This is a genomic window from Mycobacterium sp. ENV421 (assembly GCF_002887815.1).
Classification (GTDB): Bacteria; Actinomycetota; Actinomycetes; order Mycobacteriales; family Mycobacteriaceae; genus Mycobacterium.
The window spans coordinates 115,343-173,013 of sequence record NZ_PDHO01000001.1 but is presented as its reverse complement, the minus strand read 5'-3'; the positions used below and the strand labels follow the sequence as shown (position 1 = coordinate 173,013).

51 protein-coding genes, 1 tRNA gene and 2 pseudogenes (2 of these 54 running past the window's edge) are annotated in these 57,671 nt (G+C 66.6%); 28 read left to right on the top strand and 26 right to left on the bottom strand.

Going from position 1 to position 57,671, the window contains the following annotated elements:
• The 3 genes in view from CRM90_RS00720 to CRM90_RS00710 are tightly spaced (at most 34 nt apart) and all read left to right on the top strand, a layout consistent with a single transcriptional unit that may run on beyond the window.
• Nucleotides 1-12, top strand: partial view of an ABC transporter permease gene (locus CRM90_RS00720; RefSeq protein ID WP_102805106.1) — the final stretch only. It extends 852 nt beyond the left edge of the window; the window shows 12 of its 864 coding nt (coding positions 853-864); the start codon falls outside the window, past its left edge; its stop codon occupies nt 10-12.
• A gap of 1 nt (nt 13) precedes the next feature.
• Nucleotides 14-772, top strand: coding sequence for an ABC transporter ATP-binding protein (locus tag CRM90_RS00715; RefSeq protein ID WP_102805105.1), 759 nt, complete (start codon nt 14-16; stop codon nt 770-772).
• 34 nt (nt 773-806) lie between these two features.
• Complete coding sequence (locus CRM90_RS00710; protein ID WP_102805104.1) at nt 807-1,775, top strand: ABC transporter substrate-binding protein; 969 nt, start codon at nt 807-809, stop codon at nt 1,773-1,775.
• A 28-nt stretch (nt 1,776-1,803) separates the two neighbouring features.
• Here the strand turns inward: CRM90_RS00710 and CRM90_RS00705 are convergent, their stop codons facing one another.
• From CRM90_RS00705 to dnaK, 4 genes are read right to left on the bottom strand one after another with little or no spacing between them, the layout of a single operon-like run.
• Nucleotides 1,804-2,175, bottom strand: a complete 372-nt coding sequence (locus CRM90_RS00705) for a heat shock protein transcriptional repressor HspR (protein WP_036342955.1) — start codon at nt 2,173-2,175, stop codon at nt 1,804-1,806.
• Nucleotides 2,175-3,356, bottom strand: a complete 1,182-nt coding sequence (gene dnaJ, locus CRM90_RS00700) for a molecular chaperone DnaJ (protein WP_036342953.1) — start codon at nt 3,354-3,356, stop codon at nt 2,175-2,177. Before dnaJ ends, CRM90_RS00705 begins: the two co-directional genes overlap by 1 nt.
• Before the next feature lie 34 nt (nt 3,357-3,390).
• The gene (grpE, locus tag CRM90_RS00695) at nt 3,391-4,026 is read right to left on the bottom strand and encodes a nucleotide exchange factor GrpE (protein WP_102805103.1); all 636 of its coding nucleotides are present in this window, start codon (nt 4,024-4,026) and stop codon (nt 3,391-3,393) included.
• Entirely contained in the window at nt 4,023-5,873 is a 1,851-nt protein-coding gene (gene dnaK, locus CRM90_RS00690) for a molecular chaperone DnaK (RefSeq protein WP_102805102.1), read from the bottom strand. The genes grpE and dnaK overlap by 4 nt, the downstream gene beginning before the upstream one ends.
• Nucleotides 5,874-6,109: 236 nt before the next feature.
• Here dnaK and CRM90_RS30645 point away from each other — a divergent pair, with 236 nt between their 5' ends.
• Nucleotides 6,110-7,627: a WXG100 family type VII secretion target gene (locus CRM90_RS30645; RefSeq protein WP_233209098.1), complete on the top strand. Its 1,518-nt coding sequence runs from the start codon at nt 6,110-6,112 to the stop codon at nt 7,625-7,627.
• A 396-nt stretch (nt 7,628-8,023) separates the two neighbouring features.
• Nucleotides 8,024-8,308: a hypothetical protein gene (locus CRM90_RS00680; RefSeq protein WP_233209097.1), complete on the top strand. Its 285-nt coding sequence runs from the start codon at nt 8,024-8,026 to the stop codon at nt 8,306-8,308.
• Nucleotides 8,309-8,342: 34 nt separating this feature from the next.
• Here the strand turns inward: CRM90_RS00680 and CRM90_RS00675 are convergent, their stop codons facing one another.
• Nucleotides 8,343-8,834 (bottom strand): hypothetical protein, encoded by a 492-nt coding sequence (locus CRM90_RS00675; protein WP_142391300.1) that lies wholly within the window; start codon nt 8,832-8,834, stop codon nt 8,343-8,345.
• Between the two features lie 299 nt (nt 8,835-9,133).
• On the opposite strand from CRM90_RS00675, the gene CRM90_RS00670 reads away from it, so the two are divergent.
• Nucleotides 9,134-11,008 (top strand): alpha/beta hydrolase family protein, encoded by a 1,875-nt coding sequence (locus CRM90_RS00670; RefSeq protein WP_353616967.1) that lies wholly within the window; start codon nt 9,134-9,136, stop codon nt 11,006-11,008.
• Here CRM90_RS00670 and CRM90_RS00665 read toward each other — a convergent pair.
• From CRM90_RS00665 to CRM90_RS00655, 3 genes are read right to left on the bottom strand one after another with little or no spacing between them, the layout of a single operon-like run.
• On the bottom strand, nt 11,005-12,225 hold the full coding sequence (locus CRM90_RS00665) for an MFS transporter (RefSeq protein WP_158248971.1): 1,221 nt from the start codon (nt 12,223-12,225) through the stop codon (nt 11,005-11,007). The genes CRM90_RS00670 and CRM90_RS00665 overlap by 4 nt on opposite strands.
• A 4-nt stretch (nt 12,226-12,229) precedes the next feature.
• Nucleotides 12,230-12,982, bottom strand: coding sequence for a GAP family protein (locus CRM90_RS00660; RefSeq protein WP_158248970.1), 753 nt, complete (start codon nt 12,980-12,982; stop codon nt 12,230-12,232).
• 29 nt (nt 12,983-13,011) lie between these two features.
• Nucleotides 13,012-14,055: a TIGR03617 family F420-dependent LLM class oxidoreductase gene (locus CRM90_RS00655; protein ID WP_102805097.1), complete on the bottom strand. Its 1,044-nt coding sequence runs from the start codon at nt 14,053-14,055 to the stop codon at nt 13,012-13,014.
• A gap of 104 nt (nt 14,056-14,159) precedes the next feature.
• Between CRM90_RS00655 and CRM90_RS00650 the strand changes: the two genes are divergently transcribed.
• Nucleotides 14,160-15,815: an alkaline phosphatase family protein gene (locus tag CRM90_RS00650; RefSeq protein ID WP_102805096.1), complete on the top strand. Its 1,656-nt coding sequence runs from the start codon at nt 14,160-14,162 to the stop codon at nt 15,813-15,815.
• Nucleotides 15,816-15,847: 32 nt separating this feature from the next.
• A complete protein-coding gene (locus tag CRM90_RS00645) occupies nt 15,848-16,702 on the top strand; it encodes an SDR family oxidoreductase (RefSeq protein ID WP_102805095.1) in 855 nt (284 codons plus the stop codon).
• Nucleotides 16,703-16,717: 15 nt separating this feature from the next.
• Here CRM90_RS00645 and CRM90_RS00640 read toward each other — a convergent pair whose 3' ends face one another.
• Entirely contained in the window at nt 16,718-18,451 is a 1,734-nt protein-coding gene (locus CRM90_RS00640; RefSeq protein ID WP_102805094.1) for an acyl-CoA dehydrogenase family protein, read from the bottom strand.
• A gap of 151 nt (nt 18,452-18,602) precedes the next feature.
• Between CRM90_RS00640 and CRM90_RS00635 the strand changes: the two genes are divergently transcribed.
• Genes CRM90_RS00635 through CRM90_RS30860 form a run of 4 tightly spaced genes read left to right on the top strand, consistent with a single transcriptional unit; the run spans nt 18,603 to nt 21,363 of the window.
• The gene (locus CRM90_RS00635) at nt 18,603-19,160 is read left to right on the top strand and encodes a hypothetical protein (protein WP_102805093.1); all 558 of its coding nucleotides are present in this window, start codon (nt 18,603-18,605) and stop codon (nt 19,158-19,160) included.
• A 10-nt stretch (nt 19,161-19,170) separates the two neighbouring features.
• Entirely contained in the window at nt 19,171-20,103 is a 933-nt protein-coding gene (locus CRM90_RS00630; protein WP_102805092.1) for an LLM class F420-dependent oxidoreductase, read from the top strand.
• Between the two features lie 48 nt (nt 20,104-20,151).
• Nucleotides 20,152-20,757: a hypothetical protein gene (locus CRM90_RS00625; protein ID WP_102805091.1), complete on the top strand. Its 606-nt coding sequence runs from the start codon at nt 20,152-20,154 to the stop codon at nt 20,755-20,757.
• A gap of 18 nt (nt 20,758-20,775) precedes the next feature.
• Nucleotides 20,776-21,363 carry a hypothetical protein gene (locus CRM90_RS30860; protein WP_102805090.1) on the top strand — a complete coding sequence of 196 codons (588 nt, stop codon included), beginning with the start codon at nt 20,776-20,778 and terminating at the stop codon, nt 21,361-21,363.
• On the opposite strand, the gene CRM90_RS00615 is transcribed toward CRM90_RS30860, so the two are convergent.
• Nucleotides 21,360-22,841 carry a dynamin family protein gene (locus tag CRM90_RS00615; RefSeq protein ID WP_102805089.1) on the bottom strand — a complete coding sequence of 494 codons (1,482 nt, stop codon included), beginning with the start codon at nt 22,839-22,841 and terminating at the stop codon, nt 21,360-21,362. The two genes, CRM90_RS30860 and CRM90_RS00615, sit on opposite strands and share 4 nt — an antisense overlap.
• 57 nt (nt 22,842-22,898) lie before the next feature.
• Between CRM90_RS00615 and CRM90_RS00610 the strand changes: the two genes are divergently transcribed.
• A complete protein-coding gene (locus CRM90_RS00610; protein ID WP_102805088.1) occupies nt 22,899-23,333 on the top strand; it encodes a hypothetical protein in 435 nt (144 codons plus the stop codon).
• Here CRM90_RS00610 and CRM90_RS00605 read toward each other — a convergent pair.
• The 3 genes from CRM90_RS00605 to CRM90_RS00595 form a co-directional block, all read right to left on the bottom strand.
• Nucleotides 23,305-25,164 (bottom strand): dynamin family protein, encoded by a 1,860-nt coding sequence (locus CRM90_RS00605; protein WP_199189723.1) that lies wholly within the window; start codon nt 25,162-25,164, stop codon nt 23,305-23,307. The genes CRM90_RS00610 and CRM90_RS00605 overlap by 29 nt on opposite strands.
• An 87-nt stretch (nt 25,165-25,251) precedes the next feature.
• Nucleotides 25,252-26,241 (bottom strand): IniB N-terminal domain-containing protein, encoded by a 990-nt coding sequence (locus CRM90_RS00600; RefSeq protein WP_102805087.1) that lies wholly within the window; start codon nt 26,239-26,241, stop codon nt 25,252-25,254.
• A gap of 217 nt (nt 26,242-26,458) precedes the next feature.
• Nucleotides 26,459-27,013 (bottom strand): Rv0340 family IniB-related protein, encoded by a 555-nt coding sequence (locus CRM90_RS00595; RefSeq protein ID WP_102805086.1) that lies wholly within the window; start codon nt 27,011-27,013, stop codon nt 26,459-26,461.
• Between the two features lie 204 nt (nt 27,014-27,217).
• Here CRM90_RS00595 and CRM90_RS00590 point away from each other — a divergent pair, with 204 nt between their 5' ends.
• The 3 genes from CRM90_RS00590 (at nt 27,218) to CRM90_RS00580 (ending at nt 34,778) form a co-directional block, all read left to right on the top strand.
• Nucleotides 27,218-29,122: an Hsp70 family protein gene (locus CRM90_RS00590; RefSeq protein ID WP_102805360.1), complete on the top strand. Its 1,905-nt coding sequence runs from the start codon at nt 27,218-27,220 to the stop codon at nt 29,120-29,122.
• Nucleotides 29,123-29,127: 5 nt separating this feature from the next.
• Nucleotides 29,128-31,614, top strand: a complete 2,487-nt coding sequence (gene iniR / locus CRM90_RS00585) for an isoniazid response ATPase/transcriptional regulator IniR (RefSeq protein WP_102805085.1) — start codon at nt 29,128-29,130, stop codon at nt 31,612-31,614.
• A 149-nt stretch (nt 31,615-31,763) separates the two neighbouring features.
• The gene (locus CRM90_RS00580) at nt 31,764-34,778 is read left to right on the top strand and encodes a (Fe-S)-binding protein (RefSeq protein WP_102805084.1); all 3,015 of its coding nucleotides are present in this window, start codon (nt 31,764-31,766) and stop codon (nt 34,776-34,778) included.
• Between the two features lie 68 nt (nt 34,779-34,846).
• Here the strand turns inward: CRM90_RS00580 and CRM90_RS00575 are convergent, their stop codons facing one another.
• Complete coding sequence (locus tag CRM90_RS00575; RefSeq protein WP_233209096.1) at nt 34,847-35,269, bottom strand: hypothetical protein; 423 nt, start codon at nt 35,267-35,269, stop codon at nt 34,847-34,849.
• A gap of 200 nt (nt 35,270-35,469) precedes the next feature.
• Here CRM90_RS00575 and CRM90_RS00570 point away from each other — a divergent pair, with 200 nt between their 5' ends.
• Nucleotides 35,470-36,735, top strand: a complete 1,266-nt coding sequence (locus CRM90_RS00570; protein WP_102805082.1) for a pyridoxal phosphate-dependent aminotransferase — start codon at nt 35,470-35,472, stop codon at nt 36,733-36,735.
• Nucleotides 36,736-36,766: 31 nt separating this feature from the next.
• Nucleotides 36,767-38,004 (top strand): annotated as a pseudogene (locus CRM90_RS00565) (YibE/F family protein).
• Here CRM90_RS00565 and rfbA read toward each other — a convergent pair.
• A complete protein-coding gene (gene rfbA / locus CRM90_RS00560; protein ID WP_353616968.1) occupies nt 37,955-38,809 on the bottom strand; it encodes a glucose-1-phosphate thymidylyltransferase RfbA in 855 nt (284 codons plus the stop codon). The pseudogene CRM90_RS00565 and the gene rfbA overlap by 50 nt on opposite strands.
• Between rfbA and CRM90_RS31410 the strand changes: the two are divergent.
• Nucleotides 38,720-38,905 (top strand): annotated as a pseudogene (locus tag CRM90_RS31410) (hypothetical protein); the annotation flags it as partial. The gene rfbA and the pseudogene CRM90_RS31410 overlap by 90 nt on opposite strands.
• On the opposite strand, the gene CRM90_RS00555 reads toward CRM90_RS31410, so the two are convergent.
• The 6 genes from CRM90_RS00555 to CRM90_RS00530 all read right to left on the bottom strand — a co-directional run bounded on the left by CRM90_RS00555 (nt 38,827) and on the right by CRM90_RS00530 (nt 45,726).
• Nucleotides 38,827-39,201, bottom strand: coding sequence for a nuclear transport factor 2 family protein (locus CRM90_RS00555; RefSeq protein ID WP_102805080.1), 375 nt, complete (start codon nt 39,199-39,201; stop codon nt 38,827-38,829). The pseudogene CRM90_RS31410 and the gene CRM90_RS00555 overlap by 79 nt on opposite strands.
• Nucleotides 39,202-39,219: 18 nt before the next feature.
• On the bottom strand, nt 39,220-39,984 hold the full coding sequence (locus CRM90_RS00550) for a maleylpyruvate isomerase family mycothiol-dependent enzyme (RefSeq protein ID WP_102805079.1): 765 nt from the start codon (nt 39,982-39,984) through the stop codon (nt 39,220-39,222).
• A gap of 9 nt (nt 39,985-39,993) precedes the next feature.
• Nucleotides 39,994-41,322 (bottom strand): UDP-glucose dehydrogenase family protein, encoded by a 1,329-nt coding sequence (locus tag CRM90_RS00545; RefSeq protein ID WP_102805078.1) that lies wholly within the window; start codon nt 41,320-41,322, stop codon nt 39,994-39,996.
• A gap of 79 nt (nt 41,323-41,401) precedes the next feature.
• Complete coding sequence (locus CRM90_RS00540) at nt 41,402-43,186, bottom strand: DUF7159 family protein (RefSeq protein ID WP_102805077.1); 1,785 nt, start codon at nt 43,184-43,186, stop codon at nt 41,402-41,404.
• Between the two features lie 156 nt (nt 43,187-43,342).
• On the bottom strand, nt 43,343-43,924 hold the full coding sequence (gene dcd, locus CRM90_RS00535; RefSeq protein ID WP_102805076.1) for a dCTP deaminase: 582 nt from the start codon (nt 43,922-43,924) through the stop codon (nt 43,343-43,345).
• 20 nt (nt 43,925-43,944) lie between these two features.
• Entirely contained in the window at nt 43,945-45,726 is a 1,782-nt protein-coding gene (locus CRM90_RS00530; RefSeq protein WP_102805075.1) for a glycoside hydrolase family 64 protein, read from the bottom strand.
• A 173-nt stretch (nt 45,727-45,899) separates the two neighbouring features.
• Between CRM90_RS00530 and CRM90_RS00525 the strand changes: the two genes are divergently transcribed.
• A tRNA-Gly gene (locus CRM90_RS00525) sits at nt 45,900-45,970 on the top strand.
• A gap of 202 nt (nt 45,971-46,172) precedes the next feature.
• Nucleotides 46,173-47,699 carry an MFS transporter gene (locus tag CRM90_RS00520; protein WP_102805074.1) on the top strand — a complete coding sequence of 509 codons (1,527 nt, stop codon included), beginning with the start codon at nt 46,173-46,175 and terminating at the stop codon, nt 47,697-47,699.
• Nucleotides 47,700-47,752: 53 nt separating this feature from the next.
• On the opposite strand, the gene CRM90_RS00515 is transcribed toward CRM90_RS00520, so the two are convergent.
• Complete coding sequence (locus CRM90_RS00515) at nt 47,753-48,301, bottom strand: TetR/AcrR family transcriptional regulator (RefSeq protein ID WP_158248968.1); 549 nt, start codon at nt 48,299-48,301, stop codon at nt 47,753-47,755.
• A gap of 152 nt (nt 48,302-48,453) precedes the next feature.
• On the opposite strand from CRM90_RS00515, the gene CRM90_RS00510 reads away from it, so the two are divergent.
• Nucleotides 48,454-48,819 (top strand): DUF1330 domain-containing protein, encoded by a 366-nt coding sequence (locus CRM90_RS00510; RefSeq protein ID WP_102805072.1) that lies wholly within the window; start codon nt 48,454-48,456, stop codon nt 48,817-48,819.
• Between the two features lie 6 nt (nt 48,820-48,825).
• Here CRM90_RS00510 and CRM90_RS00505 read toward each other — a convergent pair whose 3' ends face one another.
• Together CRM90_RS00505 and CRM90_RS00500 are read right to left on the bottom strand one after the other, a co-directional pair.
• On the bottom strand, nt 48,826-50,022 hold the full coding sequence (locus tag CRM90_RS00505; protein ID WP_502693214.1) for a DUF445 domain-containing protein: 1,197 nt from the start codon (nt 50,020-50,022) through the stop codon (nt 48,826-48,828).
• 65 nt (nt 50,023-50,087) lie between these two features.
• A complete protein-coding gene (locus CRM90_RS00500) occupies nt 50,088-50,774 on the bottom strand; it encodes an Abi-alpha family protein (protein WP_102805070.1) in 687 nt (228 codons plus the stop codon).
• Nucleotides 50,775-50,899: 125 nt separating this feature from the next.
• Between CRM90_RS00500 and CRM90_RS00495 the strand changes: the two genes are divergently transcribed.
• Entirely contained in the window at nt 50,900-51,274 is a 375-nt protein-coding gene (locus CRM90_RS00495; RefSeq protein ID WP_102805069.1) for a DUF2834 domain-containing protein, read from the top strand.
• 7 nt (nt 51,275-51,281) lie between these two features.
• On the opposite strand, the gene CRM90_RS00490 is transcribed toward CRM90_RS00495, so the two are convergent.
• Nucleotides 51,282-52,148 carry an SMP-30/gluconolactonase/LRE family protein gene (locus CRM90_RS00490; RefSeq protein WP_158248967.1) on the bottom strand — a complete coding sequence of 289 codons (867 nt, stop codon included), beginning with the start codon at nt 52,146-52,148 and terminating at the stop codon, nt 51,282-51,284.
• Between the two features lie 143 nt (nt 52,149-52,291).
• Here CRM90_RS00490 and CRM90_RS00485 point away from each other — a divergent pair, with 143 nt between their 5' ends.
• Together CRM90_RS00485 and CRM90_RS00480 are read left to right on the top strand one after the other, a co-directional pair.
• Complete coding sequence (locus CRM90_RS00485; RefSeq protein WP_102805359.1) at nt 52,292-53,155, top strand: DUF4344 domain-containing metallopeptidase; 864 nt, start codon at nt 52,292-52,294, stop codon at nt 53,153-53,155.
• A 124-nt stretch (nt 53,156-53,279) separates the two neighbouring features.
• Complete coding sequence (locus tag CRM90_RS00480; RefSeq protein WP_102805067.1) at nt 53,280-54,380, top strand: ferritin-like domain-containing protein; 1,101 nt, start codon at nt 53,280-53,282, stop codon at nt 54,378-54,380.
• Nucleotides 54,381-54,448: 68 nt separating this feature from the next.
• On the opposite strand, the gene CRM90_RS00475 is transcribed toward CRM90_RS00480, so the two are convergent.
• On the bottom strand, nt 54,449-55,273 hold the full coding sequence (locus tag CRM90_RS00475) for a glycoside hydrolase family 16 protein (RefSeq protein ID WP_233209122.1): 825 nt from the start codon (nt 55,271-55,273) through the stop codon (nt 54,449-54,451).
• A 443-nt stretch (nt 55,274-55,716) separates the two neighbouring features.
• On the opposite strand from CRM90_RS00475, the gene CRM90_RS00470 reads away from it, so the two are divergent.
• The 3 genes from CRM90_RS00470 to poxB form a co-directional block, all read left to right on the top strand.
• Nucleotides 55,717-57,171: a hypothetical protein gene (locus tag CRM90_RS00470; RefSeq protein WP_142391299.1), complete on the top strand. Its 1,455-nt coding sequence runs from the start codon at nt 55,717-55,719 to the stop codon at nt 57,169-57,171.
• A 176-nt stretch (nt 57,172-57,347) separates the two neighbouring features.
• Complete coding sequence (locus tag CRM90_RS00465) at nt 57,348-57,605, top strand: hypothetical protein (RefSeq protein ID WP_102805064.1); 258 nt, start codon at nt 57,348-57,350, stop codon at nt 57,603-57,605.
• A 9-nt stretch (nt 57,606-57,614) separates the two neighbouring features.
• Nucleotides 57,615-57,671 carry the 5' portion of a ubiquinone-dependent pyruvate dehydrogenase gene (poxB, locus tag CRM90_RS00460; protein ID WP_102805063.1) on the top strand. It continues 1,680 nt past the right edge of the window, so only the first 57 of its 1,737 coding nucleotides appear in the window; it begins with the start codon at nt 57,615-57,617; its stop codon lies off the right edge, out of view.

The following is a 57,671-nucleotide window of genomic DNA, read 5'->3' as shown; positions in this document are numbered from 1 at the left end:
GAGGAGCACTGAGATGGCACTGGACACCAGCGATCTCGTCGTGCAGTTTCCAGGCGCGGCGACCCCGACCCTCAAAGGGATCTCGCTGAGCGTCCCCGATGGTTCATTCACAGTCCTGGTCGGCGCCTCCGGCAGCGGAAAGTCGACACTGCTACATTGCCTGGCCGGGCTGATCACCGCCACCTCCGGCGCGGTGATCGACAATGGCCAGGCCGTCACCGCTCCCGACCCTCGTCGAGGCGTGGCTTTCCAGCGCGACGTCCTGTTTCCGTGGATGAGCGTCGCCGACAACATCGACTTCGCCTTGACCGCAAGGAAACTGGACCGGCGGCAACGGCACGCTCGGATCGCCGAACTACTCGACACCGTCGGTCTGCACGCCGGCGTGGGTAGCCAGCGCCCCGCGGAGCTTTCCGGTGGTATGCGCCAGCGCGTGAGCATCGCACGCGTGCTTGCCGGTGAGCCCTCCGTGATGCTCATGGACGAGCCCTTCGCCGCCCTGGATGCACTGACCCGCTTGCGCATGCAGGACCTGCTCATCGAACTCTGGTCACGCCTGAACCGCACGATCGTCTTCGTCACCCACGACATCGACGAGGCGATACGCCTGGGGGACAGCGTCAATGTGCTGCAGGACGGACAGATCGTCGACCAGATCACCAACCCCCTGGGTCGCCCCCGGCCGGCGGACACGCTCGCCGAACAGCCCGGCTACGGAGCGATTCGCAAGACCCTGCACCACCGACTCGGCATCGACCACGCCGTGCACTGACACATCCATCCCTGCTCGCACAAAGGACGACTGAGTGAACACAACCCTGAAACGACTCATGGCGGCTGCCATTGCCACGTTGGCAGTGGCCACCTCGATCACCGCCTGCGCCCACGACTCCAGCAGCAATGCTGATGAACTGACCGTCGGCTTCGTCGTGGATCCCTCGTGGGCCCAGATTCCCGTGGCCGCCGACGGCGGGATGTTCAGCAAGCACCACGTCAACGTCAAGGTTGTGAACTTCCAATCCGGCGTCGAAGCGTTGCAGGCGGTGAGCGCCGGCCAGGTCGACATCACCACCGCGGCGGACGTTCCGACGGCGGCGGTACTGACCCGCTCGCCGGCGCTGCGCATCGTCGCCGACGGATCCCGTTGGGAGGGTTCGCGGATCGTGGCCCGGCGCAGCGCAGGCATTACCACCATCGCCGACCTCGCAGGCAAGTCGATCGGCACGCCGTTGGGTACCAGCGCCGCGTACTACGTATCAAATGCGCTGGCCCAGAACAACATCAAGGCGGATCTTATCCAGGTTTCACCGTCGGCCATGGTCACCGCGGCCACCCAACACAACGTCGACGCGGTCTCGATTTTCCAGCCGTACCAGGCTCAGACGATTGCCGCGCTCGGCGATGACGCGGTGCCGTTGAACGGAGGCACCTACATCCAGCACAGCTTGTTCATCGCCTCCCCGTCGGCGATCTCGTCGAAAGGGGCAGAGATCACGTCGTTCTTCGCCGCACTCGGCGACGCAAGCACCGCACTGTCTGCCCACGATGCTGCCGCGACGGCCGCGGTCGCCAAGGCCACCCAACTGGACACGCAGCTGCTGAATACCGTCTTGTCCGAGTTCGACTTCACGATTCAGCTGAAACCCGACCTCGCCGCCGACCTCAGCGCGCTCGCCGAATGGGGTAAGACCCAGAAGTCGATCGACGCGGCTACCACGCTGCCTGACTACAACCAGTTCCTCGACGGGCAGTTCCTGACAAAGCCGGCATCCTGAAGCGGAGCTGAGCAGGCTGCGGAGCCGACTAGCGGCGCGGCTTCCAGACCACCAGCGCTGTGCTTTTCGGTACCACCGCCAGATCGCGACGCTGGTTGGCGCGCAACGACTCCAGCTCGTCCATCATCTCCTCGACGCGGGACTGCAGAGCCTCGACCTGATTGGTCAACTCGATGATCCGCTTGATCCCAGCGAGGTTCACACCTTCGTCCTGCGACAGCCGCTGCACCTCGCGCAGCAGCTCGACGTCGCGCTCCGAATACCGCCTTCCGCCACCGGAACTGCGCCGGGGGCTGACCAGACCGAGCCGGTCGTAGGTGCGCAACGTCTGCGCATGCATACCGGCCAGCTCGGCGGCCACCGAGATCAGAAACGTCCGGGCCTCATCCGACGTGGCCATCAGCGGTTACCCGCCCATCCCGCCCGGGGGTCGAACCCGCTGGACCGCTCGGCGGCCGCGTAGGCCTCTAGCGCCTCGAGCGCCTCGCCCTCGAGATTCGGTGGCACCGCGACCTTCACGGTGACCAACAGGTCGCCGTGACCGCCGTCGCGTTTGGGCACTCCACGCCCACGCACCCGCAGGATCCGGCCGTCGGCGGTGCCCTTCGGCACTCGCACCCCGACCTTGCCCTCCAGGGTGGGCACGGAAAGCGTTGTCCCCAAGGCCAGTTCGGTGAAGCTCACCGGGACCGCCACGGTCAGGTCATCGCCGTCACGGCCGAACACCTTGTCCGGCCGAACATGGACGGTGACATACAGATCGCCCGACGGCGCACCGCGCAACCCGGCCTCACCCTGCCCGGCCAGCCGGATACGCTGGCCGTCCTCGACGCCCGGTGGGATCCGGACGTTGATAGTGCGGGTCCGGGTGGTGACTCCGGTGCCATGGCACTCGTCGCAGGGATGCTCGATGATCGAGCCGCTCCCCCGGCAATCGGTGCACGGCTCGGAGAACCCGAATGCGCCCTGGTTGCGGTTGATCACACCGGAGCCGTTGCACGACGGACACACCTTCGGGCTGGTGCCCGGACGTGCGCCGCTGCCATGGCAATTCGTGCATGGCGCCGGACTGGTCAGCCGCAACGGCATGGCGACGCCCTTGGTCGCCTCCAGGAAATCGAGATCGGTCTCGGTCTCGAGGTCCTTGCCCCGCCGCGGCCGGCTCGGGCGCGGCGCTGCGCCGCGCCCGAACAGGCCACCGAACAAGTCGCCGATGTTCGTGCCGCCGGTCTGGCTGGCCGTGTCGAACAGGTCGTTCAAATTGAACTCGCCGCCGTCGGCGCCGTAGCCACTGAAGCCGCCGAACCCACCACCGCCGCCGTTACCGCGGCGGAACCCGCCGCCGGCGAACATCCGCCGGGTCTCGTCGTACTCCTTGCGCTTGGCCGGATCGGTCAGGACGTCCCTGGCCTCGCCAACCTCTTTGTAGCGCTCGTCGGCCGCCTTGTTGTCCGGGTTGCGGTCGGGGTGATTCTCGGCGAGCAGCTTGCGGGCCACCCGCTTGATCTCGTCCTCGCTGGCGTCAGAGGAGACGCCGAGCACCTTGTAGAAATCCTTCTCAACCCATTCGCGTTGGACCATGCCGCGTCACCTCCTCTCACCGTCGGTCATGTTGTTAATTCGATTCTGCGTTCTGCGCGCCGCTCTGGTCGCCGTTGGCGGGCGTGTCGGCCTTCCGAGGTGCCGCCGATCCATCGTCGACGGTGTCCACCACCCCGACGAGTGCGTGCCGGAGCACCTGATCGCCGAGCCGGTAGCCCTGCCTCATCACGTTGCCCAGCACCGGCTTGGAGCCCTCGCCCTCGTGCTGCACGGCTTCGTGCAGCGATGGATCGAACTCGTCGCCCTCGGCGCCGAAGGCGGTAAGGCCCAGTCCGGCCAGTGCTGACGTGAGCTTGTCGGCGACCGACTTCAGCGGACTGGTCTCGAGGTCGCCGTGGCTGCGTGCCCGGTCCAGGTCGTCGAGGATGGGCAGCAACTGGCTCACCACGGCGGCCTTGGCGCGCTCGCCGGCCACCTGCTGATCGCGCAGCGCGCGCTTGCGGTAATTGGCGAAATCGGCCTGCACTCGCTGCAGGTCACCGAGCAGTTCAGCGGCTTTGTCCGACTCCTCCGGCGTTTCGCCCGCGAAGTCCCCCGGCGCCGACCCACTGGGGGCCGGGCCGGAGGCCTCGCGAACTTCTCCGGTCTGGGGGTCGATTCGGCGCTTGTCGGTGACAGTTACCGGTTCTTCCTCGCGACCTTCGCTCACTTGCGCTCCTGATCATCGTCATCCACGACCTCGGCGTCCACGACATCGTCAGCGGACGAACCACCCGACGGTCCGGCGCTCTGGTCGGCCTGAGTGGCCTCGTAGATGGCCTGGCCCAGAGCCTGGCTTTCCTGGCCCAGCTTCTCCATGGCGGACTTGATCGCACCGATGTCGCTGCCGGCCAGCGCCGTCTTCGCCTCGGAGATCGCGGCGTCGACCTTGGTCAGCGTGTCCTCGGGGACCTTAGAGCCGCCTTCGGTTTCGCGCTGTTCAGTGACGAACTTCTCCGTCTGGTAGACCAGCGACTCGGCTTGGTTGCGGACGTCGGCCTCTTCGCGGCGCTTGCGGTCTTCCTCAGCGTGCGACTCGGCGTCCTTGATCATCCGGTCGATCTCCTCCTTGGACAGGCCGGAGCCTTCCTGGATCTTGATCGTGTTCTCCTTGCCGGTGCCCTTGTCCTTGGCGGTGACGTGCACGATGCCATTGGCATCGATGTCGAAGGTCACCTCGACCTGGGGCACACCGCGCGGAGCCGGCGGCAGGCCGGTCAGCTCGAAGGAGCCGAGCAGCTTGTTGTGCGCCGCGATCTCGCGCTCACCCTGATAGACCTGGATCTGCACCGACGGCTGATTGTCGTCGGCGGTGGTGAAGGTCTCCGACCGCTTGGTCGGGATCGTGGTGTTGCGCTCAATCAGCTTGGTCATCACGCCGCCCTTGGTCTCGATACCGAGACTCAGCGGTGTGACGTCAAGCAGCAGAACGTCTTTCACCTCACCCTTGAGAACACCCGCCTGCAGCGCGGCGCCAACGGCCACAACTTCGTCGGGGTTGACGCCCTTGTTGGGCTCCCGTCCACCGGTCAGTTCCTTGACCAGGTCGGTCACCGCGGGCATGCGGGTGGAACCACCGACGAGCACCACGTGGTCGATGTCGGACACCGAGATGCCGGCGTCCTTGATGACCTGCTGGAACGGCTGGCGGGTGCGGTCCAGCAGATCTTGGGTGATCTTCTGGAACTCCGAACGGGTCAGCTGCTCGTCGAGGAACAGCGGGTTCTTGTCGGCGTCGACGGTGATGTAGGGCAGGTTGATCGAGGTGCTGCCACTGGAGCTCAGCTCGATCTTGGCCTTCTCGGCGGCTTCGCGAAGCCGCTGCATGGCCATCTTGTCCTTGGTCAGGTCGATGCCGCTGGTGCCCTTGAACTTGTCGACCAGCCAGTCGACGATCCGGTCGTCCCAGTCGTCGCCACCGAGGTGGTTGTCACCGGAGGTCGCGCGGACCTCGACGACACCGTCGCCGATCTCCAGCAGCGAGACGTCGAACGTGCCACCGCCGAGGTCGAAGACCAGGATGGTCTGTTCCTTGCTGCCCTTGTCCAGGCCGTAGGCCAGCGCCGCGGCAGTCGGTTCGTTGACGATGCGCAGCACGTTGAGGCCGGCGATCTGGCCGGCTTCCTTGGTGGCCTGACGCTGGGCGTCATTGAAGTAGGCGGGCACGGTGATGACCGCGTCGGTGATGTCCTCACCGAGGTAGCTTTCGGCGTCCCGCTTGAGCTTCATCAGCACGCGGGCGCTGATCTCCTGCGCCGTGTAGTCCTTACCGTCGATCTCGACGGACCAGTCGGTGCCCATGTGCCGCTTCACCGAACGGATGGTCCGGTCCACGTTGGTCACTGCCTGGTTCTTGGCGGGCTGGCCGACCAGCACTTCGCCGTTACGTGCAAAAGCCACCACTGATGGCGTGGTACGGGACCCTTCGGAGTTGGCGACGACGACCGGGTCGCCACCCTCCAGTACCGCCACGACGGAGTTGGTGGTCCCGAGGTCGATGCCGACCGCACGAGCCATGTTGAATCCTCCTGATAGTTACGTCTTTGGGTCTGAGCGAACCAGGCTCAAGACTGCCCCCGCCGGTGGTCGGCTGTCAAGCCAGAGTTGAGTCGATATCACTCAAGTTGTCGAATTGGTCAACGGCAGGGGTTCAGCATTTGTTCCCAGGACGCGCGCTCGACGCCGAGATCGACGTCAGCGTGGCCGCCTCTCGCACTTTCTCGCGCCGGCGTCGATCTCGAAGTGGCTGCCGAGTGAATACCGGCCGCGCCCGGGCAGCAGTAGGTTTGCTGGCTGTGGGGATTTCGCTCGCGGATCTGGACAGGTGGGACCCGGGGGCCATTCGCGGGGTCGCTGCCGCAGCGGGTAATCGCGCGACTCACTTTCGCGACGTCGCCCACAACCAGGGTGCGATCATCGCGAAATTGGAATGGCAGGGCGCCTCGCAGGAGGCGGCCACCGCTCGGGCACAAGTGATCAGCAACAGCCTCCTTGAGCATGCCGACGAATGCGACCAAGCAGGGCGTGATGTCTCGTCCGTGGCGTCCGACGTGGAGTCCATCAAGGCGGAGTGGTCCCGCATCCAGCGAATGGCCGACCGGTGGGGGATAACGATCGACATAGCGAACAGCTCGCTCGAGTGCTTTCACTCGGCCGACCCGACGCAACAGGCCGAAAACCAGCGGCACCTCGAGATCGTCCACGATGCGATTGTCGACCTCCTGCGGCACGCAGATTCGACCGATCGGCACCTCGCCGCCGCACTCGACAACGCGGCGTCCGAGATCGCCGACGGTGATAGCGCCGAAGCGCCGATAGCTCCCGATTCGAACCAACAGCGCAACCAAATCGACGCGTTCCGTAGGACATTCGGACGAGACCCGGTCAGCACAAGTGATTGGACGACCGCTGCCGCATTGGATCCGCACAGCTACAACCCGAAAAATCAAGGAGTAGAAGCGAATATCGTCGTGGCCCGCATCAAGCCCGTACCGGGCCAAGGTGTCGTACGCACGAATCTGTTCATTCCGAGTAAGGACGTGTGGGCGCCGGCAGTCGAACTTCCACCATTCGACAACGGCCACATGTTGCCGTACGACAACAACGTCGGCGACAACCGTGGCTTCTCCCCCTACATCGGTCCAGAAGAGTCACGCGTCGCCATCTACACCGACTTCGAAAACGGGATCATCGTCGCCCGCCAGAATCCGTCAGTCAACGCCGATACCGGACAAGTCAGGACCGGCACGCCTGACGTTTCGGCAATCCAACAATCAAACGGTGCAGTCTTGTTGCGCTACAACGCCGCCGACCCCTTCTCTCCAGGAGGCGAGGCGCCGGCGAAAGCCATCCCATTCAGCGTCAATGGCACACTAGGCATCAGCCCGGGCGCGGACGGACCACGGGTGGGTGGCACAGTCACCTCGTTCCCAGCGATTGAGATTTACAGCGACCGGGACGGAACCACCACACCGCTGCTGCAATCCTGGCCGAGCTTCACCGACGACGCTTCCGGGCCGATGATCGGTCTACTTCCTCACAAGGAGGTCGGAGACCCCATGATCATCACCAGTTTCAATAGCGTCGTCCCGCAGATCGACCCCCCGCAGCTTGGGCCGGTGCACGGACCACAAGCCGTGCCGATCACGCCGCCGCTGGCAATTGTGCCTCCGGGCAACTTCACGCCGTTCGGACCGACGACGGCAGGTGAGGTGCCAGTGATACGGACGTACACGCCATTTCAGGGCGACGAGTTCCTTGCACCGCGCTGAGACTGAGGAGTAATGACAATGGCAAGTCCAACAGTGGATCGGCGGTGGACGGCATTGCGTTCATCGCCCGCTGAACTCTGGAGGGGGCATTGACATGGCAGTGCGCGTCGTCGATTGGCGGAGAGCGACTTTGGTTGGCGCGCTCATCGGTGGAGTGTTCTGGGGGCTTGCAGCAGGTGCCGTTCTGGTTTCGAAGGCATCTGCAACGGCCGTCATCTCAATATGCGTCGCCGGGGCGGTCATGGTGATCGCCGGAGCTCTTGTGTACCGCCGCAGCGGCGGTACACACAAAGGCGCCTTTGGAATTGGGTTGATCCTGGCCCCACTCACCGGTGTGACTCCGGTGCTTGTGGTTTGGCTGCCCGGTCTATTGACGCACGCGATTTCGTGGAGAGGGTGACGGCAATCGATACACCACCACACACGACAACCGATCTCACAGCCTTCGAGGAGCAGCACCCCGTCGCGCTGCTCGTCGGCCTTTTCACCGGCTTCGCATCGGTGCTTCTGACGTTTGGATTCCTATGGCCGCTCGCTCCGCTGTTTCCCGCCGTGCTTGCCGGCGTGGCAGCGGTACTGCCCTTCAAGAGTCACTGGCACGTCGCCCGCGGTGCGTTCTATGCCTGTCTGGGGGTGCTGGCGTTCGAAGCCGTATTCGTACCAATCCTCTTGTTGAGTTGAATCGCGCGACACTCGAGCCTCAGCGCACGTCGAGCTAGCTGACACCGTCTGCTAGGTCACCGACCTGCTCGAGTTCAGCAGCGCCCCCCTCGTCCATGGCGCGGAACGACCGAGCTGCAGCCACCACATGTGCGGCCTGCGCGGTGAGTACGGAGTGGTGCTGATCGGCAGTTCGTTGCCACGCGCTGGCCATGCGCACCAGCGCATCGGCCGATGTGCCTACCCACCCGGGTTCGGCGTCACTGAGTCCAACCATGGACTCAAGGTGGGACGTCGACAGGGCTGTTACCTGCTCGCCGATAGCAGATCCGCCACCGAGCAGGCCGTCGACATCAACCTTCAAGTTGTCGGCCACGTCGTCCCTTCCGTACGGATCACCGAATTTTATGGCGCCCGCCGCGCAGGCGATAGTCGGTCTGTCGACGCCGAGATCGACACCAGCGTGGCCGCCTCCCGCACTTCCTCGCGCCAGCGTCGATCTCGACTTCGTGACCAACACTTTTGACGACGGCGTCAGACTTGCCACAGGTTGGGCGAACCGCCAGACACACCCGGGCACGTCAAGCTACTTATAGACGAATGGGTGCAGGGGCGTTTGTCGGGCGTGTCGGTGGGCTTGCAGTAGCGCTGGGGATCGGAGTCGCGATCGCCGCCGGAGCCGGACAGGCCTCAGCCGCGCCGGCCGGTTCCTCGGATTCGTCGTCCAGCACGGCAGGAGCGCACTCCTCGGCGCAACACAGCGGGGTCGCGAAGAGCGCGAGGACCGTCCATGCCAATTCCGCGACGGCCGCAAACAGGACCAGCGCGCGGCCGACCGTTCGGTCGGTGATCACGCCACGGGCCACCACGGCACCGGCTACGGCAACAGCAACCCGCACCGTGACCGACGATCCGACGGCGCCGGTCGACTCGCCGGTGACGCTGGTGCTGGCCGCCGCATCCCGCCGCGAAGCGCAGGCCACCACCCAGCCACAACGCACCGTGGCCGCCGCCACAAACACCGTGCCCACCGCCGATGTAGCCGCCGTCCCCACCGGGGTGGTGGCCATCCCGCAGATCGCGCCGTTGGCGTTCCTGCAACACATCCCGGTCCTGGGTCCGGTCGTGTTCACCCCGATCGTGGCGTTCATCCACCAGATCCCGGTCTTCGGCGACGTGCTGCATCCGCTGTTCGGTTATCCGGTGCACCCGGGAGCATCACCCAACGCCGCACAACCCCGCGACGTGAAGGTGGTCTCGTTCGACGGCACGCAGATCTACGTCCATTTCATGCCGGCGTCCGGATTGCAGGAAGGCACCCAGGCGCCGACGATCTTCTACGGACCGGGACTGGGGATGCCCGGCCAGACGAGCATCGACGGCAGCGTCGTCGACGGCGTTCTCACCAATGCTCTTGGCATGCCCAGCATCCTCGCCCTGCGCAAGGCCGGCTACAACGTCGTCACGTGGGACCCGCGCGGGGAATACAGTTCGGGCGGCCAGCTGCAGATCGACTCGCCGGACTACGAGGCCCGCGACGTGTCGGCGATCATCAGCTGGGTCGCCACCCAACCGGAGGTCAAGCTCGACGGCCAACCGTCCGACCTCGACCCCCGGATGGGTATGGTCGGCGCGTCTTATGGCGGTGGCATCCAATTGGTCACGGCGGCAACCGATCACCGCGTGGACGCGATCGTGCCGACCATCGCATGGAACAGCCTGACCAGCTCGCTCTACAAGGCTCAGTCGTTCAAGAGCGGCTGGGGAACGCTCCTGTCTGCCGTGCTGGTCCTCACGCTGGCCCGCACCAATCCGAAAATCCTCCCTGCCACCATCTACGGCGATCTGACCGGACATTTGACACCGGCAGATGTGGCGCTGCTCGAGCAGCGCGGACCGGGCCTCCCGACCGATCTCCTCAACCAGATCACCGCCCCCACACTCTTGATCGAGGGCACCGTCGACACCCTGTTCACGCTGCAGGAGGCCAACGCCAACGCACTCGCACTGATCGGCAACAACGTTGACACCAAGGTGATCTGGTTCTGCGGCGGCCACGGCCTGTGCACCAACGACCTGTTCAACACCGGTGGCGTGCTGGTCCAGCAGCGCACCCTCGAGTGGCTCGATCACTACGTCAAGCAAGACGCATCGGTGCAAACCGGTCCGCAATTCGAGTGGGTTGACCAACGGGGCCAGCACCTTTCATCGGCCTCCTACGATCTGACACCGAGCAATCCGGTGCTGGTGTCCAGCACCAAGACCCGGACCCTGCCGCTGGTGCCATTCCTGGGGGCCGGTGGGTTGTTCGGGGTGGTGCCGATCGGATCGTCACGTGCCATCGACGCGCTGAACTACACAACCTCTGCCGTCACCACGACCACCTACGTCGTCGGCGCACCGCATTTGAGCTTCACCTATTCCGGCACCGGCAGCGGAGATCACCTCTACGCCCAGCTCGTCGACAACTCCACCGGGCTGGTGCTGGGCAATCAGGTGACGCCGATCAAGGTGACGCTGGATGGAACCGAGCGCGTCGCCGACGTCGATCTTGAGATGGTGGCCCAGACACTCAAACCCGGCCAGAAGGTCACCCTGCAGGTGTTCGGGTCGTCGGCGTCCTACCGCGCGGTCGGGGCGCTGGGCTCGGTGACCGTGTCGAACCTGGAACTGTCGCTGCCGACCGTCGACCCGTCGACCATCACGGTCAACGCGGCCTAGCGGGCCGGGTTTCCGCGCCGGACGAAGTACCGGGCCACCGCGACCTGCGCGACGGCGAACACCCCGAGCACCCCGCCCACGATGCCGAATGAGCCGTAGGCGCTCCCGCCCGAACTGAACGCCCCACCGACCAGACTGTCCACTCCGACCGAGGCTGCCGTGCGGCCGAATTCCGTTGCGGCAGTGACACCGCCCGCATGTTCCAGCGGGGTCAACTCCTGGCGCCACCGGGTCAGCACCAGTCGCGCGCAGACGTTGGCCACCCCGAACAGGAACACGGCCACGACCATGACCCACAAGTTCACCGGAATCCAGCCCACGGCGAGGAGCACCGTTCCGACCACTCCGGCGAACACCCATCCGATTCCGGAGCCGCGGCGCTGCGTGAGGGTATACAGCAGCGCGCCGGCCACTCCACCGAGCGCGAACGCCGATCCGATATGCCCCACCATCTCGGGATGGTGCAACAGTCCTTTGGCGAAGAAGGCACTGAGGTCTTTGCGTAATTCGTAGAGGTGGAACAACATCAGTCCGACGACGACCATCAGAAGAGACCGGTGTTTGAGGATGTATCGCACGCCTGCCCAGGCCCCACCGTGGGTGTGGGCGCGGTCCTCGATCGGGATGGCCGGACGTTCGGGGATCGACAGGTAGCACGCCGCCGACAGCGCGAAACCGACCGGAATCACGATGTGCGACACGATTTGCGCCGACCAGATCATGAGACCGCTGAGCATGAGCGGGCCGACGACGGCCCCCAGCTCGAAGGCCAGTTCGTAGCGGGAGTTGATCTTGTCCAGCAGCCGAGGCTGGTGTCCGGCGAGCTCGAGGGGGATGGTGTGCACCGATGTGTCGACATACCCGCGGATCAGCGCCTCCGCGCTGTAGCAGACGACAGCCCACGTCAGGCTCAACAGACCGAGGGCCATCGCCGCCGGGACACCGGCCAGCACGACGCCGCGCAGTAGCGTCGCCACGGCCAGCACGCGGCGGGCGCCGAACCGCTCGGTCGGCCAGCCGCCGAGGTAGGTCCCCACCATGTGCAGCGCGGTGCCGAACGCGGAGAAGAAGGCCGCGGTGCCCAACGACCCGGATAGATCCGCAACCAGCAGTGGCTGCGCCAGATGGACGGCACTGTTGGCGACCTGGGTCAGCAGGACGCCGCTGAGCAGGCCGCCCAAGCGGGCCGGGTTGGCCTCCGCCGTACCGGGATTCACGCGGTCAGTGCTTCGGCAGGTGATCGAACGCGTTGTAGCCGACGAATGCGGCCGCGGCGAGCAGCAACAGGGCGACGATCCAGCGACCGTGCACCTTCATGATCCGCTCGTAGCCTTCCTTGATCCGGTCGGCAGCCCCCGGCCGTACCAGCTCGATCACGGTCGGCGCCAGCGCGGGGATGAGTGCGATCACCGCGAAGACGACCGCACCGAGCGCGCGTTCCGGGCGGTTGCCGATCTCCAGGATCTGATGACCGGCGGCGATCGCGATCGGGAACACCTTGGGGTGCAGTCCGCAGACCGCGAAGCCGGCCATCGCGGCACGAGTGATGCGTTGGCGGGCAGGCAGATCAGCCTTCGGATTCAGCCCGGGAAAGCGTCCGGCGAGCCGGGCGCGCAACTTTCCCGGCCGGCGCTGCGGCTTGGACACATCGGTGATCGGTTTGTGCCGCACCGCGCCGACCGCCCGGCGGATGCCGATCGCCAGCAGTGCGGCGGCGATCAGGATCCGGACGATGAAGCCGGGCCACGAGGCATGCTCGGCGGCCGACGTGTTCGGGGCGCCGGTCAGGGCGGCGATGCCCACCCCGATGCCGGTCGAGAACGCGATACCGGTGATCGCACCTGCGGAGAAAGCGAGGGTGGCCTGCCGCGGCACCACCTTGTCGCTGGCAACCACCAACCCGAGGACCAGCGTCTCGGGACTGAACAGCAACGCGACCGCGAGCGTCGCGATCACGGCGATATGTGTGCTCACGGGCTCATCCGTGCTGGCATGGCGGCAGGTTACCGCGCCGCGCGCCCTGGGCGCGCGGTGCCGTGCGAGAGTTGCCGCGCCACCTCGCCGTAGCGCTCGAAGCGCTCGTCGTCGCCGAGCGCGTTGTACAGCACGATGCGGGTCGCGGTGTCGCCGTATCTCTCGGCCAGCGCACCGGCCAGCCCGTCCCAGGTCGACTCGGTGGCGAACGTGGCGATGTGGTCGTCGGTGATCTGGGCCGCCATCCCCTTGATGTCGCCGGCCTTCTGCTTCTCGCGGATGCGGGCGGTGGTGCCGTCGAAGCCGGCCTCATCCCAGATGAACGCATAGTTGGGGGTGCTGCCGTAGAAGCTCATGGAGAACCGCACCCGCTCCCGCTCGGCCGCGCGCTCCTCGTCGGTGTCGCCGACGATGGTCATCACCGGCACGATCAGCGCGATGTCGGACGGCGAGCGCCCCGATTTCGCCGCCCCCTCAGCGACTTTGGGCACCACGTGGCGGGCGATGTAGCCGGGCTCTCCGATCGGGTGGACGTGCACACCGTCGGCAACCTCCCCGGCCATCCGAAGCATCCAGGGGTTCACCGCCGCGATGTCGACCTTCGGGTCCGGCTCGTCGATGGGTCCGGCACTCCATTGCGGCGTGATGAAGTCCAGGTTGTAGAACTCGCCGTGGTGATCGAGGGTGCCGGTGCGGAAGGCGGCGAAGCACGCCTTGACCGCCAACACATAGTCGCGCAGTCGCGGCCCCGGACGTTCGAACTGGGTGCCGTACCGCCGCACGACGTGGGTACGCACCTGGGTGCCCAGCCCCAGCCGGAAGCGTCCACCGCTGCCTTCTTGCAGTTCCCACGCGGTCGCTGCCGTGATGAAGGGGCTACGCGGGAACGCCACCGCGACACCGGTCAAGATCTGCAGTCCCGGCGCGGCTTGCGACGCCACCGCGGCGTTGAGGTACGGGGTCCGGCCTGTCTCGGTGAAGAGCATCCCGGAGAAGCCGGCGGCCTGGGTTCGTTGGGCGAGGCTGCCGATTTCTCCCAGCGGCAGCGCAGTGGTCATGACGTCGACGTCCACCGGACAGATCGTAACGGCGTCGCCGAAACGCCATGCGCGGTTGCGTCGCAGATCTAGTCTGTGCGACGGCTGTGCAATAACTGTGGGTGAGAGATCGGGGAAGCATGACGACGATCAAGCAGGTGTGTCTGGGAGTTGCGGTCGCCGGCGTGGTCGCCGGGGCTGGCTCGGCGGTCGCGACCGCGGTGGCCTCCGCGGACACCGGATCACCCGATTCACAGAGCGCATCGCGCGGGACCTCTGCGTCGACGTCGTCGGCGTCGACCGCCCGGTCACGCAAGCCGGCGGCGAAGCCCGGCAGCGCGCTCACCGGTCCGCGGCGGACGCAGGCACCGGCGGCATCGGTGGCCGCACCCGCCTCGAAGCGGACCACCGCGAGCATCGTCCCATCGAAAGTTGCTGAGGCGCTGTCATTTCCGAAGGTTCCTGCGCTGCCCCTGCCACCGTTGCCGGCTGCGCCGGCCGGCGCCAAGAGCACCGCTTACTCTTACCGGGACCGCAACGTCAGCGCCTCGGCCGTCGTCGTCACCAACAACGTGGCCGACCCGACCGACGTTCACGTCCTGGTGATCGGCGTCGACGGCACGAACATGCGGCGGATCCTGGCCCAGCCCGACGTGAACGTGAACTTCGTCAGCCTGATGAACGCCAGCACCACCGGCATCGCGTCGATCGTCGGCCACACCACGATCTCGAACCCGTCGTGGACGGCGATCCTGACCGGGGCGTGGGACAACCAGACCGGCGTCATCAACAACATCTTCACCGCCGACACGTATATGAAGTGGCCGACCGTGTTCAATCAGCTCGAGGCCTACAACTCCGACATCGACACCATGGCGATCGCGGACTGGGACGTGATCACCGACATCGCCAAGGCCGGCCTCTACCCTGTCGACACGCCCGTCTTGGTCCCGCAGGTGCCGGGTGACTCCAACTGGTCACTGACCGACGCCGAGGTGACCGCTCAGACCGTCGCGGCGATTCAGAGCGGCGAGCCGCCCAACTTCCTGTTCTCCTACCTGGTGCAGGTCGACGAGGCCGGGCATCAATTTGGCGGCGGCTCACCGCAATACGCTGATGCCATCCATCGCACCGATGAGAATCTCGGCGCGATCATGGACGCGGTCAACAACTCCGGCGAGAACTGGACCGTCATCGTCGTCACCGATCACGGCCATCAGCCGCAACTGGGCTTCGGTCACGGGTTCCAGTCCCCCGACGAGACCTCGACGTGGGTGATCGCCAACGGTGCCGGCTTCGATCCCGGTCAGATGAACCTGGCGTACTCGATCGTCGACGTAACCCCCACCGTCCTGGACCTGTTCGGCGCTCCGGCGCCGCCGGGATCCAACGGGGTGTCGTTGACGACGCTGGGTTCCAGCTCGGTCACCCCCAACGATCTCCAACAGGCGCTCACAGACGCGATCGCGCGCAACGGCTGGCCGGACATCCAAACCAACGTCGCGCTGAGCGTGCGAACGATCTTCGCGAGCATCCCGTACTTCCTGGACGGCGGCATCACCAGCCTGACTGCGACGCTGCAGGGGATCGCCGACCAGAACGTCTTCCTGATCAGCCAACTCGCCGAGGTGTCCAAGGTGGTGGTTCAGGTTCTCGGGAATCTGTCGGTGCAGGCCACCAGCGCGCTCGCCGAACTGGTGGCCTGGATGACGGGGGTGGACATCTTCGCGAAGGGCTATCCGCAGGATCCGCCGACAGTCGCGACACAAAACGAGCCGTCGGTGCTGGTGGCCTGACCACGCGGGTCCGGTGGGCCATACTCACTCGGATGGGTACCTATGTCGTCACCGGCTCCGCTTCGGGCATGGGTCGGGCGGTCGCTGAGCGACTGCGGGCCAATGGGCACACCGTGATCGGGGTGGACGCCCAGCCCGCCGACGTGGTGGCCGATCTGTCCACTCCGGCCGGTCGCCGCGCGGCCGCCGACGCCGTCCTGGCCGCCTGCGGTGGACGCCTGGACGGTGCGGTGCTGGCGGCCGGGGTCGGACCGACCCCGGGCCGTGACCAGCCGCGCCGGATCCTCGAGATCAACTACTTCGGCGTGGTGGAGCTTCTGCAGGTGTGGCGGCCGGCGCTGGCCGCCGGTGAACGCGCCAAAGTCGTGGCTTTCTCCAGCAATTCGACCACCACCATGCCGGCGATCCCGGGCCGCGCGATCCGCGCGCTGCTGGCCGGCGACGGCGACAAGGCCGCTCGGGCACTGCGCATCTTCGGCCGCGCCGCGTCGTCGATGGCCTACGGCGCCTCGAAGGTGGCGGTGAGCCGTTGGGTTCGCCGTCACGCGGTGACCCGCGACTGGGCCGGCGCGGGGATCCGGCTGAATGCCCTTGCTCCCGGCGCCATCCTGACACCGCTGCTGGAGAAGCAGCTGTCCACTCCGGCCGAGGCCAAGGCCATCCGTTCGTTCCCGGTACCGATCGGCGGTTTCGGCGATGCCGGGCACCTCGCCGACTGGGTGGTGTTCATGCTGTCCGACTCCGCGGATTTTCTCTGCGGCAGTGTTCTTTTCGTCGACGGCGGATCCGACGCCTATTTCCGGTCCGACGACTGGCCGGGCCCGGTTCCGGCGCGACGACTGGTACCGTATCTGCGGAAATTCAAAGGGTTCAAGCGCTTCTCGTGAAGCGCGTGCAGATCGCTATGGCCGCATCGCATACGCGCCGTCGTACGCTTTGACCTGCCCCCATACCCGGTCGAAGCGATCAGTGTCGGTGACCGGCTTACGCACCGCACCCAGCGCCCATTCCTGTTGCGCCGAAGTCGAATTCGCTTTACCGTGCAGCGCAACGGCGTAGGCCGAGAAGTCCCGCACCTGCACGTCGAAGATCTGGTCCACCAGATCCGGGTCGATTCCCCGCAACTGTGCCTGCTCCAGGATCAGCTGCCCGTACACCACCAGGGTGAACAGGTGACCGATGACGAGCATGAAGTCGAGGTCCTTCTGTTGCTCGGCGTCGGGGGCGGCAGTGAGCAGCAGCTGCTGCAGCGCCCGCGCCTGCTCGAGGAAGCGGGCGACGTTGGGTATCGCGGAGGCATTTTCGAATACCGGCACCCAGTCCGCGAACTGCACCTTGGATGCGCCGCGCGCCGGGCCCTGCGACCAGAAGAAGGTGTCGTCGGCAGGATCGTCGCGGGTGCCGATCTCGGGATAGTCCGCCGGGTTGAGTAGATAGTTGGGCATGAATTTGAGGATCTGGGCGACGTTGACGTGCACCGTGCCCTCCAGTCGCGGCAGCGCACCGATGAGGCGAGTGACCTGGGTGAAGTAGGTGTCACGCTCGAAACCCTTGGCGGCCATGATGTCCCACAGCTGGACCACCACCTTCTCGCCCTCGGAGGTCACCTTCGCCTTCGTGGCAGGGTTGAACAGCAGATAGCGACGGTCCTCGAGACTGGCACTGCGGAAGTAGTCGATTGCGCGATCGCTGAACAGCTTCATCGCGGCCAGCCGGGCATATGCCTCGACCAGCCCGGCCTGCACGTGCGGGAAGTCGGTGACCGGGTTGCCGTACAGGATCCGGTTGTTGGCGTGGGTGATCGCCTCGTAGAACGCGTGCTCACACATTCCGATCGACGCGGTGCACAGATTGAATTTTCCGACGTTGACGGTGTTGAGCGCCACCGAAAACGCTTCGGGCCCAACGCACAGGATGTCTTCCTCACGCACCGGATAGTCGTGCAGCGCGAACGTGCTGACGTACATCTGCCCGCGCACGACGTTGCCGATCAGCTCGTAGGCCGGGTGCGCGCTGTCTGCGACGAACCACACGTAGCCGTCCGGACCTTCGACGTCAGCCCGGCGGGAGAACACCGACACCATCCCGGCCACGTTGCCGTTGCCGATGTAGTACTTCTCGCCGCTGGCACGGAAGGCCAGGCCGTCGTCGTCGGCCGGCGTGAGGATCATGTCGGTGTCGTAGATGTCGGCGCCGTGCTCACGTTCGGACAACGCGAACGCCATCACCCCACCGGCGTCGAGCTGTGCGGCGGCCCGTTCCTTCGCTTTGATGTTGTCGCTCTGCCAGATTGGGCCCAATCCGAGGATGGTGACCTGCTCGGCGTACCAGTACGCCAGGCCGTAGAAACCGAGGATCTCGCTGAGCGCGGCGTTGCGGGAGGTGTCCCAACGCTTGTTGTCATCCCCGAGTCCGAATTCCGACGGGGTCAGGAACGTCGCGAAGATCCGCTCCTGCCCGACGAAGTCCAGGAAGTCCGACACCCATACCGCGTCGTGGTCGTCTTGGAGCAGGCGCGCCTTGCCGCGCTCCTCGAACCACCCGATCAACGCCGTGAGCTGACGCCGCGTCTCGGGATCGAACTGTTTCGGGTCGTAGGTGTTCGGGTTGAACAACAGGCGGCCGGTGTCGGTCATGGACGAACCCTTTCATCGCTGCGTCGAATCTAGCCCGATCACAGGTCACGGGTTCCGAGATCGCCAGGGTCATCACACTCGGCCCCGCGAGTCACTGGAGTCACTTCCGTCACTGCATGCGTACCCTGACATTCGACGGCAGGAGTTCGGCGTGCGGATATCCAACGGCGTGAAGGCCGGTGTGGCGGTGGTGTGGCTGATGGCGGCCGGCGCCGCGGCCGGGTGCAGCTCCACCACCGACGGTGCGGCCCGATGCCCGGGCTGCGGACCGGGCGGGGAGCCGAGCTTTCCCACCAGCAGGCCGACCGTGTCCACGCCGCTGCCGACGCCGTCGCCGACCCCGTCGCCCTCGGTGCCCAACCCGGGCGGCCAAACCCTGCCGCCCAGCGACACCGGCTACGTCTACATCGAAACCAAGTCCGGCCAGACCCGCTGCCAGCTCAACTCGGAGTCGGTCGGCTGCGAATCAAATTTCACGAACGCGCCCGCCATCAACGGCACCCCCGCCAACGGTGTCGAGGTGACCGCCGAAGGCAACTTGCGCTGGATCCTCGGCAACCTCGGCGACATCCCCACCACGACGCTCGACTACGCGACCTATCACGCGGTCGGCTGGACCATCGACGCCCGCAGCGACGGGACCCGCTTCACCAACGACAGCACCGGGCATGGAATGGTCGTCGGCACACAAGGGGCCCAGGTTTTCTAAGCTGGGCGATATGGACTTCCGCGTCTTCGTCGAACCCCAGCAAGGTGCCGCCTACACCGATCAGCTCGCGGTGGCTCAGGCCGCCGAATCTCTCGGCTACTCAGCGTTTTTCCGTTCCGACCACTATCTGGCGATGAGCGGCGACGGCCTGCCCGGACCCACCGACTCCTGGGTGACGCTGGCCGGCATCGCCAGGGAGACCAGCACGATCAGGCTCGGCACGCTGGTCACCTCCGCCACCTTCCGCCATCCGGGACCGCTCGCCATCTCGGTGGCACAGGTCGACGCGATGAGCTCAGGCCGGGTCGATCTCGGTATCGGCGCAGGCTGGTTCGACGCGGAGCACCTCGCCTACGCGATCCCGTTCCCGCCGCTGGGTGAACGGTTCGAGCGGCTGCGCGAACAACTCGACATCATCACCGGCCTGTGGACCACGCCGGCGGGCCAGACCTTCGACTACGACGGCACCCACTACACCGTCAAAGACTCGCCCGCGCTGCCCAAGCCCGTACAAGCTCCCCATCCGCCGATCATCATCGGCGGCAACGGCCCCAAACGGACGCCGGCCCTGGTCGCCCGGTACGGCGCCGAGTACAACCTCGCGTTCCCCGCCCTGGACTTCGTCGAACCCCAGTACGCCCGGGTGCGCGCCGCGCTCAGCGACGCCGGCCGCGCACCCGAGGACATCGTGTATTCCGCCGCGTTCGTGGTGTGCGCCGGTCGCGACGACGCCGAGATCAGCCGGCGTGCGCAGGCGATTTCCCGGGAAGTCGACGAACTGCGAACCAACACGCCGCTGGTCGGTACGCCCACCGAAATCGTCGACCGGTTGGGGCCGTTCATCGAGGCGGGAGTGCAGCGGGTGTACCTCCAACTGCTGGATATGTCCGATATCGACCACGTCGAACTGTTCGCCACCGAGGTGGTCCGGCAACTCGCCTGATTGCCGAACGCTGCATCGGCCCTGGCGGGCCGTTTAGCATGAATAGCCGTGGCGAAGCACGACCCCGCTGGGGATGTCGACGAGGCATCGCCCGTCCCGTTCGGTGACCCGTTCGGGCCCTATCCGGAGCAGCCGTATCCGGGGTCGGCACCTGTCGCCGACACGCCCGCGGACGATGACATCGACCCGCCGACCGATCCCGCGCTGCCGGTCGTCACCGCCGACGACGGCTTCGACCCGTTCGCTCCCGACGCGTTCTGGTTCCCGGAACGGCCGTGGTACCGCAAGAAGCAGGCGACGCTGGCGTTCGCCGCGATCGGCGTGGCCGGGGTGGCGATCCTGATCGCAGCGGTCCTCCTGGTGGTGCTGGACTCCGATGACTCGCAACCGTCCACCACCACGCCGTCGACCTCCACCAGTCTGCCGACCACCACAGCGTTGACCAGCTCTCAGCCGTCCGAGCCGCCGCCACCGCCGCCACCGCCCCCGGAGAGCCCGCCACCGGCACCACCGCAGGGCACCTGGTATCCGCGTTATCCGCAGCAGAACGACGGCGGTCGCCCCAACGTGACCACCCCGCAGACCAGGCCGCCGCAGATCAGCGTCCGTCCCACCCACCGACCGGCCTTCCCCAATCAACCGGGCGGCGGCTGACGGTTAGAATCTGAACCCGTGGCGCGCGACGGATCCCCCGACGACCCGAACAACTACTCCGACAGTGACCCGACGCAGTACGCAAACTACGGCGGTACCGGCGGCGAGGCATATAGCGACTACCAGCAATCTGGGTACGGAGCGCCGACCGGGTATGGCGACTACCCACCACCGCCCGAGCCGACCCCCTGGTACCGAAAGCCTGCGGCGCTCGTCGGCCTGGGCGTGCTGACCGCGGCCATCCTGGCCCTGCTGGTCTACGCGATCGTGAAGTTCACCGGTAGCGACGGATCCAGCCCGGCGACCACGACGACGACATCGCCGACAACGTCGACCACGGCCGCGACATCGGCGTCGGTCGCTCCGGAGCCCGGCGTCACCCAAACGGTGACCGAATCCCCGACCGCCACGCAAACCCCCGCGACGACGACGGACACGCCGACCACCACGACGACCACCGAACCGCCGTCGACCAGCACCAGTACGAGCACCAGTACGAGCACGAGCACGTCGGTGTCGACCTCGGTGAGCACGGTGACCGAGACGGTGACCACCACCAGGGAGCGACTCCTGCCGACGTTCCCGCTACCGCGGCCAGGCGGCTAAGCCCCGGCGTACATCGCGACCAGCGCCTCGGCGCTGCGCACCGCCGCACGACAGGCCCTGGTGGTGAACGGGTCGTTCAGTGGATGGTCGGCGCGACGGCGCCAGCGCTGCGCCGCCGCGAAGGCCGCGCGCGGCCCGTCGCCGAGCGTTTCGGCGGTCAATCCCAGCCGGCTGGCCGCGTCGGTGCCGGACCCGCCGATCACCCGACGCAGGGAGACCATCTCGTCTTCGGTCAAAGTCGTTGACCGAGAACGAAGTTGGCTGAGAAGCCGGAGTTCCTCGAAGGCGTGGGTGTCGGCCAGCAGCGGGTCGATGTCGGCGATGATGTACGGCGTCGCGGTGATCGGGTGCATCTCGACGAACCGGCGCAACGAGACCAGAGCGGTGTGCGCCTTGAGCAGTTCGGAGCGCTGCGCGAACTGCTGGTCGATCACATCACGCAGCGCGACCAGCCCGCTGCGTTCGAGCAGTTCGTCGGCCAGGGTGACGGAATCCGTTGCCACGCCCGCCCGCAACACCGCAATCGAGATCCGCAGGCCGAACATGCCGAACCGGTCCAGAATCTGGGCGCGGGTCTGAGCGTCCACCGGCAGGGCACTGTCCTCGCGGACGAAGCGGTCCACGGAGAGCATCGCCTTGTTCAGCTCGTTGGCGTCGACCGCCGCGAGCTTCTCCAGTGCGGCGAACTCGCTCTGCCGCAGGGTCCGGGCGGTCAGCGCCAACAGTCCCGAGACCGGAACGACCGCCTGACAGATGCCGGTCCGGTCCAGTTCACCGGTGAATCGCTGCGCGACATCCTTGGCCGACATCATCGCGTCGAGTCGGCCCGCGCCGATCTCGTCGGCCCGGGAGGCCACCCCGATCACCCCGAGTGCACCCGAGGATCCGCCGACCAGCTCCCCGATCTGCTTGAGCAGAGCGATGTCGGCGGCGTTGAGCGTGCGCAGCAGGAACACCACCGCGTCGACTCGCGGCACACCGTCCTCGGGCACCAACAGCCGCAGCGTGCGTTCGGAGACGTCCCGCGACAGCGATGACGTGCCCGGCGTGTCGATGATCGTCGCGTCGACCAGTTCGGCGGCCGGCCACTCGACGTCGAGGTCGACGATGTCGTTGGCATCCAGGCGGCCGAAGTCGAAGGTCAGCCCACCATCGCGGGCGATCGGCACATTGGAGCGCCGTCCGCCGACGTGGTTGGCGGTGACCTTCGGGATGGGGCCGTGCCGAAACCACGTGACGATGCGGGTGGCCTCGGTCGCATCGGTGGGGGCGATGTTCTCCCCCACCAGCGCGTTGACCAGCGTCGACTTGCCGGCTTTGAGCGTGCCCGCCAGCGCGATGCGGATCGGCTGGTTGAGCCGCCCGGCGATGCGGTCCAGCTCGTTGAAGACGTCGGGCCGCTCGCGGTATGCCGGTTCACCCTGGTACGCACGACGGGTGCCGCCCAGGATGGCGCGAACCTGATCGCTGGTGCTCATCGAACGACGAGTCTACGGTCCGGCGGTCCACCCGTATCACGGCTAGGATCAGCCGCCATGCCCCAGCACAAGGCGCCGTGGTACCGCTCGGCGGCTGCCACCTCGGCCGCCGGGCTGCTCGGCCTCGCGGTGGTCGCGATCCTGGTCTATGCAGTGGTGACGATGTCGAGCAAGTGGAGCAACACAGACACCGAGACCGTTCTTCCGCCCGGCACGTACATTCCGGACGCGCCGCACATCGCCAAGACCACTACGGGCTCGACGAGCACGTCCTATCCCAGCGTGCAGCTGTCGACGACCGATATCGGATTACCGGGCGAGAGCACGACCAGCGGCACGTCGTCGCCGTCGTCGAGCACGCCGACCTCGGAGATTCCACCGTCGGAGCGGGTGGCCCCGACATTCCCGGGCACCTTCCCCACCCGCGTCACCCACCCGCCGGGCACCAGATCCGGGCCGCGACTCAACGAGACTCGGTCGTCCTCGCCGTAGAAAGCGCTGCGGGAAACAGCTTTTCGGCATTGTCGATCACCTGGCCGAGAATATTGGCCTGGCGTTCGAGCTCACGGATCCGGTTGTTCCGGTCGGTCTCCTCCATCCGCGCCGCGGCGATGGTGGACTGCAACGACTCGTTGAGCGAGCGGGTGGTCTGGTTCGCGATGTCGCGGTAGTGGTCGCGCAACTGGCGCTGGACGTTCTTGAGCCGGTCGCGGGATTCCTTGGACACCACGAACAGCACGTCGTCGACGAAGCGGCGCAGGTTGGTCTTGGCCTCGTTGCGGACCCGCATCATGCGGTTCTCCATGTCCTCCTTGTAAGCCTTGCGTCCGAGCAGCAGACCCGCACCCAACGACAGCGGGTTGAACATGCCCAGACCGGCCACCGAGGTGAGCATGCCGAACATCAGCACGCCGCCGTAGGAGCCACGCATGCTGGTGATCACCTTGTGGCCCTTGCCGATCGGCTTCGATTCGAGGCGGGCCAGCGATTTGAGCCGACCGACGCCGGCATTCATCTCGGCAGCACTCACCTCCGGCATCTTGATGGCGTCCAGTCCGGCCTCGACGAACGTCCGCGCGACGTCGGCGGCCAGCGCCTCGGCACGCTGGTAGGCCCACACGAAGTTGTCGCCGACGGCGTTGGCAACCGAATCCTCCACCTCCGCACCGATTTCCGCCCAGTGCTGGGTGGGGTCGCCCTCGTCGATGACGCTCTCGATGTGCTGGGTGATGGCCCGGAACCGGGCGCGCAGATCGTGCTCGACGTCGGCGGTCAGATCGGCGATGCCGTCGTTGAGGACCTGCTGCCACAATGCGGTCTGCTGCAGGGCGTCCTGCGCTTCCTGCTTGCGGCGCTCAAGGTCCTCGGTGAGCCGGCGCGCCTGGTCCGGGTCGCTGAGCGCCGAGAGCTCGGAGTTCACCGATAGGTTGAGATGTTCTGCTGCCGAGCGTATTTCGCCGACCACATGGTCACGCACTGCATCGCTCTCGCGGGACAGCACCTTCTCCGACAGCCAGGCGACGATCGCCGGGAAGTTCGATTCGTCGTTGAGTTCCTTGTCATTGAGCTGGATCGCGTGGCTGCGCAGCAGAGAGGATGCCGGGATCAGCGGCAATTGCAGTCCGGCGCGCTGCAGATGCGCGGTGTTGGCGGAGACGATCTCGCGCCAGTACGGGTAGAGGTCGGTCTTGGTGGCGACGACAGCGCCGACCGGGCAGATCTCATGGGCCTGGCGGATGAACCGCATCTCGGGTTCGGTGAATTCCTGGCTGGTGTCGCTGATCATCAGCATCGCGTCCGCGTCCGGGAGCAGCCCAAGAGTGGACGACAGGTGCGGCTGGCCGTGGCCGCCGACACCGGGGGTGTCGATGAACGCCAGACCGCCCTGCAGCAGCGGACTGGGTGCGCCGACCTCAACCCGCAACACCTCCCGGCCCTGCGCCTGCGGGGCGCGGCGCAGGTCGTGGCGGATGTCGTCGATCGGGATGTCGATGCTCTGCGGCGGCATACCCTCGCCGACCGAGACGATCAACCGGGCCGACGGCTGCTCGGCATAGCTGATCACGGTGACCAGCGCGGTGGTCTCGTCGTCGCCGACCCGGGCCACCGGCATGTTGAGCAGGGAGTTGAGCAGCTGGCTCTTGCCCTGCTTGAGCTGGCCCGCGATGACCACCCGGATCTGCGGGTCGGTGATGCGCTCTTTGGCGACGGCCAGCCGGGCAACCAGATCGCCGCGGTCGTTGAGGTCGGCGATCGCGCTGGTGTGATCGATCAGCTCGACGATCACCTTCACCCGGCGCGGGTCTTGCTGTGGTTGCGTCACGTGTCCTCCCAGTCGTCCACCGTATGCGCAGGCAAGCGGCGGGAACCTCCAGACTTGCTGAAGGTCCCCGCCGTCGCCGGATTTGCTCTACAAACCCAGCAGGTGATTGCCAGACGCCAACGCCATGTCGTGGCTGTTGTCGAGGTGACTGTTCACCAGCGTGGTGTCGTGACCGGCATCGAACAGCGAGTGGCTGGACGAGTCATGTGTCGAGCTGTCGACGACCGAGTGCACCGAGTTGTCGGAGTGGTCGGTCACCGTGGTGGTGGTGGTGGTGTGGGTCGCGGTGTTGACCGGCGAGCTGGCGGTGTTGCCGCTGTTGGTCGACGGGTGGTTGTCGACGATCGTGATGCCGCCGCCGCCTGCGTTGCCGCCGGAGGCGTGCCCGCCGCCGAGGCCGATCAGGCTGCCGCCGGCCGACGCTCCGCCGCCGTTGCCACCGCTGGCGTCGACGTCGTGCAGGACTGTGCCGCTGTTGTCCTTGATCACGGTGCTGCCGCCGGTGGCGGTGGTGCCGTCATCGTGGATGTGGCTGTGGCCGATCGCGACGTTCGAGCCGGTGCCGGCGACCACGTGCCCGTTGTTCACGTCGTTGCCGTTGCCCAGGACCGCGCCGTCTCCGCTGACGATGTCGCCCTTGTTGTGGCCGTCGACCACCACGCCGCCATTGGTGGCGGTGTTCGTGGTCTTGTTGCCGAAGGTGATGTCGCCGAAGCCGAGGTTGAAGCCACCCTGCTGGGCGTTGCCGCCGGCGTTCTGGTCCGGGCTCAGCAGCGAGGTGTCGTTGTGGCTGGCCAGGTCGGTCTGCGGCGCGAAGGTCGGTGACGGCGCGTAGACCGGCTGGTAGGCGGGCGCGAAGCCGTACTGGTTGGACACCGCGCGCTGCAGGCCGACAACCGGGTCGCCGCCGCCGAGCACCAGGCCGGGAACGGCGGTGGCGGCCAGCGTCGACACCTGAGCGGCGGACACACCGGCGAACCCGGCGTCGCGCATGGTCTGCTCCGGCGCGGCGACGAACGCACGTGCGGCGTCCTCGTTGCGGAACAGGTCGAGGATCCAGTCGAGGAGAGAGAGCATGGTCGGACCTTTCGGTGTGTTCGCCGGTGACTCCGGCGATCTGGAGACCACGTTATGGACGCGACGGTAGGGCGAAAACGGGGCCGAAACCCCTCTTCACCACGCCCCCACTAGGGCTGGTCAGGGGTGGGGGTTTAGGGGATTAGGGGGTCCCTAGGGAAGGCCCCAGAAACGACAAATCCCCACGTCACTGCGGACGTGGGGATTTGCCGGGGGATCAGAACAAGTCGAAGCCGGCGTGGTCTTCCGGCGCCGCGAGGCTGGCGCCATGGTTGTCGTCGACGTGGCCGTGGTCCCACGCGGACGGATCCGTCCACTCCTGGCCTGCGTCGGGGGTGACGCCGTGGTCGAGCGCGGTGTCGGCGAGCTGCGACGCGGTGTCGGGCAGGTTGAGGGCACCGGGGTCGACACCGAGATCGGTGATCAACCCCGGGGCCTGATCCGCGTGCTGGGCGACATCGGTGATCACCGAATGGACCTCGGGCGCGGTGGCGGCCGCGGGCAAGTGATCGAAGGCGTCGAATGCCGCCGTCGCCGCTCCGCTCGCCCACACATTGCCGTCGCCCGCTCCGGCCGCGGGACCGAAGCCGGCTCCGGCGAGCGGGCCCGACAGCGAGTCGGCGACCATCGGAATCAGGTTGTTGACGTCGGCGCTGGTCACATCGGTCAGGTGGGCGTCGGCGATGGCGCCGCCCGGGTCCGCGGCGTAGCGTGCGGCGGCGTCGGGATCTCGCACGAGCGACATCACGAAGTCGAGCAACGAATTTGCCATGGAAACGCCTTCTCTCCTGCCACCGATAGTCACAGTGGAATCCCAGCTGCTGCCAAGAATGTTATCGGCGGACACGCGTGCCGTGATCGGTGTCGAAGCCGCTCGAACCGCGGCACCGTTAGGGGGTGCAGCCTTAGGGGTTCGGAAGGCATTAGGGGATATGGTGATGACGGCTGCCGGCCAGGCAACGGAGGGATGTGCGAATTGAGCGACTCGCTGGGGTTGTCGATCGGAGCGACCAACCTGGCGGCGGCGCGTCCAGGCCGCCAGCCGATGACCCGCCGGTCGGTGTTGACGTTGTGGGACAACCGGCCCCCCGAAGTCGGCGTGCCCTCCCAGAACCCGGAGCTGACCAGCCCGAATCTCACCGAGGCCGGCCAGGTGTTCCGCGGCTTCGTGGAGCGGGCGGGCGATCCGGTGCCGTTGGTGGCCGCCGACGGTTCGCCGCATCGCGGCGAGGACTTGATTGCCGACGCGCTCGAGGCGATGGCCCGCGCCGCCGACGACGGCTCACCGGCCTCCACTGTGGTCGTCGCGGTCCCCGCGTACTGGGGTGCCGGCGCCGTTGGCGCTCTGCGTGGCGCGCTGCGCACCCGGCCTGCCCTGTCCCCCAACGGTATTCCACCGACGCTGATTTCCGATGCGACGGCCGCGTTGGCCGCCCTGCAGGCCGATCCGGGTCTTCCGTCCCAAGGGGTGGTGGCCCTGTGTGACTTCGGCGGCAGCGGTGCCAACATCACCCTCGCCGACGCCGGCGCCAACCTGCAGCCGATCGGCGAGACGGTGCGCGTCACCGACCTCTCCGGCGACCATCTCGACCAGGCCCTGCTGACCCAGGTGCTCGGCGGCATCCGCGATCAGGCCAACGTCGACCCGGCCAGCACCAACGCGGTCGGTGCGCTGACCCGGCTGCGGGACGAGTGTCGCCAGGCCAAGGAGCGGCTGTCCTCGGAGACCGCAACGGTCATACCTGCCGAACTGCCCGGCTTCCGCTCCGATATCCGGGTCACCCGCCCGGAACTGGAGGCGTTGCTCGCCGAGCCGCTCGCCGGTTTCCTGGACGCACTCGGAGATGTGTTGGAGCGCAATAGGATCCCTGCCGCTAACCTTGCCGCGGTCGCCACCGTCGGCGGCGGCGCCGCGATACCGCTTCTGACGCAGCGGCTTTCCGAAGAACTGCGCGTTCCGGTGATTACCACACCGCTGCCGGGTCTCAATGCGGCTATCGGATCGGCCGTGATCGCCGCGCGCGGCGGCGCACCGGATGCGCCGACGGGGATGGCGGTGGCCGCCGCCGACGCACCGACCGGGCTGGCTCCGGCGGCGTGGGCGGCCGGGACTGCGGGAGCCGCCGCAACCGAATCGGCCACCGACGGCTCGCCGTCGGCGACGTTCCGCGCGCTGGCCTGGTCGCAGGACGATGCGCCCGGCGCGGAGCCGGTGCCGTATTCCGGTGAGGACTACACCTTCGATTACGCCCAGCAGGCGCAGGCCACCGGGATGCGCCCGGTGGTCGAGTTCGAGCCGCCGGACGAGCAGACCGAACTGGTCGCCGCGCCGGTGCCGTGGTACCGGCGCCCTCCGCTGCTGTTCGGTATCGCCGCGGCGCTCGCGGCAGTGGCGGTCGGCGGACTGGCGATCACTCTCACGAGTGCGGACAGCACACCGACGACCACGACCACCCGGGTCACCAAACCCGGCGATCCCACCGAGGCGCCGGTCACGAGTGTCGTTCCGCCGCAGACGGTCACGATCACCGGCAACGACGGGCAGCCCACCGAGTCGACGATCCCGGCGACCACCACGGTGATCCCGACGACAACGACGACCCCACCCACCACCACGACCACGACGACCACACCGTCGACCACTACGACGACCACGACAACCACCACCACGACAACTACGACCACCACCACGCCGCCGACCACCACGACCACCACCACCCAACCGCCGACCACGACCACGCAGCCGCCGACCACCACCACCCAACCGCCGACGACGACGCAGCCGCCACCGACCACCACCGTCAAGCCCATCACCACAACGGTCGCTCCGCCGACCACCCGCGACATCATCACTGGCGTGACGTCGCCGCCGGGGGCCTAACGCCGGTGCCCGATTCGATTCCAGTGCAAGACCTTTCGCCAACCGTCCACGAGGCGCTCAGCGTCCTGGGGTCGGAGCCGGTCAAGATGCTGGTGACCGGAGGGGTCGGCACGGGCAAAAGCACGCTGCTCGGCGCGGTGCGCGACGCTCTGCGCGGCGCAGGTTCCGCGGTCGTGACCCGTGCGCCGGCGGACGGCGGCCCTACCGATGCCGCCGTGGTGGTCGACGACGCGCACCTGCTGCCCGCGGTCGAGTTGCAGCGGCTCGCCGCGGTTTCCGCCGATCCGTCGTCAACCGTCGTGGTGGCGGTACAGCCCCGCGACCACGACGAGGACCTGCAGGCGTTGATGACGTCGATCGAACGTGAGCGGCCTCGAATTTCCCTGGGCCCGATGACATCTGCCGAGATATCCCGGCGGATGACCGACCCGTCCGGCCATCCGCCGCGCACCGAGTTGGTGACGAGCATTGTCGTCGCGACGGCGGGCATCCCGTTTTTGGTCGACGCGGCGCTGGCCCCCCCTCGCCCGTACTCGGCGGCGTCGATCGGACAGGCTGCGCTCTTCGCGCTCAACGACCGGCTGCGCCGGCTCGCCGAACCCGACCTCGACGCGTTGCTGATCGCCTCGCTCAGCCGCGATCTCGGTGCCGCTGATCTGGCAGCGACACTTCAGGTTTCGCCCGATGAGGCCAGGCTGCTGATCGATCGGGCCCGCGCCACCGGACTGATCGAACCAGCGCACAGTCCGCACTTCCTGCGCGCGGTGCACCGCGCCGTCGCGCAGATTCTCGGCAACGCGCGCCACCACGACGTCGAGACCGCGCTGCTGCGCTCGCAGATCGCGATGAACACCCTGTCGCCGGACCTGGCGCTGCGGTTGGCCGAACACGGTGTGCGGGACGAACAACTGGCCGAGGTCCTGCGCCGCCAGGCCTGCGCAGGTCGCGCCGACCCGGCTCTGCTGCGCGCCGCAGTCGATGCCGGCGCGGTCGAACTGCGGGCACAGCTGGCCGATGCGCTGGCTCTGGCCGGCGAATCCTCGGCAGCGGCAAGCGAAGCGGACAGTCTCTTGGCGTCGGACGATCCTGCCGAGCGAGCAGCGGCGGTCCGGGTGGCCGCCAGTGTCGCGATGCTGAACGGCAACTCGGCGCAGGCGTCCGAACTCTTCAGCTGGCTCGGCCCCTACCCGGACACATCGGTGAGCGCGGCAGCGACGATCGTTCTCACCGGGGCGGGCGATGCCGCCGGCGCCGAACGCGCACTGGCCGTGCCCAGCGCGGGCCCCCCGACCGCGGCCTCCCGCGCAGCGCGCACGCTGGCCGAGGGTCTGCTGGCGACGTTGCAGGGCCCGTATTCGACGGCGGCGACCAAACTCGGCGCGGCGATGGCCGCGGAGTATTCGGCGGCCCAGGTCCTTCCGGACAGCCCGGCGGCTCTGGTCACGCTGGCCGCGCTGCACGGCGGTGACCCGGTCCGCGCCCGCAGCGTGATCGCCCGCGCGGTGCGCGCCGACCGGGACGCCGACGAACCGCTGTACGGCCATCGGCACCGCCTCCTGCTCGGCTGGACCAAGATGCAGGACGGTCAATTCGCGGCTGCTGCCGCCGACATCGCCGGACTCGACGGCACGCATCGTCGGGATGCGCTGTGGACGGCGGCACTGCGCACCGCGCTCGCCCGCCGCGGCGGCGATGCCGGCGCCCTGCAGAAGCACTGGTACGCCGCGATGGAGGTGTTGGTCGAGTATTCGGTCGACCTGTTCTCGTTGCTGCCGCTGGGTGAGCTGTGGGTGGCGTCGGCACGACTCGGCCAGCAGGACCGGCTGGCGCCCGCTCTCGAGCAGGCGTTCGGGCTGCTGGAGTCGCTGGGCAATCCGCCCACCTGGTCGGTGCCGCTGCGCTGGGCCGGCGTGCACGCCGGGATCCTGGCCGGCGATCCGGCCGCGGTGGCCCCGCATGGGCAGGCGCTGACCGCCGCCGCGGCGCACAGCCCGTTCGCCAAGGCGCTGGCCGTGGCCGGCCGGACCTGGTTGCGGGTGCTCGCCGGACAGGTCGAGGGCGACGAGGTCGGCGCCGCCGCCCGCGGACTGGCCCAGTTCGGATTGACTGCCGATGCCACCCGGCTGGCCGGTCAGGCGGCGCTGCAGACCTCCGACCCCAAGGTGTCGGGACTGATGCTGCAGGTCGCCCGCGACCTGAAACTCTCAGCCGGCGACAGCGGGGGCGAGGACGGCCGGCAGCCGCTGGTGTCCGAGGCGTCGGGGCCCACACCCGCGGGCGCACGACAGGCGTCCTCCCCGCTGTCGGATCGTGAGCGCGAGGTGGCCGAACTGCTGTTGCTGGGCATGCCTTACCGCGATATCGGCGCGCAGCTGTTCATCTCCGCGAAGACCGTCGAACACCACGTCGCCAGGATCCGGCGTCGTCTCGGCGCGGAGTCCCGTTCGGAAATGCTGTCGATGCTTCGGGCGATTCTGTCGCCGCAGAGCTGAGACCCACAGCCGCGCGCAGCCCTAGTTAGGACAGCCTTTGTAGCGGCGCCAAATGCCGAGATGCAACTATGAGCTGGATTGAAGTTAAGTTACCGATCGGTAACTTAACTTAAGTTACTATTGGGTAACTTACGACAGGGAGGCTGTCCGTGACCGCTCTCGACTGGGGTCGACTGATCATCGGCCTGCTGGCCACCGCCGTCGTGTTGGTGTTTGCCGCACGGCGCGTCTTGTTCCTAACCCACCTGATCCGGTCCGGTCAACCGATCAGCGACGAGAGCGGCCGCAAGGACAACATCCCGGACCGCATCAAAGCGCAGTTCACCGAAGTCTTCGGCCAGAAGAAGCTGCTGAAGTGGTCCATCCCCGGTATCGCCCACTTCTTCACGATGTGGGGCTTCTTCATCCTGGCGACGGTGTACCTCGAGGCGTACGGCGTCCTCTTCAACCCCGAATTCCACATCCCGTTGGTCGGCAGGTGGAATGCGCTGGGCTTCCTGCAGGACTTCTTCGCTGTCGCGGTGCTTCTCGGCATCGTCGTCTTCTCGATCATCCGGTTGCGCTCCGAGCCGAAGGAATACGGTCGCGATTCCCGGTTCTACGGCTCGCACACCGGCGGAGCCTGGCTGATCCTGCTGATGATTTTCCTGGTCATCCTGACCTACGCGTTCTTCCGCGGCGCCTCGGTCAACGCCCTCGGTGAGGCGTTCCCCTACGGCTGGGGTGCGTTCTTCTCGCACGGCATGGCCGCAGCGCTGGCGCCACTGGGCCATACCGCCAACGTGTGGATCGAAACCATCGCGCTGATGGGCCACATCGGCGTGATGCTGGCCTTCCTGCTGATCGTGCTGCACTCCAAGCACCTCCACATCGGCCTGGCCCCGATCAACGTCACGTTCAAGCGGCTGCCCAACGGCCTGGGCCCGCTGCTGCCCGTCGAGTACAAGGGCGAGCCGATCGACTTCGAGGATCCCGCTGAAGACGCGGTTCTCGGCCGCGGAAAGATCGAGGACTTCACCTGGAAGGGCTACCTCGACATGACCACCTGCACCGAGTGCGGGCGTTGTCAGTCGCAGTGCCCGGCGTGGAACACCGGAAAGCCGTTGTCGCCCAAGCTCGTGATCATGAACCTGCGCGATCATCTGTTCGCGAAGGCGCCGTACATCATCGGCGGGAAGCCGATCCCCACTGGCGAGAACGAGGCGGAACAATTCGCCTCCGCTGAGGGCGGTTTCGTCGAGACCAAGCACGACGCGCACGACCACGTTCCCGAGTCCGGCTTCGAGCGGGTGCTGGGCTCCGGCCCGGCGCAGGCGACCCGCCCGCTGGTGGGTACCGCCGAACAGCTCGGCGTGATCGATCCCGACGTGCTGTGGTCGTGCACCACCTGCGGTGCGTGCGTCGAGCAGTGCCCGGTGGACATCGAGCACATCGACCACATCGTCGATATGCGCCGCTACCAGGTGATGATGGAGTCGGAGTTCCCCGGCGAACTCGGCGTGCTCTACAAGAACCTTGAGGCCAAGGGCAATCCGTGGGGTCAGAACGCCAAGGAGCGCCTCACCTGGATCGACGAGGTCGAGTTCGACATCCCCGTCTACGGCAAGGATGTCGACTCGTTCGCCGGCTTCGAGTACCTGTTCTGGGTTGGTTGCGCGGGCGCTTATGAGGATCGCGCCAAGAAGACCACGAAGGCCGTGGCCGAACTGCTGGCCGCGGCCGGCGTGAAGTTCCTGGTTCTCGGCGATGGCGAAACCTGCAACGGCGACTCGGCTCGTCGATCCGGCAACGAGTTCCTGTTCCAGCAGCTGGCCTCGCAGAACGTCGAGACGCTGAACGATCTGTTCGAGGGCGTCGAGCGGGTCGACCGCAAGATCGTCGTGACGTGCCCGCACTGCTTCAACACCCTCGGCCGCGAATACCCGCAGGTCGGCGGCAACTACACCGTGGTCCACCACACCCAGCTGCTCAACCGCCTGGTGCGCGACAAGAAGCTGGTCCCGGTCAAGGCTGTCGATGGCGGAGCCAATGTCACCTACCACGATCCCTGCTACCTGGGCCGGCACAACAAGGTCTACGACGCACCGCGTGAACTCATCGACGCCTCGGGCGTGACTTTGAAGGAAATGCCGCGGCACGCCGATCGCGGCCTGTGCTGTGGCGCCGGTGGCGCGCGGATGTGGATGGAAGAGCACATCGGTAAGCGCGTGAACCACGAACGCGTCGACGAGGCGCTGACGCTGGATCCGGCCAAGATCGCCACCGGCTGCCCGTTCTGCCGCGTGATGATCACCGACGGTGTCGGCGACCGCGAGAAGGCCGACGAGGTCGAGGTGCTCGACGTCGCCCAGCTGCTGCTTGGCTCGCTGGATCTGAGCAGTGTCACGCTGCCGGAGAAGGGCACGGCCGCACGAGAGGCCGAGGCTGCCGCCGCTGCGGCACCGGCGCAGGCACCTCCCGCGCCGAAGCCCGAGCCCGAGGCGGCTCCGGCGTCCGAGCCTGCCGCGGCCGCGCCGTCGGCACCGGCCAAGGAGGCCGCGCCGGTCAAGGGGCTTGGTATCGCGGGCGGCGCCAAGCGCCCCGGTGCCAAGAAGGCCGCCGATGAAGCTCCCGCCGCCGAGGCACCGGCTGCCGAAGCGCCGGTCAAGGGACTCGGCATCGCCGGCGGGGCAAAGCGACCGGGCGCCAAGAAGTCCGCTGCGGCCGCACCGGCCGCGGAGGCGTCGACCGCTGCTCCCGCCGCCGAGGCACCTGCTGCCGCACCGGTTGCCGAAGCGCCCGTCAAGGGGCTCGGCATCGCGTCGGGCGCCAAGCGACCCGGCGCCAAGAAGTCGGCGGCCGCCGCACCTGCTGCCGCGGCACCGGCTGCTGCTCCCGCCGAGGCATCTGCCGAAGCCCCCGCGGCTGAGGCGCCGGCCAAGGCCGAGCCGCCGGTCAAGGGCCTCGGCATCGCCGCGGGCGCCAAGCGACCCGGCGCCAAGAAGTCCGCTCCGGCGGCAACGCCTGCTCCGGCTGAAGCCCCGGCTGAGCCGTCGGCACCCGAGCCGGCCGCAGCAGCTGAGCCCAAGGCCGAGGAGCCGAAAGAGGAAGCCCCGAAGGCGGAGCAGCCTCCGGTGAAGGGTCTCGGCATCGCCAGGGGCGCCCGGCCGCCGGGCAAGCGCTAGTCCATGAGGCTGTAGTTATCGACACCGTTTCTCGAACGTCTCGTCGATAACTACAGCCTCGGCGACGCTCAGCCGACCTTGATCAGCTGGAAGGGTGCCTGGGTGATCTGTCCGCCCGGGCAGTCACCGTTGGAGTCGGCGGTCACCGTGCCGGTCATCGTCGCGGCATCGACCGAGTAGGCGATGCGGACGGGCGCATAGCTGCCGTCGTCGCACACCACGCCGTCGGGCTTGGTCACCGTGAAGTTCCACCGGCCATCCGTGAAGGTCGCGACGCTGGTCCAGCCCAAGGTGCTGCTGAGATTGGCGGTACAGCCGTTGACGGCTGCAGGACAACTCGACGAGGCCGTCACCACAGCGCCGTCGTCGCCCCCGCGGACGGCGTACGTTCCATTTATCAGTGCCGGATCGGCAGACGCGGAAACAGCAAATCCCAGCGCGGTAACCGCCGCTGCGGCAGCAGCAGTCATCGAAGTGCGTGCGATCTTCACGTTCATCCCTTTGTGCCGTCGGTCGTGAAGCCCCAAGTTAGCAGCCGATTCACCCGGCAATCACTGCTGCTGTTCAGCGAAATCACAGTTGTGTCCGAGGCGTCCCACAATTGAATTCGAACCGTGACTTCTCACGTCACAGCAAAGGCACAAAACGGCACAGGGGAAACCAAGTTGCATACCAATGGGACACTTAACCGGTGAGTACGCACCAGTTACCGTGGCACGGCACCAGCCAGCACCCTCGGCAACGTACGTTCACGCAGTCCACCAAGCTGCAGGACGTTCTCTACGAGATCCGCGGGCCGATCCATGAGCACGCCAACCGGCTGGAGAACGAGGGTCATCGCATCCTCAAGCTCAACATCGGCAACCCCGCTCCGTTCGGCTTCGAGGCACCCGACGTGATCATGCGCGACATGATCGCCGCCCTGCCCGACGCCCAGGGCTACTCCGACTCCAAAGGCATCCCCAGCGCCCGCCGTGCGGTCTTCACCCGCTACGAGCTCGTCGAGGGCTTTCCCCGCTTCGACATCGACGACGTCTACCTCGGCAACGGTGTCTCCGAGCTCATCACGATGACGCTGCAGGCGCTGCTCGACAACGGCGACCAGGTGCTCATCCCCGCACCCGACTACCCGCTGTGGACTGCATCGACCGCACTCGCCGGCGGCACCCCCGTGCACTACCTCTGCGACGAGACCAACGGCTGGATGCCCGACGTCGCCGACCTGGAGTCCAAGATCACCGACCGCACCAAGGCGCTCGTGGTGATCAACCCGAACAATCCCACCGGCGCGGTGTACAGCCGCGAAGTCCTCGAGCAGATGGTCGAATTGGCACGCAAGCATCAACTGCTGCTGCTCGCCGACGAGATCTACGACAAGATCCTGTACGACGAGGCCAAGCACATCAGCCTGGCCACGCTGGCGCCGGATCTGCTGACGTTGACGTTCAACGGGTTGTCCAAGGCCTACCGAGTGGCCGGCTACCGCTCCGGCTGGCTGATCATCACCGGCCCCAAGGAACACGCCAGCAGCTTCATCGAAGGCATCAGCCTGCTGGCCAACATGCGCCTGTGCCCGAATGTGCCTGCGCAGCATGCCATTCAGGTGGCGCTGGGCGGTCACCAGAGCATCGACGACCTGGTCCTGCCGGGTGGCCGCCTGCTCGAGCAGCGTGACGTGGCTTGGAGCAAGCTCAACGAGATCCCCGGGGTGTCCTGCGTCAAGCCCACCGGCGCGCTGTACGCGTTCCCGCGGCTCGATCCCGAGGTCCACGACATCCACGACGACGAGCAGCTGGTGCTGGATCTGCTTCTGCAGGAGAAGATCCTGGTCACCCAGGGCACCGGCTTCAACTGGCCGGCACCCGATCATCTGCGAATCGTGACGCTGCCGTGGGCGCGCGATCTGAGTAACGCCATCGAACGGCTGGGCAACTTTCTGTCCGGCTACCGGCAGTAACTCTTCAGGTCAACGCCTCTACCCTGTCCGGGTGGCGCATTCGCATTCGCACACCGGCCCGGCGCCGCTGAGTCCCCTGGCGGCCCGCATCGTCGTGATACTGCTGGCTGTGATCGGTCTCGCGGTGGTGATCGGCGCGGCGCTGCTGTGGCCGAGCGGGTCGAAGGCGGACATCCCGCTGCCGTTCCAGAACAGCGCGGGTGGTGCGGTCACCACCGAGGGCGGTCACGTGACGTCCAGCAGCCTGGCCGACTGCGGCAGCCCGTCGGCGGGCCAGGTGCTCACCGCAGCCCCGGCACCGGGCGTCGCGGGCAGCGGCACCTGTGTGCAGACCGTGGTGACGATCGACAGCGGACCCAACCGGGGTGCGTCGACGATGTTGGAGTTCTCGCCCGGCCCGGGTCAGCCAAACCTGTTGGCAGGCGATTCGATTCGGATCTTCCGCCAAGTCGACCAGCAGGGTGCGACCAGCTACGGGTTCTACGACTACGAACGCACCTGGCCGCTGATAGCCCTGGCGGCGGTGTTCGCGATTGTGATCGTGGCGGTCGCCCGCTGGCGCGGACTTCGCGCCCTGGTCGGGATCGTCGTGGCCTTCGTGGTTCTGGTGGTCTTCCTGCTTCCGGCCTTACGGGACGGCGCCCCCGCGGTACCGCTGGCGCTGGTGGCCTCAGCGGCGATCCTCTACGCCGTCATCTATTTGGCGCACGGCATCAGCCTGCGTACCAGCGCCGCTCTGCTCGGCACATTGACCGCGATGTTGTTGGCCGGTGGCTTGTCCTGGGCGGCAATCGAACTCGCACACCTGACCGGGCTTTCGGAGGACCGGAACAACGAGGTCGCCGCCTACATGGGGCACGTATCCATCCAGGGCTTGCTGCTGGCCGGATTCATCATCGGCTCACTGGGCGTGCTCAACGACGTGACGATCACCCAGGCCTCGGCGGTGTTCGAGCTGGCCCACTCGGGCCACGGTTCACGCAAGCAGATCTTCCTCAGCGCCATGCGGATCGGCAGTGACCACATCGCCAGCACGGTGTACACGCTGGTGCTGGCCTATGCCGGTAGTTCCCTGCCGCTGCTACTGCTGTTCAGTGTGGCCAACCGCTCGCTGTCGGATGTGCTGACCAGTGAGAGCGTGGCGATCGAGATCGCGCGGTCGGCGGTATCGCGCTGGCGTTGTCGGTGCCGCTGACCACCGCGATCGCCGCGGTGCTTGCTACCCCTGGTCCAGCAGTTTCATCAGGTAGCCGCCATAGCCCGACTTGACCAGGGCCGCAGCGCGTTTGGCCAGCTGCTCGTCGTCGATGAAACCCATCCGCCAGGCCACCTCTTCAGGGCAGGACACCTTGAGCCCTTGGCGATATTCGATGGTGCGCACGAAATCGCTTGCGTCCAAGAGCGAATCGAAGGTTCCGGTGTCCAGCCATGCGCTGCCGCGGGGCAGTACCTCGACCGTCAGCCGGCCCTGGTCCAGGTAGGTCTGGTTGACCTCGGTGATCTCCAGCTCGCCGCGCGGTGACGGCCGCAGCCCGCGCGCGATCTCGATGACGTCGTTGTCGTAGAAGTACAGCCCCGGCACGGCGTAGCTCGACTTGGGTGCGGCCGGCTTCTCCTCCAAGGACAGCGCGGTGCCGTCGGGGGCGAATTCGACGACGCCGTACGCGGTCGGGTCGGCCACCCGGTAGGCGAAGATCGCCGCCCCCTGCAGATCGCGGAAGCGGCTGAGGCTGGTGCCGACGCCGGGGCCGTAGAAGATGTTGTCGCCCAGCACAAGTGCGACGGATCCGGTGCCGATGTGCTCGGCGCCGATCAGGAACGCCTGGGCGAGCCCGTCGGGCCGGTCCTGCACGGCGTAGCTGATGGTGATGCCGAGTTGGGAGCCGTCGCCGAGCAGGCGGTGGAACGCCGGGGCGTCGTGGCCGGTGGTGATCACCAGGATGTCGCGGATGCCCGCCATCAACAGCGTGGACAGCGGGTAGTAGATCATCGGCTTGTCGTAGACGGGCAGCAGCTGCTTACTCACACCTTGGGTGATCGGATACAGCCGCGTCCCCGACCCACCGGCCAGGATGATCCCGCGCAAGTCGGTCAGACCTGCAGGTCTTCGTCGGACATGTCGGTGGCCGCCAGGGCCGCTGCCAGGTCGTCGTGGCGGAACACGGAGGTGACGTGGTCGTGCACCACCCGGAACGCCGCTGCTGTGCTGCGGACGTCGGACGGGTCGGTGTTGGAGGTCAACCGCTCTTGCACGACGACGACGCCGTCGCGGTAATAGATCTGGCCCACCTCGACGCTCGCCGCCACGCGCTGCGCCCAGTCCCTCAGCGCGGCATGGCCCTGCGCGGCGCCGTCGGCGTCACCGATCTCGATGTCGTCGCTGGACAGCGAGATCAGCGTGTCCAGGTCGGAGGTGCTCAACGCGTCGTGCCAGGCCAGCACGGTGGCGATCTCTGAAGTGCTCATTTGGCTAAAACTACCGGTCTAGAAGGGCGTGCGTGCCAGCCAGGTGTCCCAGACGCCCACGTCGCCGAAGACCTCCAGGCCTTGCTCGGCGGCGCTGCGACGGCGCAGCACGGCCAGCAGCAGGTCGCGCGCCGGGCCGCGCAGCGCCACCGTGGCCTTGCCGTGGCCCTGTTCGACGGCGATGCCGTCGGGACGCCCGAGGATGGTCCACTCCCCGGCTTCCCCGAGGCCGGGGTCGGTCGCATGCAGATGCAGCGAGTGTTCGTCGGCCACCGGCCGGTCGCCGCCGGCCGGACCCTCGGCGTTCGCACGCTCCTCGCACCTCTCCAGCCATTCGCTGATCGCGTCCGCCGCTACGGCGGGCTCGACCTCGAACCCGACGCCGAGCGCGATGGCGGCGTCGGCGCGGTGGACCACGGCCTCGTGCAGGCGCCGCCGGATCCACCACGCGGCGGGGCGCGGTCCCAGGAATGTCCACACCGGGGTCTCGGCGCCGGTGGCGGCAACAGCGTCGACGAGTTGCTGCGGACCGGCCTGCAGCCAGGCGATCTCGTTGTCGCGGCCGGCCGGGGGCTTGCCACCGTCGACCGTGCGCGGGTCGATGAAGTCCGTCGACTGCTCGGTGACGATCTGGGCGCACCAGCGGTCGCCGCGCCCGACATGGCGCATCAACTGCTCGAGCGTCCACTCCGGGCAGGTCGGCACCGGGGTCGACAGGTCGGCGTCACGGAGAAGGTCGGCGAGCGCGGCGTTTTCGGCAATCAGGGCTGTTGTGAAGTCCACGAAGGAAACCTACGTCAACGCCGGGCGCCCCAAGGCGTAAACTTTCCATCCCGCGGTGGCCCAGCGGGCAGTGTCCAGGCAATTGCGGCCGTCGACAACAACTCTGGCCCGCACTGTCTGGGCCAGCTCGTCGGGATCGATGTCGACGAACTCCTGCCATTCGGTGAGCAGCAGGACCGCGTCGGCGCGGTCGCAGGCCTCCAGGGCGGAGGTCGAATAGTTCAACGTCGGGAACAGGCGCTGGGAGTTCTCCATCGCCTTCGGGTCGTACACGTTCACGGTGGCGCCGTTGAGCTGCAATAAGCCGGCGACGTTGAGCGCCGGGGAATCCCGGACATCGTCGGATTCGGGCTTGAACGCGGCCCCGAGCACGGCGACGTTCGCGCCGAGCAGCGATCCCCCGCATGCGGTGGTGGCCAGCTCGACCATGCGGGTGCGCCTGCGCATGTTGATGCTGTCCACCTCACGCAGGAACGTCAACGCGTGGTTGGCGCCGAGCTCGCCGGCGCGGGCCATGAAGGCTCGGATGTCCTTGGGCAGGCAGCCGCCACCGAAACCCAGTCCCGCGTTGAGGAATCGCCGTCCGATCCGGGGGTCGTGGCCCAGCGCGTCGGCCAGGACGCGGACGTCGGCGCCGGCCGCCTCACACACCTCGGAGATTGCGTTGATGAACGAGATCTTGGTGGCCAGAAAGGCATTGGCGGACACCTTGACCAGCTCAGCGGTCTGCAGGTCGGTCAGTAGGAACGGCACACCGTCGGCGAGCAGGGAGGCGTACATCTCCCGCAACACCGCCTCAGCACGTCGCGAATCGGGTTGTACGCCAACGACGATCCGATCCGGGTGCAGGGTGTCCTGCACCGCGAAGCCCTCACGCAGGAACTCGGGATTCCAGGCGACTTCGACGTCGACGCCGTCGGCGGCCAGCGCCTTGGCGCGACGGCTCAGCGCGGCGGCGGTCCCGACTGGAACCGTTGACTTTCCGACGATCACCGACGGCCGGGTCAGCCTCGGCACCAGGTCGTCGATGACGGCGTTGACGTGGCGCAGATCGGCGCCGTATTCGCCCTTCTTCTGCGGAGTTCCAACGCCCAGGAAGTGCACGTCGGCGAAGTCTGCTGCCACGTCGTAATCGGTGGTGAACTGCAGGCGACCGGCAGAGAGGTTGTCCTGCAACATCTTTGCCAGTCCGGGCTCATAGAACGGGATGTCCCCCGAGGACAGTTTCGCGATCTTGCCGGGGTCGATGTCGATCCCGACGACGTCGTGGCCGAGCTCGGCCATTCCGGCGGCGTGAGTCGCGCCCAGATACCCGGTGCCAAAGACAGTGCAACGCATACTGCCTCTGTACGCAGCCCCGATGATGGGACCGCATCGCGACACTGAGCGCGAAGCTAACGCCGGGTGAACTCGGGTGTCAGTGACCGAAACTCGGGAACGGCCACAGCGGGCTTTGCGATCCGCGACCGCTGCGCGAGCCACCGGAATCACCCGAGCGTGAACCACCGTCGGAACCCGAACCAGAACCAGAACTAGAACCCGAGCCCGAGCCCGAGCCGCCACCGTAGCCACCCGAGCCACCCGAGCCGTAACCACCCGAGCCACCAGCGGCTGGAGGGGGATTACTCGGCGCTTCCGTGACCGGCGCCTGCGGCTGCTGCGACGGCGGCTGCTGCTGCGTCGGCGGGGTCGACGGATACGACGGCTGCTGCGTGGGAGGCGACGACGGGTAGGTCGGCGTCTGCGGCGGCGACGAGGGATAGGAGGGGTAGTTCGGCGACGAAGGGTACGACGGGTAGTCCCGCTGCCGCGGCGGCCGCAGGAACGGCGGCAGCAGCGGTTGCGGCAGCACGATGATCGGCGGCGGCAGGATCGGAGCGGGGATCACCGGGGCGATCGGGGCCGGCGCGGGAGCCGGTGCCTCCGGAACGGGCGCGGGCGCCTCGGGAGCGGGCGCCGGGGCTGCTGGGGCCGGTGCCGGGGCTTGCGGGGCCGGGGTCACGAAGACGGTCCGGGGGGCCTGCTGCACCACCGGGATCGGCTCCTGGATGGTGTCGGGCACCGACGGAGCCGACGGCGGGGCCGGCGGCGCGGCCTGCTCGACGGCGGGTCCGGCCGGCTGACTGTTCGGCACGATCACGGCCTCGGCCGGGCTGGGCCGCTGGTCGACGGTCGGTCGGATGCTCACGGCCAGCGAGATCACCAGCGCCACCACGCCGACCACGAAGATCGACGTCAGGGCGCTTCCGACCAGCAGGAACGGCTTGCGGCCGGAGTCGTCGGGAGCGAAGTCGAGTTCCTCGGAAACCGAGTCGTACGGCACCGAGTCGTAGCCGAGGTCGCCGTCCATCTCGTCAAGCACTTCGCTATAGCCGAGCGGGGCCATGTAGCCGGCGGCGGCCATCTGGGTGCCGGCTTCCGACATCTCGGTATTCGCGCCTGCCGCGTACACACCAGCCGGCGGATAGACCTTGCCTGCGGTGGTGCCATCGGGGTCCTGGGCATACCCCAGGCCGACAGTGGACGCGTCGTAGCGCGGTGCCGCCGCGGATGCCAGCGCGGCGCCGCGGGCCAACGCGAGTTCGGCTTCGTCGGGAGCGTGCACCGGCAGCACTGTGCCCTGCGCGAGCTGCGCTTTGACCGCCGCGACGTCCACGCCGGAGCCGAGGACGAACACGCCCTGCGGCGGTTCGGCGATGGCTTCCAGGCCGGCGATCATCCGCTGCAGTTCGGCGACCGCGTCCTGGGCATGTAGGTGTTCGGTCTGCACCTTGACGATGTCGCCGGTCGCGGTGTCCACCACCGAGACGGTGGCGGTGTCGCGCTCCAGGAACATCAAGGCCGTGCGGTCGTACCCGACGGTCTGGCCGACGGCTTGCGCCAGCGAACCGGCGGCATGCAGTTTGGACACCAGGGTGACGTCGTCGATCTTGCGGGCCGCGAGGGCATCGCGCAGTCCGGCCGCCGCGGCGTGGTCGGTCCACGTGACGCCAGTCGACACCAGACGGTGTCCGCCTTCGGCGGCGCTTTCCCGGGTACCGAGAATCGCCGCGACCACTTGATCGGCCGCGGTTGCTGCACCTTCGCCGGTCTGGATGTCGAAGGCATCGTGATCGACGGTCACGCCGTCGGCTTTCTCGCCTTCGACCAGCACCATGCGCACCGTCGTCGGCGTCATGGACACACCGAGTGCGATGTCCACTACCCCTCCAAGGTTGTTTGCTGGATCTCCCCGACCCGTTACTGCGCTCCACCTGGCTAGAGCCGCTCAACCGTAAAGTTCATCGCCGCTGGTAGCGGCGCTGTTACAGCCAAACGGATTAGCTGGTGGGCGGTGCCTGACCCTGGAGATTCGAGGTTACGCGCCTGCCTCGGACTGGAGAAAGTTCTGATACGAACGTGACGGAGTCGGGCCGCGTTGACCCTGGTATTTGGACCCGACGCTGGCGCTGCCGTAGGGATTTTCGGCGGGGCTGGTCAGGCGCAGCAGGCACAGCTGGCCGATTTTCATCCCCGGCCAGAGCGTGATGGGCAGGTTCGCGACGTTCGACAGTTCCAGGGTGATGTGCCCGGAGAAGCCTGGGTCGATGAAGCCCGCGGTGGAGTGCGTCAGCAGGCCGAGCCGACCCAGCGACGACTTGCCTTCGAGCCGGCCGGCGAGGTCGTCGGGCAGGGTGCAGCACTCCAGTGTCGAGCCGAGCACGAACTCGCCGGGATGCAGGACGAACGGCTCGCCTTTGGCAGGCTCGACCAGACTGGTCAGCTCGTCCTGCTGCTTGGCGGGGTCGATATGGGTGTAGCGCGTGTTGTTGAACACCCGGAACAGGCTGTCCAGCCGCACGTCGACGCTCGACGGTTGCACCAGGGCGTCGTCGAAAGGGTCGATGCCCAGTCGACCGTCGGCGATGGCGGCGCGGATATCACGATCGGAGAGCAGCACGCGACGAGCGTAGCGGCGGATCAGTTGATCGTGATGGTGACCGCGGTCGGCGGTGACGAATTGGTGAGGATGAGGACCGAACTCTGGCCATTCACGTCGTCGTAGGGGAAGCCGTAGTTCTTCCCGTCCAGGCCGAGCTGATGGAAGACCTTCGCATAAGAGTTGTACTTCGTGCCGGCGGGGTAGTACGCCGCGACGTCGCCCCACTTGTCCGGCGAGGCGGCGACCCCGCGGTTGAAGGCGGCGTCGAGTTGGGCGAGGAAGGCGCCCTGCTCGTGGGTGCCGACGAAGGGGCCGTCACCGGCGAAGACCTGCGCTGTCGTCGGCTTGTCCATCACGTAGTTCCCCGAGACCCCGGCGGGATTGAGCGCAGTGACGGTGTAGGCGAACTGGTTGTTGGCGTTGACCTGGCCGGTCACGGTGTAGCTGCCTGGCGAGGTGAAGGTGAACGGCTCGGTCTTGTATGTGGTCCAGAAATCGTCGACCGGCTCGTCGAGGTACTGCGCCAGCGCACCGGGCTGCACGGACCGGGGCGAGGCGATGCGCAGCGGGTTGCCTTGGCCGTCGTTGATGACGAGCTGCTGGAATTCGGTCGGTACGGAATTCTGGTAGGTGGTGAACACCTGGTTCCGCGTGGTGGTGGTACCGCGGGTGTCTGAGAAGGCGCCCTGGGTGAGGGTGAAGCTCAGCGGCAGCCCGAACTGGTCCACCTGGGTGGTGTTGCCGCCGAAGGGCACTCCGCCGTACTGGAAGGTGAACTCGAACCAGTCGTAGACGGTGCCGTAGTTGGGGTTGGTGACGCCCACGGGGTCGGGCACGGTCCAGCCCGAATTGTCTTGGCTGATACCGATATACAGTGGCTGGGCGACCGACACGTAGATCCTGGCACCCTGCAGGTCCGGCGGCATCCGCAGGTTGGCGGCCTGGCCGAGGGTGTACGACATGTTCGCGTAGTTCACCCCGTCCTTGACCAAGTGGCCTGGCGCAGTGGCGTCTTCGTGGTTGATCGCGTGTGTCGTTCCGTTCTGATCCACCCAGGCCCAGTGATCTTTGGAGGTCTGGCCGAGGACGGTGACGTAGATCTGCCCGCTGTCGTACGACGAGTTGTTGACGAAGTCGACCGGGAATGTGCCTGCGTTGTACGGCGCGACGGACACGGTGACGGTGCCCGACGCGTTGTGACCGCTGGACCCGATCAGACCGAACGTCAGCAAGTTGACCAGGCCGGCCAGGCCGTGGATGTGCGGGCCACTCCAAAAGTCGGAGGTGGTCACCTGGAAGGTGTCGGTGTAGGAGTCGGTGCCGTTCCAGTCGGCGGGGGCGGTGTAGGCCGCCTGGGAGCCGGAGACCGTGAGGGTGCCGCCGTTGGTGCCGGTGCCGTGGACCGCATAGGTCAGTCGGCGCCCGTCGGTATCGACGCCCCCGAGCGGGAACGGGTCACTGGTCTCGCCGGGATCGAGTGCTTCAGATCTGATCTGCGGCGGGAAAGTCGGAGTGACGGCTTCAAACGTGCGTTGGTACCAATTACGTTGGGCTGCTTGGACAGAACGGCGCACGTCGACGGTGGGCACCGGTTTGACGCGGGCAGGGGCGGTGCGGGCTTTGGGCGTGGCCGAGGCGGGGCGCCGGACGGTTCGGGCGCTGGACGCCGTTGCTTTTGCCTGGGAGGGCCGTGAACTGCTCGTCGTGTCAGACTTCGAGGTCTCGGCATGACCGGTGGCGGGGTTGGCGAGCAGCGCCACGCCGATACCGGCGGCCACCGCGGATGCTCCGATCCAACCAACGTGCGCGGCGTGCTTCATGAGGTTCCGTTCGACATAGCTGGCTGAGTCAGACTATGCCCCCGCCTGGCCGTATCGCAGCCGATTGATGCCGATTCTGCAGACTTGGGCCCAGCGCTCAGCCCTTTGCTGTTGGGGCCGCGCCCACTGTTGTCGCACCGCCGTCGCGCGCAGTGCTAACCTCTGTGTCCATCGCCGATGTAGTTCAATGGCAGAACATCAGCTTCCCAAGCTGAATACGCGGGTTCGATTCCCGTCATCGGCTCTCACGTGAGCAGGGCGAACGCTGTCCGATCCGCTCGATACCCGACCTCGGCCCCGTAGCGCGAGTCGGACGCACTCTCGGGCAGGTGCTCGACGGCGGCTCGGGTTGCATGGCAGATGCCCGAATGTCAGCGAATCGAATTGCGGGCAACCCGCGAAGCAGCTTCGGGCCATCGCGTAGGTCGTCGGTCTAGCATCGCCTGGTGAGGCCGCAGACGCAGGTCACCGGGTTGTCGGCCGTCATGACGACGGTGGCCATGGCCCTGGGCAGCGCCGTCGCTGTTGGCGACCTGAGAATTCTGGCGACCAACATCTCGATCGTTCGCCATGGTCTCCGGTTCTCCCCCAGCACCACCATTTTCGTGTCGTCTCTGGCGACCCTGACCCTGGCCGCCTCAGTGCTAGGGGCTGGCGTTCTGGGCGACAAGTACGGCATGAGGCGGACGTTCACCGTCGGCGCTTGTGGTGCGGTCGCGTTCGGGCTCATCGGGGCGGCAGCACCCAACGTCGCGGTGCTGATGATCGCCAGAGCCTGCATCGGCGTGGCGTTCGCGTTCCTGGCCGGTTTATCGCTGGCCATCATGAACGCCGTCTTTCCTCCCGATCGCCGGGCGGGTGCGATCGCGAGCTATCTCGCCGCGGTCTACGCCTTCGGGGTGCTGCCGGCGACGGTTGGCAGTCTGCTGGCCGAGCACATAGGTTGGCGCAGCGGCCTTCTCGTCACGCCTGTCCTCGCGAGCCTCGTTCTGGTGCTCACCGTGCGATACGTTCCCGAGACGCCACGATCGCACCGCAAAACCGACATCCCCGGCCTGCTGCTGGTGGCTATCGCCCTCATCGGCGTGACGTACGGGATCTCCGTGCTGCAGAACGGAGTGGACCGCGCGGCGATGGCACCGATCCTGACCGGGGTCCTCGCAGCAGCAGCGTTCGTATGGTGGGAGTTGCGCTGTGACGATCCGGCGCTGGATCTACGAATCTTCCGCTCGCCTCGCTTCAACGCCGTAGTGACGGCGGGCGCTGCCAGCAATCTGGTCCAGGGCGGCTCGATGATCATGGTCACCTTCTACCTCATCCTCATTCGTGGACAGTCGACGTGGGCGTTCGCGCTGTTACTCGTTCCAGCCACGCTGTTGTCCGCACTGGCTGCACTCGGCGCCGGCCGGGCCGCCGCGCGCTTCGGTAATTGCGCCGTGGTCGTGGCGGGCCTGTCAGTGTTGGCGGCGAGTCTGCTTGTGCGGCTGTCCTTCACGATCGACACCTCGATCATCGTCGTCGGGGCGGTGGTCGCGTTGACGACAATTGGCGGCGCGATCGTGCAGACACCGCAGGCGACGGTCATGATGTCCAGCGCGCCGCCGAACCTCGGCGGTGTGGTCTCGGCGGTGAAGGCGTCAGTGGGCGGAACATTCTACGGCCTGGGTTCGGCGCTCTTCTCGATGTTCGGCATCTTGTTCTTCATTCGCGACGCCGAACCGAAGCTGGCCGGCTCCGGCATCAGTGCCCGGCAGGCCGGCGACATCCTGGGCGCAACGGGTAACGGCGCGGGTGGCGCCACCCTCGATCCGGAGCGCACCGCGTGGGTTATCTCCCAGGCAACCTCGAGCATGCTCGACGCGGCAGATGCGCTGAATCTGATCATGACGGTCATACCGCTGACGGCGATCGCTGTCGCCTTGGTGCTGTTTCGGCGCGAGCGCGACGCGCCGCCAGTGTCACAGTTCTCCTGATATCCGCGTTCGATTCCCGACATCGGCTTCGCAGTGACGGTTACCCGCAGGCGTCAGTCCCCGGCCGCCAAGCTGCGTTCAACACCCTCCACCGCAGCTAAAGCCAACTCCCCCGCCGACACATCACGCGCAGTCGAGAAGGCCATCAGAGCGCTGCCGCGGAGCAGCCCGATGATCGCGACGGCGGTGGTCTGAGGGTCGACATCGGGTCGGACGGAGCCGTCGTCGATCCCGTCGACGATGTACTGCGCGAGGACTTCTCGGAACTTCGCGTCGCGCTCGGCGAAAAGCTCGGCCAGCGACGGTTCGGCACCCGCGGATTCGGTCCAGAGTTTCAGGAACGCTTCCGAGCGCGGTGACCGCTCGTGCAGTCCGCTCAGGTAGGCCGCCACGAAATCGGTCAGCCGGCCGAGCCCGGTCGCCGAGTCAGCCGGGACGTCGAAGGTCTGGGTGAACTTGATGAGCTCCTCGAGCAACTGCGCCTTGCTGCCGAAATGGTGGTGGACGATGCCGCGGCTGTACCCGGCGGCCTCGCCGACGGCAGCCAGCGACACCGCGCGCGATCCGTGCACGGCAACCAACGCCGTGGCGGCTAGCAGCACGCGTTGTCGAGCGTCTTCTCGACGTTCAGCCTGAGTTCGGCGAGCCGATCGCAACTCCTCCATGCCTGGTCATCCTGCCTGAGGCCGAACTTGTCAGTGCCGTCCACTAACTTGCGTGTTGTTCAGCAAGTAACTTACCAAGGGAGAACACCATGTCTGCTCTCGACACGTCCGCACTCGAGCAGTTCGTCGCCGCCGATCCGAGCGCACCGGTGGTGATGCTCAATCTCGTGCGCTTCGCACCCGGCGGTGCGGACAAGTACCGGGAGTACATCGAGCACTTCAGCAGCTCCGGGATCCAGGAACGCTACGGGGTGACGATTGTGTACGGCGGCGTCGGGCATCCATCCCTGCTTGCCGATGCTGGCGGCGACTGGGACCTGGTGGCATTGTTCCGCTATCCCAGCCGGCGGCACTTCGTCGACATGGTCAACGATCCGGACTACCAAGCCTTCGAGCACCTGCGGGCGGAGGCTGTTGCCACCGCGGTTCTGCAGCCCACTACTCCGGCGCTGTAGCCGCACTCAGTGGGTGAAGAATTCGATGATCTGCACCTGAAGCTCACCGACCACGCCGCCGAGCACCGCGCCGACCGCGATCATCAAGGGCTCGTCATCCTTGAACACCGGCCGCAGGATCGACTCGTACTCCTCCTCGGTCAGTTGACTCATCTTGTCGATGACGACCTGCTCGAGGTTCAACGCGTTCGCCGCGTACTCCTGGGCCTCCAGCAAGGTATCCGGGAGACGCTCCAACACCAGCGCAACGACGCGGTCCTTCAGCGCCCGGTATCGCTTGGTGCCGACCGCCAGTGTCACCATCGGTCGCGCAACGCCGGTCTGGGCGTCAATGGCGGCGTCGATTTCCTTGGCGGCCAACGCGAACAGCTTGTCCGAGCCGGGGCCTTTGATGATCGCGTCGAACATGAGCTCGGGTGAGAACAGATCGTCGGCCAGGATCTTGGCGTAGTCGCGGGTGATCTTGTCCCGCTCGGCATGCAGCAAGCCTTGAAAGGGGATGAAACCGAGGAACTTTCGCGGGTGCATCGGCCGGAAGAGCATGTTCAACGCGATGTAGTCGCTGATGAAGCCGACCGCGAACCCGAAGGCCGGCATGATCCACGGGTTCTTGAACAGCGCCCACGCCACCATCTGAACCAGACCGATCACCAGACCGAAGTAGATGCCGCTGCGCCGCACGAACGCCATGGCATCTGTGGTGACGCTGCGCATCAGCTTGACGAGCTTCTCCTTGTTGCGCACCAGCGTCGTCACCGCCATGAAGTGCAGATCGAGGTAGCGCGGCAGGTCGGCCTTCATCTCGGTGAGCATGTTCTCGACGATGTGGGGCGCCTGCCTGTGCATCCGCTCCTGGATCCCCCGTCTGGCGGATTCCGGTAACGCATCCCACAGGCCGGGGCGAATCTCGTCGGCAAGGTCGCGGGAGATGTCGTCGATCGCTGCGGCGAGCGGACCGCGCAGCGCGTCGACGGCTTCGTTGGCGTCGATGCGGTCCAGCAGCTCTTCGGGTTTCAGCAGATTGGACGTCAGCAGATCGATGGTCTTCGAGCCGACCTTGCCCGCCCGCCGCGGCACGATGCCCTGCCATCCGAACGGACCCCAACCCCTGAATTCGATGGGTCGGTAGAGCATTTCGAGTGCGACGATTTTCGTGCTCCACCCGACGAAGGCCGCGACGAACGGCATCGACAGGTACACCATCCAATAGGCGCTGAAGTCGGCCTTGATCTCAGTCCAGCTGGAGATAGCCAGCACGGATACTGAGCTCACTGACCGAGTTCCCCTGTGGCGGCCGCCCACAGCGACATGCCGAGCGGCGACAGCGTCAATGTCGACTTTTCGACTTTGGCGGTCAGCGGACCGCGCGACGCGCTCTTGATGGCCGCAAGCACCGACGTCTCGGCCATCAGTACCTCGTACTCAGTGGCCAGGGCAGGGTCTTCGGGGCCGGCCTCGACCAGGCCTAGTGACAGCAGGTGACTGACGTATTGCGGAACCATCTGCGGCAGAGCCACGTTCGCGGTCCGCCCGATCAACGAGGCATTCTCCAGCGCCGCCCGCCCCGGAACACGTGGACTGAGCCAGGTGTAGATGTTCACCATCGGCGACGACGACCCGTCGGACGGTGCGCCCAGGATGCGCGCCTCGTCGGCGACGAGCTGATCAAGCAGGTGGTGGTAGAGCTCGACCTGACTCCCCTTGGTGTTCTGGTCGAGCGCGCGGTCCAGCAGCCGGCCCATCTTCCCGGACAGCGAATCGGGGTCCGGCACTGATGCCTCCGACACTGCCTCGGGGGCGGCATCCTCGCGAGCCTCGGCAGGGTCCAGCGAATCGAGTCCCTGCCGAATCGCACCGACGACTTGTTCCTCGGCCCAGCTGTAGACGTCGAGCCCCACTCGCGCGGCGTCCACCGCGCGCCCGATCAGTCCTCGGGGGTCATATGAGAAAGCCACCCGCAGAAAATAGCCCGACGCACGTCCCTGCAGATGGCGGAGGCATCGATTACTCCGTATTGCAATCTCCACGGACGACCTGAGATCGGCGTCGCAGCCGCGACCGATCGGCGCATAATCCGTCGATGACGACGATTTCGCGCCTGCCTCGAACCGACAAGCTGCTCTGCGGCATCTACCTTGTCCTGGCAATCGCCGCGCTGGTGTTCGTGTTCGGGAACACCGTCGCCTACATGCTCAGCGAGGGCAATGGCGGCCTGACGGGCTTCTTCGCGGCCGGGTACGTCAACTACGCGACGTCGTCATTGACCAACGATCTGTTGATCGTCGCGCTGGCGGCAACCGTGCTGATGATCGCCGAGGGCCGTCGACTCGGAGTCCGTTATCTGTGGGCCTACGTCGCGGCCGGCTTCGTGATCGCGATCAGCGTCTCGTTCCCGCTGTTTCTGATCGCCAGGCAGCTCAAGCTGGCCGATCGAAACAGGTTGTCAACCAATTAACCTCGACTCAATCGGTTAGCTGCTGCTCGTCGAACCGCGCCTCGGGCAAGCCTTGAGCGCCGACGTCGACGAGAAACACCGCGCCGGCGAGTGGTTCCGCCTCCGGCACGTCAGGCAGCGCCGACGTGATGGCCAGCGTGCGCAGATCGCTGCCCACGAACATGCAGCTGGTCGGGCGCGACACCGGCACCTCCACTTCACGATCGATCCGGCCGTCCGGCGTATACCGGACGACCTTGCCCCCATCCCATTTCGCCGACCAGACACACCCATCCGCATCGACGGTGAGGCCGTCCGGATCAGAGGGTTTTACGTCCATCGCGAAGATTCGTCCGTTGTGGATCTCACCGGCTGCCGCGTCGTAGTCGAAGACCCGAATGATCTGGGTAGGCGAATCCGCGTAGTACATCAGCGTGCCGTCCGGCGACCAGCCGAGACCGTTTGACACGGTGACGCCGTCGAGCCGCACCTGCGGCCGTCCGTCTCGGACGCGATAGAGATGCGCGACGGGCTCGGTCTCGGGGTCGTGCAACGTGCCGAACCACAGACGCCCGTTGCGGTCGGTTTTTCCGTCGTTGCACCGCACGCTCGAGGTGTCCCAACTACCGGTCCACCTCGACTCCCAGTTATCACCGTTGTAGGCATAGAGGCCGTCACGGCAGCCGGCGAGAAGGAGCCCGGACCGGGTTTTGACGACGAAGCCCACTTCGCCGGGCGTGGAGATCGTGGTGACGTCACCGCCGTCCAGGCAGACCCAGTGCACCGAACACCCCGTGCTGTCCACCCAGTAGAAAGTGCCGTCCTCGGCGTCCCACCATGGCCCTTCACCCAGTTCGTCGCGATGGTCTGACAGGACGTCTAGCGTCGGCGGCACTTGGTCTCCCTGCTGGCGGTTGTTGCCTCCATGCTCCCAGTTCCTCGGCAGTGCTTCTCCGCGAGAGTTGATCTAACACCCCCACCACCGGCGTAAATCTGCGAACGTGTCAATTACCAGTGGCGTTGACGGAGGTCGAGAAGATGAGCGCTCGGATTCTGCCGGTGTTGGCAGTTGGGTTGTTGCTGACCGGATGCGGTGGCGGCGGCACCGAGGAGAAAGCCGAATCCTCGGGCAGCTCCCCGGCATCGGAGACCCCAAAAGCCAAAGGCCCCGAGGACACTGCGACGGCGGACGCCGGCGGAAAGATGACCGTCACCTACGACGATGCCACCAGTCCTGAAGCGCAGAATGGCAAAAAACTGTTGCAGGACAACATGGTTCTGGAAGATCTCGCCGACGACATCAACCAGTCACTGAAGCTGCCCCAGGACATCCCCCTGCACGGCTCGCAGTGCGACCAGGCCAACGCCTTCTGGAGCCCGAGCCAGAAGACCATCACCATCTGCTACGAGGATGCCGACCTCGGGGAGAAGATCTTCACCAAGGCGGGCGACAAGGATCCGACCGCATCGGCCATCGGCTCCGAGGACGCGACGTTCTATCACGAGACCGGCCACATGGCGATCACCCTCTACGACCTGCCGATCACCGGCAAAGAAGAGGACGCCGCCGACCAACTGGCGGCCTACATCCTGCTGACCCCCGGCGACAACGGCAAAGTGGACACCGAATCGCTGAAAGCGATCACGAATTTCGCGCGCGCGTTCCAAGCCTCCGCCTCCGCACGCACCGAACTCGGCGCGGCGGATATGGCCGACGTCCACTCACTGGACCAACAGCGCGTCTACAACCTGCAGTGCTGGATCTACGGCTCCAACCCCGATGCGAACGCCGACATGATCAGCGACGGCGGACTCCCCCAAGAACGTGCGCAGGGCTGCCCGGACGAGTGGAAGCAACTGAGCCACGCCTGGTCGACATTGCTCGACGAGCATTGGAAGTAGCGAGCGCGCATTAAGTAGTCGTCTACTTCAATTTCGCTGATCAGACGATGTCGCTTGACGGGGCCGCCAAAACGGGCGCACTGTGTGATTCAAGTCATAAGACCGGGGCGAAAGGCGACAACTCGTGACGACTAAAGACAAGTACACCCAGGTGCCCGACCCCTACTCATGGGAGGTCCCCAGCGCCGGCGACGCCCGCTTCACCTGGGAATACGACGAGGGACGGGCCCGACTTCTGTCGCTGTATCAGAAGGGCAAGGACAAACAGTGGGACGCGCAGTCGCGTATCGACTGGAGCCTGGACGTTGACCCGATGAACCCGGTCGGAATGCCCGACGAGTTCCACCCGCTGTTCGGCAGCCCGGCGTGGGAGTCAGCGGACGAGAAGCGCCGCGCCGAGATGCGCCAGCACAACCAGGCCTGGAACTTCTCGCAGTTCCTGCATGGGGAGCAGGGGGCGATGGTGTGTGCGGCCAAGATCGTCGAGGTGGTCCCCGATTTGGACGCCAAGTTCTACGCCGCCACTCAAACCATGGACGAGGCCAGGCACGTCGAAGCCTTCTCACGATTCCTGCAGGAGAAGATCGGTCTGGTCTACCCGATCAACTCCAACCTTTCCGCTCTGCTGGCAGACACCCTCAGCGACTCACGATGGGACATGCCGTATCTGGGCATGCAGGTCCTCATCGAGGGACTGGCACTCGCAGCGTTCGGGGTACAGCGGGATCTGGCGCCGGAGGGCTCGCTGGCCAAGCAGCTGCTCGCCTACGTCATGCAGGACGAGGCACGACATGTGGCCTTCGGTCGAATCTCGTTGAAGGACTACTACTCCGAGCTGACCACGGCCGAGCGCGACGACCGTGAGGAATTCGTCGTGAATGCCTGCTACCTGATGCGTGACCGGTTCCGCGGCGAGGAGGTCATGGAGAGGTTAGGTCTCGACGTCAAGGAGTGCGCCGAGTGGGTTGACCATTCGCCGCTGATGATCCAGTTCCGCTCGCACCTGTTCAGCCGCATCGTGCCGATCGTCAAGGACATCGGGCTGTGGGGCGACAAGGTGCAAAAAGCCTTCCGGGACATGGGTGTTCACGACATGGCCGACCTCAACATCGAGGCGCTGATGAAAGCCGACGAAGATCAGGCCGAGTCGCTGGACAAGGCACACGCCGAAATGGCGGCCCGAGCCACCGAGGTCGACGAGGTGATCGCGGCCGGCATGAACTAGGCCAACCCCGAGCAGAGAAGTGGTGTCCGCGGTGTCGCCGGGACGTCACACAGGCCTCGCCGCGTCTGCTACCAGACCCGCACGTAGTCGACGAGCATGTCGGCAGGGTAGGTGCCGGGCCGCGGATCGCCACCGCCCGAGCCGCTGACGGCCAGGTTCAGCACCGGGAACATCCGGTAGTCGGGGAAATTGAACGGCCAGTCGTCGATGGAATTGGCCGGAACCGTGAAGTACGGCTCGGCGCCGTCGACGTAGTCCTTCCAGAAGTACATCCCGGAGTCGTTCCATGTGACTCGCCAGGTGTGCCAGTCGCCGTCGATCGGAATCGGTTGGGTGGCAAAGGACGTCCCATCCAGACGCGCGTGAACGGTTGTGCCCGAGGGCCATTCACCATTGCCGTACCACTCCGCGAGGTCCACCTCGCCACCGACTTCGGGGTGGTCGTTCATCAGCCACCAGGCCGGCCAGCAGCCCGCGGTCAGGCAATTGAACTTGATCCGGGCTTCCCAGGTGGTCCCTATCCCGCCCCACCAGTTCCCCATGACCTTGCCGCTGACGTACTTGTTGTTGTTGCGGGTCGCACGGATCACCAAGTTGGAGTTGCCGTCCAGGAAGACATGCTGACGATCGTCGCGGTACTGGCCCATGTTCTCGGGCCGATCCCAGAACACCGGGTTCTTGATGGTCTCGCGCGCCTTGGCGATGCGCCACTTGGCGGGATCCGGGGCTGAGCCGGCCGGTCCGTCGAACTCGTCATGGAAGAGATATGCGGGCGCCGCAGCATTGGGCGCCGGCGCTTGCGGGCGCGTGGGAGTGGCACCTGCCACGGGCATCGGCAGGGCGGCGGCGACCGCGCCGAACCCCGCCATGAGCATCAGGCTTCGACGATCAATTTCTGGCACGGCTAAACCATAGAATGGAATCCTGGCCGGGCGCGTAACCGGGGCCATCTCTTCTACTCCGCCTCGCCGAACTCCCGGTGAACAGCCGATTGACCTGCATAAACGATCTGACCAATAACGGCCGGCTTGCCCGTGGGTGTCGCGGCACAACCCGGCGCGAGCGCGTGTCGCCACGCCGACCACATCCTTACGCCGCCGCTAATTCTCGGCAGTTGAGTTCGGGACGACCGCCACCGAGCTGAGCCGGTCGCGCAAACATACGATGACCTCGGATTCTGTTCCGGCGGCCCGCTTACGGCGGCTTGGCGACACCCGGCCGGGCAACCCTGGCGTCGCCATAGGGCAAGCATGCGGAACCGTGCCGTTCACCGTTTGGGGTGGCCCTGACCTGCCCGCTCCTCTACGATGCCCTAGAGCTAACGAAGGGTCAGCAAATGGGGTCAAACAAATACGTCGGGTACGTTGGCGGACTCGCGGTTGCGGTCGGGGTGGGCGCGGCTGTTGCCGCAGCAAGCCAAGGCGTAGCAAGCGCTGATACCGGCAAATCGGATTCATCATCGAGCGCGTCGAACTCGGCCAAGCCCAACGCCGGGCCGAAGAAGTCCGCGACCGGCACCACGAAGCGCACCAAGGCGGTGTCGAAGCCCGCCGACAAGGTCAGCAGCGCAGCATCTTCCGATTCCAAGCCCGCCGCGTCGGCACTGAAATCGGTCACCACCACCGCAGCCGATTTCGAGGCCGCTCAGGTCACGAAGCTCGAGGGTCTGTTCAAGGGCACCGGACATGCCGCGCCTCGACCGGCCGCCGCCTCGGTGACCACCGAAACCTCCACGGCGGATGCTGCCGTGACGCCGACCGCTGCCGCAACGCCGACCGCCGCCGCCACACCTGCGACGGCTTTCTGGAACCCGTTCCGGTGGATGCCGCCCGAGCCGGCGCCGCAGGACATGCCCGGTCCCATCTGGACGCTTGAGCAGTCCTTCATGGCCGTGTTCCCCAACCCCGTAAAAGCAGTCGCCCGTGAAGGATTCGAACTGGGTTACCGCCTCACCCAGATGATCCCGTGGGTCAACGTGGTCGTCCCCTTGACGAATATCGTGACCGACCTGCCCTCAGCATTTGAAGGCGACAAGGCGGCCGCCCAGCGCGTCATCAACAACCTGATCGTCACGATCAACCCGATCGCGGTGCTGTACTACGGCTACAACGAAGTCGCCGACGTGCTCAACCTGGAAGCGCCTGCCCTGCAGCTGCAGACCTGGTTCATCTCCTCGTTGTGGAACCTCTTCGACCCGTTTGCCTTGCTGCACAACCGTGGTGAGGCCGGGTTGCCGCTGGCGACGACCACCCCGCCGCCCGACCAGGTCACTCCGGAAGCGACGGCGACGCTCGCCGCCGCGGTGACCCCGTCGGCCAGCGACGTCACCTTGCCGGACATTCAGCTGCCGGATGTCATCAACCCGTTCCCCGCCGACGACCCGAAGCCGTACGGGATGCCGACCGCGGTGTACAACGCCGAAAAGAGTTTGGTGGCAGCGTTTCCCGTCGAGGCTCGGCCCGTGGTGCGTGAGCTCTACGAGGCCAGCTGGCGCGTCTCGCAGATGGTGCCGGGCTTGAGCGCCGCGTTGCCGATCGGCAATGTGTTGCCGGCGCTCTACCAGGCCGCGCTCGGCAACCGGGCTGCCGCACAGGTCGCCATCAACAACGTGCTCCTGGCCACCACCGCTCTGTCGATCCTGTACTACGGCTACGACGAGTTGGCCGACGTGCTCAACGTCGAAGCAGCGGCGCAGGCGGTCAAGGTGCAGATCTACGCCGCGGTGTGGGACGAGGTCGACCCCAACGGCCACCTGCACGTGCCCGGCCAGTCCGGACTGGTGACCGTCTAACCCGTCCAGTAGGCCCCCGCACGAGCACCCGACCCATACGGAACTGACACGTGTCGGTGTCGATCGCTGCGCTCATGGCGGATTCCCACATGCGTGACCGAGTTGCTCCGTGGTGGTTTCGACCGGCCGCCAGGCGGGGATATTAAGCCAGCACAACTCGACACCTGGGAGCGATCATGAACGATCAGGATGGCGGCACCGGAGAGGTTCTCCGCACGCTGGGCCTGATGCTCAATCTGTCGGCAATCGTGGCGTTCGCGCTGTTCCTGAGCACGCTGGGTCCGGGTGGCCCGGGTCCGTCAGCGCTGGCGGCGGCGATTACCGTGGTCGCGTTCCTGGCCAGCCTGGCCTGCTTCGCGATCGACCGCCGCCGCACCGAGGAAGAGCCTTTCGGACCTGCCGCCAGCCCGGTCACCGTCGCCGCTGAGGTCTAGACTTCTGCTGTGCCGACCGTCGCCCAGCACCTCATCGCGGCCCTGAAATCCAGTGGTATCAACCGT

What these genes read in the sequence shown, in the direction of transcription:
- CRM90_RS00715 (WP_102805105.1), top strand. Translation starts at nt 14, where the DNA reads ATGGCACTGGACACCAGCGATCTCGTCGTGCAGTTTCCAGGCGCGGCG.
- CRM90_RS00705 (WP_036342955.1), bottom strand. Translation starts at nt 2,175, where the DNA reads ATGGCCACGTCGGATGAGGCCCGGACGTTTCTGATCTCGGTGGCCGCC.
- dnaJ (WP_036342953.1), bottom strand. Translation starts at nt 3,356, where the DNA reads ATGGTCCAACGCGAATGGGTTGAGAAGGATTTCTACAAGGTGCTCGGC.
- dnaK (WP_102805102.1), bottom strand. Translation starts at nt 5,873, where the DNA reads ATGGCTCGTGCGGTCGGCATCGACCTCGGGACCACCAACTCCGTCGTG.
- CRM90_RS00650 (WP_102805096.1), top strand. Translation starts at nt 14,160, where the DNA reads ATGACGACGATCAAGCAGGTGTGTCTGGGAGTTGCGGTCGCCGGCGTG.
- CRM90_RS00645 (WP_102805095.1), top strand. Translation starts at nt 15,848, where the DNA reads ATGGGTACCTATGTCGTCACCGGCTCCGCTTCGGGCATGGGTCGGGCG.
- CRM90_RS00640 (WP_102805094.1), bottom strand. Translation starts at nt 18,451, where the DNA reads ATGACCGACACCGGCCGCCTGTTGTTCAACCCGAACACCTACGACCCG.
- CRM90_RS00630 (WP_102805092.1), top strand. Translation starts at nt 19,171, where the DNA reads ATGGACTTCCGCGTCTTCGTCGAACCCCAGCAAGGTGCCGCCTACACC.
- CRM90_RS00615 (WP_102805089.1), bottom strand. Translation starts at nt 22,841, where the DNA reads ATGAGCACCAGCGATCAGGTTCGCGCCATCCTGGGCGGCACCCGTCGT.
- CRM90_RS00610 (WP_102805088.1), top strand. Translation starts at nt 22,899, where the DNA reads ATGCCCCAGCACAAGGCGCCGTGGTACCGCTCGGCGGCTGCCACCTCG.
- CRM90_RS00600 (WP_102805087.1), bottom strand. Translation starts at nt 26,241, where the DNA reads ATGCTCTCTCTCCTCGACTGGATCCTCGACCTGTTCCGCAACGAGGAC.
- CRM90_RS00595 (WP_102805086.1), bottom strand. Translation starts at nt 27,013, where the DNA reads ATGGCAAATTCGTTGCTCGACTTCGTGATGTCGCTCGTGCGAGATCCC.
- CRM90_RS00555 (WP_102805080.1), bottom strand. Translation starts at nt 39,201, where the DNA reads ATGAGCACTTCAGAGATCGCCACCGTGCTGGCCTGGCACGACGCGTTG.
- CRM90_RS00545 (WP_102805078.1), bottom strand. Translation starts at nt 41,322, where the DNA reads ATGCGTTGCACTGTCTTTGGCACCGGGTATCTGGGCGCGACTCACGCC.
- CRM90_RS00530 (WP_102805075.1), bottom strand. Translation starts at nt 45,726, where the DNA reads ATGAAGCACGCCGCGCACGTTGGTTGGATCGGAGCATCCGCGGTGGCC.
- CRM90_RS00510 (WP_102805072.1), top strand. Translation starts at nt 48,454, where the DNA reads ATGTCTGCTCTCGACACGTCCGCACTCGAGCAGTTCGTCGCCGCCGAT.
- CRM90_RS00505 (WP_502693214.1), bottom strand. Translation starts at nt 50,022, where the DNA reads ATGGTGTACCTGTCGATGCCGTTCGTCGCGGCCTTCGTCGGGTGGAGC.
- CRM90_RS00495 (WP_102805069.1), top strand. Translation starts at nt 50,900, where the DNA reads ATGACGACGATTTCGCGCCTGCCTCGAACCGACAAGCTGCTCTGCGGC.
- CRM90_RS00485 (WP_102805359.1), top strand. Translation starts at nt 52,292, where the DNA reads ATGAGCGCTCGGATTCTGCCGGTGTTGGCAGTTGGGTTGTTGCTGACC.
- CRM90_RS00470 (WP_142391299.1), top strand. Translation starts at nt 55,717, where the DNA reads ATGGGGTCAAACAAATACGTCGGGTACGTTGGCGGACTCGCGGTTGCG.
- CRM90_RS00465 (WP_102805064.1), top strand. Translation starts at nt 57,348, where the DNA reads ATGAACGATCAGGATGGCGGCACCGGAGAGGTTCTCCGCACGCTGGGC.